The organism is Sphaerisporangium sp. TRM90804 (assembly GCF_029846175.1).
Classification (GTDB): Bacteria; Actinomycetota; Actinomycetes; order Streptosporangiales; family Streptosporangiaceae; genus Sphaerisporangium.
In genome coordinates this window covers 55,654-113,324 of the sequence record NZ_JARWAC010000027.1, presented here as the reverse complement: position 1 = coordinate 113,324, position 57,671 = coordinate 55,654, and the positions used below count along the sequence as shown (strand labels likewise).

47 protein-coding genes and 1 tRNA gene (2 of these 48 only partly in view) are annotated in these 57,671 nt (G+C 68.4%); 20 read left to right on the top strand and 28 right to left on the bottom strand.

Annotated features, from left to right (window positions below; genetic code table 11):
* Window positions 1–3,156: the 5' portion of a DNA polymerase III subunit alpha gene (gene dnaE, locus PYR91_RS30160; protein WP_279785434.1), read on the bottom strand. The gene continues 522 nt to the left of window position 1, outside the view; only the first 3,156 of its 3,678 coding nucleotides appear in the window; it begins with the start codon at window positions 3,154–3,156; its stop codon lies beyond the left edge, outside the window.
* A complete protein-coding gene (locus tag PYR91_RS30155; protein ID WP_279785288.1) occupies window positions 3,156–3,422 on the bottom strand; it encodes a DUF6504 family protein in 267 nt (88 codons plus the stop codon). Before PYR91_RS30155 ends, dnaE begins: the two co-directional genes overlap by 1 nt.
* Window positions 3,423–3,705: 283 nt before the next feature.
* Between PYR91_RS30155 and PYR91_RS30150 the strand changes: the two genes are divergently transcribed.
* The 5 genes from PYR91_RS30150 to PYR91_RS30130 all read left to right on the top strand — a co-directional run bounded on the left by PYR91_RS30150 (window position 3,706) and on the right by PYR91_RS30130 (window position 10,004).
* Window positions 3,706–4,860 (top strand): ABC transporter substrate-binding protein, encoded by a 1,155-nt coding sequence (locus PYR91_RS30150; RefSeq protein WP_279785286.1) that lies wholly within the window; start codon window positions 3,706–3,708, stop codon window positions 4,858–4,860.
* A gap of 27 nt (window positions 4,861–4,887) precedes the next feature.
* Window positions 4,888–5,781 carry an ABC transporter permease subunit gene (locus tag PYR91_RS30145; RefSeq protein WP_279785285.1) on the top strand — a complete coding sequence of 298 codons (894 nt, stop codon included), beginning with the start codon at window positions 4,888–4,890 and terminating at the stop codon, window positions 5,779–5,781.
* Window positions 5,769–6,644 (top strand): ABC transporter permease subunit, encoded by an 876-nt coding sequence (locus tag PYR91_RS30140; RefSeq protein WP_279785283.1) that lies wholly within the window; start codon window positions 5,769–5,771, stop codon window positions 6,642–6,644. The genes PYR91_RS30145 and PYR91_RS30140 overlap by 13 nt, the downstream gene beginning before the upstream one ends.
* Complete coding sequence (locus PYR91_RS30135) at window positions 6,641–7,714, top strand: ABC transporter ATP-binding protein (RefSeq protein ID WP_279785281.1); 1,074 nt, start codon at window positions 6,641–6,643, stop codon at window positions 7,712–7,714. The genes PYR91_RS30140 and PYR91_RS30135 overlap by 4 nt, the downstream gene beginning before the upstream one ends.
* A gap of 196 nt (window positions 7,715–7,910) precedes the next feature.
* Entirely contained in the window at window positions 7,911–10,004 is a 2,094-nt protein-coding gene (locus tag PYR91_RS30130) for a protein kinase (protein ID WP_279785279.1), read from the top strand.
* Between the two features lie 361 nt (window positions 10,005–10,365).
* Here PYR91_RS30130 and PYR91_RS30125 read toward each other — a convergent pair whose 3' ends face one another.
* A complete protein-coding gene (locus PYR91_RS30125) occupies window positions 10,366–11,658 on the bottom strand; it encodes an MFS transporter (RefSeq protein ID WP_279785277.1) in 1,293 nt (430 codons plus the stop codon).
* Between the two features lie 192 nt (window positions 11,659–11,850).
* Window positions 11,851–14,250 (bottom strand): GH1 family beta-glucosidase, encoded by a 2,400-nt coding sequence (locus PYR91_RS36430; RefSeq protein WP_347943686.1) that lies wholly within the window; start codon window positions 14,248–14,250, stop codon window positions 11,851–11,853.
* A 258-nt stretch (window positions 14,251–14,508) separates the two neighbouring features.
* On the opposite strand from PYR91_RS36430, the gene PYR91_RS30110 reads away from it, so the two are divergent.
* Window positions 14,509–15,471 (top strand): quinone oxidoreductase, encoded by a 963-nt coding sequence (locus PYR91_RS30110; protein WP_279785275.1) that lies wholly within the window; start codon window positions 14,509–14,511, stop codon window positions 15,469–15,471.
* A 35-nt stretch (window positions 15,472–15,506) separates the two neighbouring features.
* On the opposite strand, the gene PYR91_RS30105 is transcribed toward PYR91_RS30110, so the two are convergent.
* The 4 genes from PYR91_RS30105 to PYR91_RS30090 all read right to left on the bottom strand — a co-directional run bounded on the left by PYR91_RS30105 (window position 15,507) and on the right by PYR91_RS30090 (window position 19,143).
* Window positions 15,507–16,586 (bottom strand): helix-turn-helix domain-containing protein, encoded by a 1,080-nt coding sequence (locus PYR91_RS30105; protein ID WP_279785273.1) that lies wholly within the window; start codon window positions 16,584–16,586, stop codon window positions 15,507–15,509.
* Window positions 16,586–17,386, bottom strand: coding sequence for an ABC transporter permease subunit (locus PYR91_RS30100; protein WP_279785271.1), 801 nt, complete (start codon window positions 17,384–17,386; stop codon window positions 16,586–16,588). The genes PYR91_RS30105 and PYR91_RS30100 overlap by 1 nt, the downstream gene beginning before the upstream one ends.
* Window positions 17,367–18,272 (bottom strand): ABC transporter ATP-binding protein, encoded by a 906-nt coding sequence (locus PYR91_RS30095; protein WP_279785269.1) that lies wholly within the window; start codon window positions 18,270–18,272, stop codon window positions 17,367–17,369. Before PYR91_RS30095 ends, PYR91_RS30100 begins: the two co-directional genes overlap by 20 nt.
* 139 nt (window positions 18,273–18,411) lie before the next feature.
* On the bottom strand, window positions 18,412–19,143 hold the full coding sequence (locus PYR91_RS30090; RefSeq protein WP_279785267.1) for an SDR family oxidoreductase: 732 nt from the start codon (window positions 19,141–19,143) through the stop codon (window positions 18,412–18,414).
* A gap of 70 nt (window positions 19,144–19,213) precedes the next feature.
* On the opposite strand from PYR91_RS30090, the gene PYR91_RS30085 reads away from it, so the two are divergent.
* Window positions 19,214–20,062, top strand: coding sequence for a LysR substrate-binding domain-containing protein (locus PYR91_RS30085; RefSeq protein ID WP_279785265.1), 849 nt, complete (start codon window positions 19,214–19,216; stop codon window positions 20,060–20,062).
* Window positions 20,063–20,183: 121 nt separating this feature from the next.
* On the opposite strand, the gene PYR91_RS30080 is transcribed toward PYR91_RS30085, so the two are convergent.
* The 4 genes from PYR91_RS30080 to PYR91_RS30065 form a co-directional block, all read right to left on the bottom strand.
* The gene (locus tag PYR91_RS30080; RefSeq protein WP_279785263.1) at window positions 20,184–20,537 is read right to left on the bottom strand and encodes a DUF393 domain-containing protein; all 354 of its coding nucleotides are present in this window, start codon (window positions 20,535–20,537) and stop codon (window positions 20,184–20,186) included.
* 136 nt (window positions 20,538–20,673) lie between these two features.
* Entirely contained in the window at window positions 20,674–22,173 is a 1,500-nt protein-coding gene (locus tag PYR91_RS30075) for a cobyric acid synthase (protein ID WP_279785261.1), read from the bottom strand.
* A 320-nt stretch (window positions 22,174–22,493) separates the two neighbouring features.
* Window positions 22,494–23,504: a cobalamin biosynthesis protein gene (locus tag PYR91_RS30070; RefSeq protein WP_279785260.1), complete on the bottom strand. Its 1,011-nt coding sequence runs from the start codon at window positions 23,502–23,504 to the stop codon at window positions 22,494–22,496.
* Between the two features lie 82 nt (window positions 23,505–23,586).
* The gene (locus tag PYR91_RS30065; RefSeq protein ID WP_279785258.1) at window positions 23,587–24,273 is read right to left on the bottom strand and encodes a phosphotransferase; all 687 of its coding nucleotides are present in this window, start codon (window positions 24,271–24,273) and stop codon (window positions 23,587–23,589) included.
* Between the two features lie 499 nt (window positions 24,274–24,772).
* Between PYR91_RS30065 and PYR91_RS30060 the strand changes: the two genes are divergently transcribed.
* From PYR91_RS30060 to PYR91_RS30050, 3 genes are all read left to right on the top strand, one after another.
* Window positions 24,773–25,747, top strand: a complete 975-nt coding sequence (locus PYR91_RS30060) for a Gfo/Idh/MocA family oxidoreductase (RefSeq protein WP_279785256.1) — start codon at window positions 24,773–24,775, stop codon at window positions 25,745–25,747.
* 794 nt (window positions 25,748–26,541) lie between these two features.
* The gene (locus PYR91_RS30055; RefSeq protein WP_279785254.1) at window positions 26,542–26,997 is read left to right on the top strand and encodes a hypothetical protein; all 456 of its coding nucleotides are present in this window, start codon (window positions 26,542–26,544) and stop codon (window positions 26,995–26,997) included.
* Between the two features lie 560 nt (window positions 26,998–27,557).
* Window positions 27,558–27,631 (top strand) — tRNA-Arg (locus tag PYR91_RS30050).
* Between the two features lie 239 nt (window positions 27,632–27,870).
* Here PYR91_RS30050 and PYR91_RS30045 read toward each other — a convergent pair.
* The 4 genes from PYR91_RS30045 to PYR91_RS30030 form a co-directional block, all read right to left on the bottom strand.
* Complete coding sequence (locus PYR91_RS30045) at window positions 27,871–28,092, bottom strand: hypothetical protein (RefSeq protein WP_279785252.1); 222 nt, start codon at window positions 28,090–28,092, stop codon at window positions 27,871–27,873.
* Window positions 28,093–28,141: 49 nt separating this feature from the next.
* Window positions 28,142–28,489 (bottom strand): hypothetical protein, encoded by a 348-nt coding sequence (locus PYR91_RS30040; RefSeq protein ID WP_279785250.1) that lies wholly within the window; start codon window positions 28,487–28,489, stop codon window positions 28,142–28,144.
* A 211-nt stretch (window positions 28,490–28,700) separates the two neighbouring features.
* A complete protein-coding gene (locus PYR91_RS30035; RefSeq protein WP_279785248.1) occupies window positions 28,701–29,537 on the bottom strand; it encodes an IS3 family transposase in 837 nt (278 codons plus the stop codon).
* Window positions 29,537–29,842 carry a transposase gene (locus PYR91_RS30030; protein WP_279785246.1) on the bottom strand — a complete coding sequence of 102 codons (306 nt, stop codon included), beginning with the start codon at window positions 29,840–29,842 and terminating at the stop codon, window positions 29,537–29,539. The genes PYR91_RS30035 and PYR91_RS30030 overlap by 1 nt, the downstream gene beginning before the upstream one ends.
* A 309-nt stretch (window positions 29,843–30,151) precedes the next feature.
* On the opposite strand from PYR91_RS30030, the gene PYR91_RS30025 reads away from it, so the two are divergent.
* The 3 genes from PYR91_RS30025 (at window position 30,152) to PYR91_RS30015 (ending at window position 36,311) form a co-directional block, all read left to right on the top strand.
* The gene (locus PYR91_RS30025) at window positions 30,152–31,624 is read left to right on the top strand and encodes a hypothetical protein (protein ID WP_279785244.1); all 1,473 of its coding nucleotides are present in this window, start codon (window positions 30,152–30,154) and stop codon (window positions 31,622–31,624) included.
* 92 nt (window positions 31,625–31,716) lie between these two features.
* Window positions 31,717–33,531 carry a DEAD/DEAH box helicase gene (locus tag PYR91_RS30020; RefSeq protein WP_279785242.1) on the top strand — a complete coding sequence of 605 codons (1,815 nt, stop codon included), beginning with the start codon at window positions 31,717–31,719 and terminating at the stop codon, window positions 33,529–33,531.
* Between the two features lie 857 nt (window positions 33,532–34,388).
* Window positions 34,389–36,311 carry an Eco57I restriction-modification methylase domain-containing protein gene (locus PYR91_RS30015; protein WP_347943679.1) on the top strand — a complete coding sequence of 641 codons (1,923 nt, stop codon included), beginning with the start codon at window positions 34,389–34,391 and terminating at the stop codon, window positions 36,309–36,311.
* A gap of 27 nt (window positions 36,312–36,338) precedes the next feature.
* On the opposite strand, the gene PYR91_RS30010 is transcribed toward PYR91_RS30015, so the two are convergent.
* Together PYR91_RS30010 and PYR91_RS30005 are read right to left on the bottom strand one after the other, a co-directional pair.
* Entirely contained in the window at window positions 36,339–36,872 is a 534-nt protein-coding gene (locus PYR91_RS30010) for a hypothetical protein (protein WP_279785240.1), read from the bottom strand.
* Window positions 36,873–36,934: 62 nt separating this feature from the next.
* A complete protein-coding gene (locus PYR91_RS30005; protein WP_279785238.1) occupies window positions 36,935–37,966 on the bottom strand; it encodes a hypothetical protein in 1,032 nt (343 codons plus the stop codon).
* Between the two features lie 1,212 nt (window positions 37,967–39,178).
* Between PYR91_RS30005 and PYR91_RS30000 the strand changes: the two genes are divergently transcribed.
* The 3 genes from PYR91_RS30000 to PYR91_RS29990 all read left to right on the top strand — a co-directional run bounded on the left by PYR91_RS30000 (window position 39,179) and on the right by PYR91_RS29990 (window position 42,518).
* Entirely contained in the window at window positions 39,179–39,868 is a 690-nt protein-coding gene (locus PYR91_RS30000) for a DCL family protein (RefSeq protein WP_279785236.1), read from the top strand.
* A 504-nt stretch (window positions 39,869–40,372) separates the two neighbouring features.
* Window positions 40,373–41,605, top strand: coding sequence for an IS110 family transposase (locus PYR91_RS29995; protein WP_279785234.1), 1,233 nt, complete (start codon window positions 40,373–40,375; stop codon window positions 41,603–41,605).
* 571 nt (window positions 41,606–42,176) lie between these two features.
* The gene (locus tag PYR91_RS29990) at window positions 42,177–42,518 is read left to right on the top strand and encodes a hypothetical protein (protein WP_279785233.1); all 342 of its coding nucleotides are present in this window, start codon (window positions 42,177–42,179) and stop codon (window positions 42,516–42,518) included.
* A 134-nt stretch (window positions 42,519–42,652) separates the two neighbouring features.
* Here PYR91_RS29990 and PYR91_RS29985 read toward each other — a convergent pair whose 3' ends face one another.
* Window positions 42,653–43,066 carry a hypothetical protein gene (locus tag PYR91_RS29985; protein ID WP_279785231.1) on the bottom strand — a complete coding sequence of 138 codons (414 nt, stop codon included), beginning with the start codon at window positions 43,064–43,066 and terminating at the stop codon, window positions 42,653–42,655.
* Between the two features lie 645 nt (window positions 43,067–43,711).
* On the opposite strand from PYR91_RS29985, the gene PYR91_RS29980 reads away from it, so the two are divergent.
* A complete protein-coding gene (locus PYR91_RS29980; RefSeq protein WP_279785230.1) occupies window positions 43,712–44,404 on the top strand; it encodes a hypothetical protein in 693 nt (230 codons plus the stop codon).
* A gap of 209 nt (window positions 44,405–44,613) precedes the next feature.
* Window positions 44,614–44,910 (top strand): DUF3817 domain-containing protein, encoded by a 297-nt coding sequence (locus PYR91_RS29975; RefSeq protein WP_279785228.1) that lies wholly within the window; start codon window positions 44,614–44,616, stop codon window positions 44,908–44,910.
* A 692-nt stretch (window positions 44,911–45,602) separates the two neighbouring features.
* On the opposite strand, the gene PYR91_RS29970 is transcribed toward PYR91_RS29975, so the two are convergent.
* The 7 genes from PYR91_RS29970 to PYR91_RS29940 form a co-directional block, all read right to left on the bottom strand.
* Window positions 45,603–46,505 (bottom strand): M23 family metallopeptidase, encoded by a 903-nt coding sequence (locus PYR91_RS29970; RefSeq protein WP_279785226.1) that lies wholly within the window; start codon window positions 46,503–46,505, stop codon window positions 45,603–45,605.
* A gap of 442 nt (window positions 46,506–46,947) precedes the next feature.
* Window positions 46,948–48,771 carry an RICIN domain-containing protein gene (locus PYR91_RS29965; protein ID WP_279785225.1) on the bottom strand — a complete coding sequence of 608 codons (1,824 nt, stop codon included), beginning with the start codon at window positions 48,769–48,771 and terminating at the stop codon, window positions 46,948–46,950.
* A gap of 610 nt (window positions 48,772–49,381) precedes the next feature.
* Complete coding sequence (locus PYR91_RS29960; RefSeq protein ID WP_279785223.1) at window positions 49,382–50,635, bottom strand: ferredoxin reductase family protein; 1,254 nt, start codon at window positions 50,633–50,635, stop codon at window positions 49,382–49,384.
* A gap of 118 nt (window positions 50,636–50,753) precedes the next feature.
* A complete protein-coding gene (locus PYR91_RS29955) occupies window positions 50,754–51,308 on the bottom strand; it encodes a MarR family winged helix-turn-helix transcriptional regulator (protein WP_279785221.1) in 555 nt (184 codons plus the stop codon).
* Entirely contained in the window at window positions 51,301–52,563 is a 1,263-nt protein-coding gene (locus tag PYR91_RS29950; protein ID WP_279785219.1) for an NAD(P)/FAD-dependent oxidoreductase, read from the bottom strand. Before PYR91_RS29950 ends, PYR91_RS29955 begins: the two co-directional genes overlap by 8 nt.
* 163 nt (window positions 52,564–52,726) lie before the next feature.
* The gene (locus PYR91_RS29945) at window positions 52,727–53,275 is read right to left on the bottom strand and encodes a hypothetical protein (protein WP_279785217.1); all 549 of its coding nucleotides are present in this window, start codon (window positions 53,273–53,275) and stop codon (window positions 52,727–52,729) included.
* 101 nt (window positions 53,276–53,376) lie between these two features.
* Entirely contained in the window at window positions 53,377–53,823 is a 447-nt protein-coding gene (locus PYR91_RS29940; protein ID WP_279785215.1) for a MarR family winged helix-turn-helix transcriptional regulator, read from the bottom strand.
* A gap of 75 nt (window positions 53,824–53,898) precedes the next feature.
* On the opposite strand from PYR91_RS29940, the gene PYR91_RS29935 reads away from it, so the two are divergent.
* Window positions 53,899–54,642, top strand: a complete 744-nt coding sequence (locus PYR91_RS29935) for an MBL fold metallo-hydrolase (RefSeq protein WP_279785214.1) — start codon at window positions 53,899–53,901, stop codon at window positions 54,640–54,642.
* A 96-nt stretch (window positions 54,643–54,738) separates the two neighbouring features.
* Here the strand turns inward: PYR91_RS29935 and PYR91_RS29930 are convergent, their stop codons facing one another.
* Window positions 54,739–55,086, bottom strand: a complete 348-nt coding sequence (locus tag PYR91_RS29930; protein ID WP_279785212.1) for a hypothetical protein — start codon at window positions 55,084–55,086, stop codon at window positions 54,739–54,741.
* A gap of 20 nt (window positions 55,087–55,106) precedes the next feature.
* A complete protein-coding gene (locus PYR91_RS29925; protein WP_279785211.1) occupies window positions 55,107–56,831 on the bottom strand; it encodes a hypothetical protein in 1,725 nt (574 codons plus the stop codon).
* A gap of 340 nt (window positions 56,832–57,171) precedes the next feature.
* Here PYR91_RS29925 and PYR91_RS29920 point away from each other — a divergent pair, with 340 nt between their 5' ends.
* A protein-coding gene (locus tag PYR91_RS29920) for a hypothetical protein (RefSeq protein ID WP_279785209.1) crosses the window boundary here: on the top strand, window positions 57,172–57,671 show its 5' portion. Its footprint extends 298 nt past the window's final position; only the first 500 of its 798 coding nucleotides appear in the window; it begins with the start codon at window positions 57,172–57,174; the stop codon falls past the right edge of the window.

Here is a 57,671-nt window from a genome sequence, read left to right as displayed (position 1 = left end):
CACCCCGGCGACCAGGATCTCCGCGCCGTTGCGCATCGTCAGCAGCTCGTTCGCGCGGACGACGCCGATCGCGTCGAGCAGCTCGCCGTGGAAGGCGATCACGTGGTGGCTGACGTCCATGCCGAGGATCTCCAGCTCCGCCTGGACGGCCTCGGCCTCGGTCATCTCGGGCAGCTCGCCGGGCTCGATGCGCTCGCTGAACCCCATCGGGATCTGCACGGACGGCGAGGAGGCGCGGTCGAGGGCGCCGATCTGGGCGATCAGGTCGCGCCTGGTCAACTCGCCGGGGCGCCAGCGCGGGCCGCCCGGGCGCAGCCCGTACAGCGCGTCGAGGCCGCCGACCTGCACGATGCGCTCGGCCACCGGGCGGGACGGCCGCGCCCGCTCCCAGAAGTCGGCCAGCGAGGTGTACGGCCGGCCCGCCACCATGCGCGCCACCTCGGCCTCGCTGATCCCCTTGACCGACGAGAACGGCACCCGCAGGCCGTACCCCGCGCCCATGCGGTCGATGAGGTCGTCGATGCCGCCCTGGTCGCCCCCGCCGGCCGGCACCTGCGGAGTGCCGGGGTTCGCGGGTGCGGCCCCCGACTGCGGCGGGTTCTCCACGGCACCCGACACGCCCCGAGTGCCGGCGTTCGCCGGGAGGGCCGTCATCCGCGGCAAGCCCCCCACGGCGCCGGGCGCATCCCGGGGGGCGGGGGGCGGTAGAGGTTCCACCTGCCAGGTGGCGCCCGAGTGGTTGACGTCCAGGGGGAGGACGGTGACGCCGCAGCGGCGGGCGTCGTCGAGGATCACCCGGGCGGGGTACATGCCGGGGTCGTGGGTGAGGACGCCGGCGAAGAAGGCGGCGGTGTGGTGGCGTTTCAGCCAGGCCGACTGGTAGGTGGGCAGGGCGAACGCGGCGGCGTGCGCCTTGCAGAAGCCGAACGAGCCGAACGCGTCGAGCACCTTCCACGCGTGGTCGGTGGTCTCGCGGTCGAACTCGGGCAGCACCTCGTTCTCCCACCACACCTGGACCCTCGCGCGGCCCTCGGGGGTGCCGAGGTCGCGGCGGATCTGCTCGGCCCGGGACAGGCCGCAGCCGGTCATCGTGTCGACGACCCGCAGCACCTGCTCGTGGAAGACGACGACGCCGTGGGTCTCGGCCAGCGGGCCGCGCAGCGACGGGTGCGGGTAGGTCGCCTCGCGCCAGCCGTGGCGCGACTCCAGATACGGGGTGACCATGTCGGAGTTGACCGGGCCCGGCCGGAACAGCGAGATGTCGACGATCAGGTCGTGGATCGTGCGCGGCTCCAGCTTGGCCACCAGCTCCCGCTGGCCGGGCGACTCGATCTGGAAGCAGCCGAGCGTGCGGCCGGTGCAGATCATGTCGTAGGTGGGCGCGTCGTCCCGGGGCACGCCCCGGTCGACGTCGACGTCCACGCCGTCCACCCGCCGGATCTCGTCCAGGGCGTACGCGATCGCCGACTGCATGCGCACGCCGAGGACGTCAAGCTTCAGCAGCCCGGCCTCCTCCACGTCCTCCTTGTCGAACTGGCTCATCGGGAAGTCGAGCAGGCTGCGCTCGACCGGGGTGACGTCGCGCAGGCCGGCGTTGCCGACGAGCACGCCGCAGGGGTGCAGGGCGATGTGCCTGGGCAGCCCGTCGAGCTTCTCGGCCAGCAGGAACACCGTCTGCAGGGCGCGGTCGTTCAGGCCGCTGGACCGCAGCTCCGGCAGGTCGGACAGGGCCGTGCGGATCTGCCTGGCCCTGATGTGCGGGAACGCCTTGGCGATGGCGTCGACCTCGTGCGGCGGCAGCCCCATGGCCGCGCCGACGTCGCGGATCGCGCTGCGCGCCCGGTAGGTCTCCATCATCGACACGCACGCCACCCGGCTCTCGCCGTACCGGCCGAGGATCGCCCGGTAGCAGTCGAGCCGCCGCGCCGACTCCACGTCGACGTCGATGTCGGGCAGCCCTTTGCGTCCTTCCGACAGGAAGCGCTCCATGAGCAGGCCGTGGTCGAGCGGGTTCACCTCGCCGATGCCGATGAGGTAGTTGACGAGGCTGCCCGCCCCCGAGCCCCTGATCGCGCAGCGGACGCCCATCTCGCGGATCATGTCGGTGATGTCGGCCACGGTGGTGAAGTAGCCGGACAGCTGCTTGCGCTCGATGATCTGGAGCTCGGCGGCCAGCCGGTCACGGGCCTCGGTGGATCGTTCCAGGCCGCGTGCGGGCAGCCCGTCCTCGCACCGCCGGCGCAGCAGGGGGACGGGGTCCTCGCCGGGCTCGGGCAGGTTGAGCCGTCCGGGGTCGCCGCTGCGCAGCGCGAGGACCTCCAGCGGGTCGAGCACGCATCGCTCGGCGACCTTCCGGGTGGCCGCGAGCAGCCCGCGTGCCCGGTCGCGGTCGCCCCCGCAGACGCGCGCGGCCATCAGCTCCATCTCGGCGCCGCTCTTGAGGTAGGCGTGCGAGGCGGCCTGCTCCAGGTGCCGGGGGTGCAGGGGGACGAGCTTGCGCGCGGCGTCCAGCACGTTGCCGACCCGGTAGTCGCCGGGGTCGAGGTGCCGCACGGCGTTGGTGAGCACGGCCGGCACGCCGAGCGAGCCGGCCAGGGCCAGCATGCGCGTGGCGAGGGCCGCGTCGCGGTAGCCGTACTGGTCGACGACCTCCACCACGACGCCGGGGACCTCCGCCCGCCACGCGGCGAGCAGGGCACGGGCCCGCTCGTCCTGGCGCACGGCCATCGCGCGCCCGACGTCGGACCTCGGCCCCAGCAGGACCACCAGCCCGTCGGCGTGCGGGGCGATCATGGAGCGGGTCACCCGGGGCTCGCCCCGCTCCCCCGCGTGGTGCGCGGCGGTGGTGAGGCGGCACAGGCGCGCCCACCCGCCGGACCGCGCCAGCACGGTGACGCGGTCGTCGCCGGAGGGGGCCGGGCCGCCGCGGGGCGCGGGCCCGGCCGGGGGGCCGAGGGCCAGGTCGACGCCGACGACGGGGGCGATGCCGGCGTCGGCGCAGGCCTGGACGTGCTTCACCGCGCCGTACAGCCCGTCGCGGTCGGTGAGCGCGAGGACGTCCATGCCGTGCCCGGCCGCGCGGCCCACCAGGTCGCGGGGGAACGCCGAGCCGTACCGCAGCGAGTAGGCGGAGGCGACGTGCAGGTGGGGGAACATCAGTCCCACGCCCGGAGCATGAGCCAGCCGCCGCTCGCGGTGTCGAACCGCAGCTCGTAGGTGCCGATCTCCTTGCCGGCGCCCGCCTCGACGCGCCAGAACCGCCGCTCGCCGGGGTCGTTCTCGGAGATCTTCCACCATTCGCGGGAGGTCACCCAGTGGTCGAGGATCCGCCGGACGACGTAGAGCCGGTCACGCCAGACGAAGCGGGCGGGCTCGGCGTCCCGCGTCCACACCTCGATGGGATCGCCGTAGATTCTGCTCACAGGCGCTTCTTCTCCCTGGGGCTTTTGGAATGTGGAGCACCCGGGGGGAAGGACGGGTGGTACTGCTTCGAACATACGTTCCCAGCGACGGGAGGGCAAATCTGACTCCCGGGGACACGCCGGACGGTGACCGCCGTCACCCCGCCCGCGCATCGCGCCGGGTGAAAAAGCGCCTTCCACCAGGTTCGTTCACACACCGACACTGGAAGGAAGCGCAAAAGACACGTACCGTTGTTGCGTTCGGCCTACTTTGATCCCACACCTCCGAAAGTGGGAGCTAAGCGTGCTATCACCCCGAACTCGGGTCATCGGCCTCGCGGCCGTCATCACCTTCGCCACGTCGCTCGGCGCGGCGTGCGGCGCGGCGCCGACGACCGCCGCCGGCGACGCCTCGGCGAGCAAGGCCAAGACGGCCACGTCCGCCGCCGACCTCGGCGGCCTCGACAAGCTCGTCGAGGCGGCCAAGAAGGAGGGCGCGCTCAACGTCATCGCCCTCCCGCCCGACTGGGCCAACTACGGCGAGATCATCAAGACGTTCTCCGCCAAGTACGGCATCAAGGTCAACAGCGAGAACCCCGACGGTTCCAGCTCCGACGAGATCAACGCCGTCAAGACCCGCAAGGGCCAGGACCGCGCGCCGGACGTGCTCGACCTCGGCACCGCCTTCGCGCTCAGCGGCGCGGCGGAGGGCCTGTTCGCCCCGTACAAGGTGCAGACCTGGGACAAGATCCCCGAGGGCCAGAAGGACGCCGGCGGCGCCTGGTACAACGACTACGGCGGCTACGTCTCGATCGGCTGCGACGCCAAGCGCGTCGACACCTGCCCGCAGACCTTCGCCGACCTGCTCAAGCCCGAGTACGAGGGCAAGGTCGCGCTGAACGGCAACCCGACCAAGGCGGGCGCCGCCTTCGCCGGCGTGTTCGCCGCCTCGATCGCCAACGGCGGCTCGTTCGACGACATCAAGCCCGGCCTCGACTTCTTCAAGAAGCTCAAGGACACCGGCAACTTCAACCCCGTCGAGTCGACCCCCGCGACCGTCCAGAACGGCGAGACGCCGATCAGCATCGACTGGGACTACCTCAACGCGGGCTACACCGAGCAGTTCGCCGCCAAGGGCGTCGACTGGAAGGTCACCGTGCCCTCCGACGGCCGGTACGCCCAGTACTACGCCCAGGCGATCAACAAGGACGCCCCGCACCCGGCCGCCGCCCGGCTGTGGCAGGAGTTCCTCTACAGCCCCGAGGGCCAGAACCTCTACCTGAAGGGGTACGCGCGCGCCGTCCTGCTGCCGGCCATGCAGGCCGACGGAACGGCGGACGCGGCCCTGGTCGAGAAGCTGCCGAAGGTCGAGGGCACGCCGGAGTTCGCCAGCGACGCCCAGGTCAACAAGGCCAAGGAGGTCCTGGCCACCGGCTGGGGCGCCGCGGTATCCGGGTGACCGGCACCTTCATGCTGATCCACGCACATGGCTGAGACGTCTCCGGCGGCTCCCGCCGCCCCGCGACCGGGCGACCGGGCGCGGGCGGGCGGGGGCGGCAGACGCTCCCTGGGCTGGACGGCGGCGCTGCCGCTGCTGCTCTTCGTGGGCCTCGCCTTCGGCGTGCCGGCCCTCGCGCTGCTCGCCGGCGCGTTCACCTCCGAGGGCGCGCCCAGCACGGCCAACCTCACCCGGTCGCTCCAGGGGGCCTACCTCACCGCGCTGATCGGCAGCGTGAAGCTGTCGGCGCTGGTGGCGGTGGTCGGCGCCGTGCTCGGCACCTTCCTGGCCCAGGCCGTCGTCACCTCGCCCCTGCGCCGGCTGCGCGACGGCGTGCTGACCGCCTCCGGGGTGCTCGCCAACTTCGGCGGCGTCCCCCTGGCCTTCGCCTGGATCGCCACGCTCGGCAACTCCGGGGTGCTCACCACGCGCCTCGGCCTGGACGCCTACGGCTGGAGCCTGTACAGCTTCTGGGGACTGGCCCTGGTTTACCTGTACTTCTCGGTGCCGCTGATGGTGCTGGTCGTCGTCCCCGCCCTGGACGGGCTGCGGCCGCAGTGGCGGGAGGCGGCGCAGAACAACGGCGCGACCACCTGGCAGTTCTGGCGCCACGTCGGCATCCCCGTGCTCACGCCCGCCCTGCTCGGCGGGGTGGTGCTGCTGTTCGGCGGCGCCTTCGCGGCCTACGCCACCGCGGCGGCCATGGTGGGCACCGTCGTCCCGCTCGTCACCCTGCAGATCGCGGACGCGCTCACCGGCAACGTGCTGATCGGCTACGAGAACGTGGCACTGGCCCTCAGCTTCGACATGGTCGTGGTCGCGGGCCTGGTCATGGCGATCCACCTGCCGCTCCAGCGCAGGAGCGCGCGATGGCTGCGCTGACGCCCGCGGCGCCGCCCGTCACCGACGCCCCGGCGCCCGCCCGGCGTCCCGGCCGTCCCCGCGCGGGGCGCGGCTGGCGCGGCGCGGTGCTGGTCATCGCCGCGGTGTACTTCCTGACGCCGCTGCTGGCCTCGTTCGTGTTCACCGTGAACGACCCGGTCACCGGGTTCACGCTCGACGCGTACCTGGAGATCTTCTCCGCCGAGGGCTTCGTGTCGAGCCTGCTGCTGTCGCTGGGGCTGGCCGCCGCGACGATCGTGACCGTGCTGGTGCTGACGCTGCCGGCGATGCTCGCCGCCCGGCTCAGCGCGCCGCGGCTGCGGCCGGTGCTGGAGGTGCTGTGCACGCTGCCGCTGGTCGTGCCGCCCATCACCTTCGTGGCGGGGATCAGCACGGTGCTGCGCTGGGGCCCCGACTACCTGGCGACCACGCCGTTCTACATGACGCTGATCGCCGTCCAGAACCCGTCGTTCCCGGTCGTATTGGTGATCGCCAACGTGGTGCTGGCGCTGCCGTTCGTGTACCGGGCGCTGGACGCGGGGCTGGGCGCGATGGACGTCCGCACGCTGGTGGAGGCCGCGCGCAACTGCGGCGCCTCCTGGCCGCACGTGCTGCTGCGGGTGATCATCCCGAACCTGAAGTCGGGGCTGGCCAGCGCGTCGTTCCTCACGCTGGCGCTCGTGCTCGGGGAGTACACGGTCGCGCGGCTGCTCGGCTTCCAGCCGTTCTCGGTGTGGATCGTCACGATCTCCGGGTCGAACGCGGCCATGTCGGTGGCGGTGTCCATCTTCAGCCTGCTGCTCACCTGGCTGCTGCTGCTCGTCCTTTCGACCGCCGGTACAAGGCGAAGGAGACAATCGTGAACGGGGCTCAGGTGGAGTTCCGCGGGCTGCGCCGTGCCTTCGGCACGACGGTCGCCCTCGACGGCCTGGACCTGACCGTCGCGCCGGGCGAGCTGATCGCCCTGCTCGGCCCGTCGGGCTGCGGCAAGACGACGGCGCTGCGCTGCGTCGCGGGCTTCGAGACCCCCGACGCCGGGGCGGTGCTGGTCGGCGGCGAGGACATCACGCGCGTACCGGCCAACCGCCGCGACGCCGGCATGGTCTTCCAGTCCTACAGCCTGTTCCCCAACCTCAACGCCCGCGACAACGTCGCGTTCGGGATGCGGGTCCGCAAGGTGCCGGCCGCCAAGCGGCACGCCCGCGCGGCCGAGCTGCTGGAGCTGGTCGGCCTGCCCTCGCAGGGGGGCCGCTACCCGCACCAGCTCTCCGGCGGGCAGCAGCAGCGCGTGGCGCTGGCCCGCGCGCTGGCGCTGGAGCCCAGCGTCCTGCTGCTGGACGAGCCGCTGTCCGCGCTCGACGCCAAGGTGCGGGTCACGCTTCGCGAGGAGATCCGGCGGCTGCAGCTCTCCCTGGGCATCACGACGATCTTCGTGACGCACGACCAGGAGGAGGCCCTGTCGGTCGCCGACCACGTGGCGGTGCTCAAGGACGGGCGGCTGGAGCAGGTCGGGACGCCCGCCGAGGTCTACGACCGGCCCGCGACGCCGTTCGTGGCCGAGTTCGTCGGCACCATGAACCACCTGCCGGGCCGGCTGGACGGCGACCAGGTCGAGGTGATCGGCCAGCGACTGCCCGTCCACGGCGAGGTCCCCGCGGGGCCGGACGTCGACGTGCTGGTCCGTCCCGAGACCGTGCTGGTCACGGCCGCGCACGACGGGGACGCCGAGGTCGTCACCGCGTCGTTCCGCGGCGCGTCGGTGCGGCTGCGCCTGCGGCTGGCGGACGGCACGGAGGTCCTCGCCGACCTGCCCGGCCACGACGCCACCCGCCTCGGCCCGGGCGGCCGTGCCTTCCTGCGGCTGGTACGGCGCCCGGTGCTCGTCGCGCCGCGCGCGACGGCCCCGGCGAAGGTGCCAGCCGCCGGGGTGTGACGCCACTTAGCGTGCCCCCGGGCAGTGCGCGGGGCGGCCCCTTGTGAGACAGGACGGCGCCGACGGGCGGTGGCGGGTAGCCGCCGCCCGCCGGTGTTCCGTCGGGGGGTCACTGGCCGCGCGGATCGGGGATCAGCGGGCGTCGATCTCGATAGGGTGGCACCCGCGAACAGGTGCATAGCGGTAAGGCGACGTGGTGAACAACCTAAGTCCGGGTGATCCCCCCCAGATCGGCCGCTATCGGCTGCTCGGCCGTCTCGGCCGGGGCGGCATGGGCACGGTCTACCTCGGCCAGGACGGCACCGGGCAGCGGGTGGCCGTCAAGGTCATCAACCCCGAGTACAGCCAGCACGAGCAGTTCCGCACCCGCTTCCGCCGCGAGGCCCAGGCCGCCGGCAGGGTCCGCCGCTTCTGCACGGCCGCCGTCCTGGACGCCGACCTCGACGGTGACCAGCTCTACGTCGTCACCGAGTTCGTCGACGGCCCCAACCTCGACGAGGCCGTCCGGGCGTCCGGGCCGCTGCGCGGCTCCAGCCTGGACGCGCTGGCCGTCGGGGTCGCCACGGCGCTGACCGCGATCCACAGCGCGGGCGTCATCCACCGCGACCTGAAGCCGTCCAACGTGCTGCTGTCCCCGGTCGGCCCCCGGGTGATCGACTTCGGCATCGCCCGCGCGCTGGACACGCTGGGCGGGATCACCGGCACCGGCGAGCTGATGGGCACGCCCCGCTACATGGCCCCCGAGGCGCTGCGCGGCGAGCCCGTCTCCCCCGCCTGCGACGTGTTCTCCTGGGGCTGCCTGGTCGCGTTCGCCGCCAGCGGGCGCACGCCTTTCGGCGGCGACTCGCTTCCCTCGATCGTCTACCAGGTGCTCAGCGCCGAGCCGTCGCTGGAGGGCATGGAGCCCTCGCTGCACGCCCTGGTGGCGGCGACGCTGCGCAAGGACCCCGCCCACCGGCCGACGGCGCAGCAGATCCTCGACCAGATGGTCGGCCGCACCACCCCCGAGCGCGCCGAGCACTCGGTAGCCGAGGCCTGGCGCCACGCCCCGCCCACCCTGCACGGCCCCACCATCCCGGGCCAGGCGCCGACCCCGTACGACTCACCGACAACCGCGCCGGGCGCACACGGACCGGCGCCCACCGCACACGGGACCCCGCCCACCCTGTACGGCCCGCCCACAACCGTGCCGGGCACCCACGGACAGGCGCCCACCGCACACGGAAACGCGCCCACCCTGTACGGCCCGCCGACAGCCGCGCCGGGCGCGCGCGGGGCGGCGCCCACCGCGCACGGGAGCGCGCGGACGCTGTACGGCCCGCCGACAGGCGCAACCGGCACGGCGCCGACCGGGCACGGGACTCCACCCACCCTGTACGGCCCGCCGACAGGCGCGCACGGGGCGGCGCCCACCGCGCATGGAGCCCCGCCGACGCTCCCCGCTTCCGGCGCGGCCTCGCACGGGCAGGGCACCGTGCCCCCCGGGCCGGGCGGCGGCCCCGTGCCCCCGTCCGGCGACCGCCCCGCGCCCCGCACGGGCGCGAAGCGAGTGCGCCTGATCGCGATCGGCGTGGCAGCGGCGGTCGCGCTGCTGGGGGCGCGGGTCCTGCTGGCGCCGCCGGGGCCGCCCACCGACCTCGGCTTCCTGTACCGCGTCGACTTCAACGAGAGCGGCACCGGCTGGAGCGGGGATTACACCGGCGAGCAGTACGGCAAGTACGGCTACGCGCCCGGCGGCTACTACGCCGTCGACGTGGACGACGAAGGCTCCGAGCGCGTCGAGAAGGCGCCCATCCCGTTCGTCGCCAAGCAGCCCGCCACCCCCGACCCCTCGGCCACACCGACGCCCACCACGCCCGGCCACCTGCTCGTCAGCGTCACCACGACCGTGCGCGCGTTCAAGGGCCCCGGCGAGTACGGGCTCTACTGCCGCGCCGACGAGGAGTACCGGCAGAGCCGGTACGAGTTCCTGCTGACCCCCCAGGGCCAGGCCCGCATCCGCCGCCTGACCAAGGGAGCCGGCGGCGACCTCACCGCCGCCGTCCCCGTCGACGACCTGGAGAAGGGCACGCCCGCCCGGATGCAGGTGGAGTGCGCCCAGACCGCCGACGGCGTCCAGCTGACCATGTGGGTGAACGGCGAGCAGGTGCAGTCGTACCTGGACGCCTCCGGCCTCCCCAACGGCGACGTCGGCCTGCTGACCCGCGTCCCGGAGAAGTCCGGCGCCCTGCTGAAGACCTCCTTCGACGACTTCACCGTCCAGGGCACCGCTCCCAACCGCACCGGCTGACACGGCCCCACCGTTCACTGGTTCGCCTCCCGTACGGTGCCTTCGGCGCAGCCTTCTCATGGCGTCCCTGACCCAGCCGACCCGCCACCGTCGCGCAACCGTCCTCGAGTCGGCATGTTGCGCTGCCCATAAGCGCGCCGCCGTACAACGGCGCCGACTCCGCCGTACCGCCTCCCGCCGACGCGGCGCCGGGAGGGATGACCACACAGGACGGAGATGGAGGGCCGTCCCCCCGAGAGTGCTGCTCGGGCAACTGAGGCCGGGCTACCCGCGCGACGGTGAGGAGGGGCCCGGTGAGGGTCGCCCCTGAGAAGGCTGCGCCGAAGGCATCATGTCGGGGACGGCGACCCATTTCGAACCCTCAGGCCGTGGCGCGGTTGAGTTCGGCGGTGCGGGCTATCTCCTGTCTCACCACCTCTTGGGGGGGCCAGGCCGTCACGGCGATCATCATCACGAACAGGCCGCACAGGGACCAGGCGCCCACCACCACCGGCACGGGGAACCGTTCGGCGATCGCGCCGGAGGCGAGCACGGCGGCGGCGTGCGTGAGCTGGATGCCGCCTTGCATGATCCCGAAGGCGCGGGCGCGGAAGGCGTCCGGGAGCATCTGCACGAACAGGCCGTTCAGCGGGACCATCACGGTGTTGACGGCGCCCGCCGACAGCAGCACCAGCAGCAGCACCACCGGGAAGGGCGGGCCGGCCAGGGCGGGCACCAGCAGAAGCGGGCCCACGATGAGCAGCGGCTTGACCAGCCGCAGCCGCTGTTCGGGGACGGTCACCCGCGTCACCACCGCGCCGATCACGCAGCCGACCGGCAGGGCCGCCATCAGCAGCCCCGCGATGTGCGAGCCGCCGCCGAACTCCGGCGCCCACGCCATCGCCAGGCCCTCCGGGACGATCACGATCGCCACCACGCTGAACACGACCAGGGCCATCGGCCGCATCACGGGGTGGCCGAACACCAGCCGCAGCCCGTCACCGGTCTCGCGGAGCAGCGAGCGCCGCACGACCTCCGCGCAGGTCACCGGCCGGGGCAGCACGCCGCGCCACAGGATGAGCGCCGAGGCGCCGAAGGCCGCGGCGTTGAGGAGCAGGGCGCCGCGCGCGTCGACGGCGCTCAGCGCGCCGCCCAGCGCGTAGCCGGCCATCTGGGCCGCCTGGGCGGCCATGTTCTGCAACGACAGCCCGACGACGTACCGGTCGCCGGTGAGCAGCCGCGCCACCAGCGCCGAGCGGGCCGCCTGGAACGGGGGCGTGAGCAGCGACGCGCCGAACAGCAGCAGGAGCAGGCCGGGAAGCGGCATCCCGGGCAGCACCATGGCGCCGATCAGCACCATGCGGGCGAGATCGCAGGCGATCATGACCCGCCGGTAGGGGTACCGCTCGGCCAGCGCGGCCAGCAGCGGGCCGCCGGCGACCCAGGGCAGGTAGCTGACGGCGAAGCCAAGCGCCGACAGCAGCACCGACCCGGTGTCGCGGAAGACCAGGAAGGTCACCGCGACCTTGGCGAAGTAGTCGCCCACCCACGACAGCACGGCCGCGCCGAACAGCGCGCGGTACTCCGCGACCCCGAACACGTCCCGGAAGGAGGCCGGGCGCTGCGCGACCCCTCCGACTTCCTGCGGCTTCGCCGTCTTGCCGATGACTCGCACGTGGTCGTCCCTGCCTCTTTCGACATGGCGGACTACAAAGAGTCATGATTACAGAGCGAATCGGGCTTTTACCTGCTGTCGTCACGGAATAGGGGTCCCATCCTGAGCCCCACGGGCCACGGCGGTAACCAGGCCGGCCACAGCCGTCCCGGCGGCCACAACCGCCACGTCCGGCACCCTTCGCGGGCCGTCTCAGGTCGAGCTTCTGACGACCAGCTCCGTGGGCAGGATGATCGAGGAGACCGGGCCGCCGTCGATCTGACGCAGCAGCAGGCGCACCGCCGCCAGCGCGTGGTCGGTGCCCGAGCTGCGCACGGTGGTGAGCGGCGGGACGGTGTAGGCCGCCGCCTCGACGTCGCCGAACCCGACCACCGCGACGTCGTCGGGCACCCGCCGCCCGCTCTCGCGCAGCGTGTGCAGGGCGCCGATCGCCATCAGGTCGCCGGCCGCGAAGACGGCGTCGAGCTCGGGGTCGTCGTCCAGCAGCCGCCGCATCGCCTCGGCCCCCGACGCGCGCGTGTAGTCGCCTAGAGCGATCATGGAGCGGCGCCCGGCGTCGCGGACGGTGTCGCGGTATCCCTCCATCCGGTCCTGCGCGGCCAGGCTGTCGACGGGGCCGCCGATCATGCCGATCCTGCGCCGGCCCTTCGCGAGCAGGTGCCTGACCGCCAGCGCGGCCCCGGCCGTGTTCTCGCCGTCGACGAACGGCAGCGCCGAGCGGCCCACCGAGACGATCGGCACCCCGGTGCGGGCCAGCGCGGCCGGCAGGTGGTCGCCGCCCCGCACCGACACCAGCACTACGCCGTCCACGTGCCCGCCGGCGACGTACTGCTCCACGCGCATCCGGGCGTGCGCGGAGGAACCGGCCAGCATGAGCGTGACGTGCTTGCCCGAGTCCTCCAGCGCGGACCCCGCCGCCCGCACCACGGCCGAGAACAGCGGGTCGTCGCCGCCCCGCCCGTCGGCGCCGAGCACGACGAGCGCCACCGTGTCGGTGCGGTCGGTCACCAGGCTGCGCGCCGCCGAGTTCGGCACGTACCCCAGCTCGCTGACGGCCTGCATGACGGTCTCGCTGATCTCCGGGCTGACCCTGCCCTGCCCGTTGATCACCCGCGACACCGTCGACCTGGACACGCCCGCCCGGGCGGCGACCTCCTCCAGGGTGGGCCGCCGGCTGCGCTCCTTCCACAGGCCGTTGCGGCGGATCACGTCGCGGTACCACAGCGCGCTGTCCTTCGGCAGCCGCCGCTGGGTGGTGTAGTCGACGTGCACGATGCCGAAGCGCTTGTGGTAGCCCTCGGCCCACTCGAAGTTGTCCAGCAGCGACCAGACCAGGTAGCCGCGCAGGTCGACGCCCGCCTCGATGGCGTCGTGCGCGGCGCGCAGGTGCGCCTCCAGGAAGGCGACGCGGTCGGCGTCGTGCACGCTGGAGCCGGTGACCACGTCGTCGAACGCGGCGCCGTTCTCGGTGACCAGCAGCCCCACCCCGGGGTAGTCGCGCGCCAGCCGCCCCAGGAGCTGCGAGAGGCCGGTGGGGACGATCGGCCATCCCATGGCGGTCGTCGGGGCGTAGGCGCCGCAGAACTCGACGTCCTCGGTGCCGGGGTAGGCGGGGTTGGCCGGCTCGCCGGGCCCCGAGCGCACCACGCAGGGGGTGTAGTAGTTGACGCCCAGCAGGTCGATCGGCTGGTTGATGGTCTCCAGGTCGCCATCGTGGACGTGGCCGAGGCCGGCGACGCGCTCGATGATGCGCAGCGCCGGGTCCGGGTAGACGCCCCGCAGCGGCGGGTCGAGGAACTGCCGGTTGATCAGGCAGTCCACCCGCTCGACGGCTTCGGCGTCCTCGGCGGACATCGGCGTCGCAGGGTCGTGCACCTGGCGCGGCGTCACCACCGGGGCGAGGTTGAGGGTGAGCGCGATCTCCCTGGCCCCCGCGGCGCGCAGCGCCTGGGTGCCGAGGCCGTGGGCGAGCAGCAGGTGGTGGGAGGCGCGGAACGCGTCCGCGTGCGAGGTGCGGCCCGGGGCGTGCACGCCCATGCCGTAACCGAGGAACGCCGACACCCAGGGCTCGTTGACGGTGATCCAGGTGTCCACGCGGTCGCCCAGCCGGTCGTGCACGACGCGCGCGTAGTCGGCGAACCGGTAGGCGGTGTCGCGCTCGGCCCAGCCGCCGCGCTCCTCCAGCGCCTGGGGCAGGTCCCAGTGGTACAGCGTGGCGTACGGGGTGATGCCGGCGGCCAGCAGGCTGTCGACCAGCCGCTCGTAGAAGTCGAGGCCGGGCTTGTTGACGGGGCCGCGGCCGTCGGGCTGGACGCGCGGCCACGCCACCGAGAAGCGGTAGGCCATGAGGTCGAGCTCGTCCATGAGGCGGACGTCGCCGGCGTACCGGTGGTAGTGGTCGCAGGCGGTGTCCGCGGTGTGCCCGTCCATGACGGCGCCGTGCCGCCGGGTGAACGCGTCCCAGATCGACTCGCCCCGGCCGTCGGCGTCCACCGCGCCCTCGATCTGGTAGGCGGCGGTCGCCGCCCCCCACACGAAGCCCTCGGGGAAGGCGAGCGTCTGCTTCCGGGTCGTGATGATCGGTGCGGTCATTCCGGGTGGCTCCCGTCGGGTGGTCCGGTGCGCGACAGGGGACGGCGGCACGCCGGGCCGCCGCCGATCTCCCCGTTGAATATGATGATCACCCATAATGCCCCCGCCGGGCGTACAGGGCCATTGCATTACATGTGCTCACCCGCGCGCCAGCCCCGGCGGGTGACGTGGGGCTGGCGTCGCGGTCGCGGGAACAACGGTGAGGCATGGCCGGTTGGCCACGAACGAGCGTCCAGTGATCGTGAAGGAGTCCAGCGCATGCGTGCCATCGTCGTCTCCGAACCCGGCGGCCCATCCGCCCTCGCCTACGCGCAGGCCCCCGACCCGGTGCCCGGGCCCGGCGAGGTGCTGGTGGACGTGGCCGCGGCAGGCGTGAACTTCATCGACGTCTACCACCGCGAGGGCCGCTACCCGCTGCCGATCCCCTTCACCCCCGGCCAGGAGGGCGCGGGCACGGTGACCGCGGTGGGCCCCGAGGTGACCGGCGTGGCGGTGGGCGACCGCGTCGGCTGGGGCGACGTGGGCGGCAGCTACGCCGACAAGGCGGTGATCCCCGCAGGCCGGGCGATCCCCATCCCCGACGAGGTGGCGCTGGACACCGCGGCGGCCGTGTTCCTCCAGGGCCTCACCGCCCACTACCTGACCCGATCAACCTACGCCGTACAGCCCGGCGACGACGTGCTGGTGCACGCGGCGGCCGGCGGCATGGGGCTGCTGCTCACCCAGACGGTCAAGCTGCTCGGCGGCCGGGTGATCGGCACCGTCTCCACCGCCGAGAAGGAGAAGCTCGCCCGGGACGCCGGGGCCGACGAGGTGCTGCGCTACGAGGACTTCGCCGAGGCCGTCCGCGACCTCACCGGCGGGCGCGGCGTGCGCGTGGTGTACGACGGCGTGGGCGCGGCGACGTTCGAGGGCAGCCTGGAGGCCCTGGGCATCCGCGGCACGCTGGCCCTGTACGGCGCGGCCAGCGGGCCGGTGCCGCCGTTCGACCCGCAGCGGCTCAACAAGGCCGGGTCGCTGTTCCTGACCCGGCCCACGCTGGCGCACCACATCCACACCCGGGAGGAGCTGCTGGAGCGCGCGGCCGACGTGCTCGGCGCGGTGGCCTCCGGGGCGCTGAACATCCACATCTCGCGCAGGTACCCGCTCGCCGAGGCGCGCACCGCCCACGAGGACCTGCAGGCTCGCCGCACCACGGGCAAGCTGCTGCTGGTTCCCTGACCTGCCCGTGCTCCGGGCCTACCCCTGCTCAGGACCTACCCCTGCTCCGGCGCGGGCCAGCCGAGCAGGCGGGCGCCCATGACGGCGGTCTCCAGAGTGAAGCGCTGGGTCGGGTCGTCGGGCGAGAAGCCGGTGAGGCGGCGGATCCGCTCAAGCCGGTAGGTGACCGCGCGGGTGCTCACCCCCAGCCTGCGGGCGGCGGCCGTCTGGTTGCCCTGGGCGGCGAACACCGCCTCCAGGGTCTCCAGCAGGGGCGCCGGTCCGCCGCGCGCGCCCGTCAGCGGGCCGAGCACCGTGGCCACCAGGTCGTCGATGGCCTCGCGGTCGCGCAGCAGCACCGGGAAGACGAGCAGGTCGGCGGCCTTGAGCACCTGGGGGAGCAGACCGAGCCGGTCGCCGAGCCCGATCGCCTCACCCGCCTCCCGGAACGACGTCACCACCCCGCCGGGGCCGCGATGCGAGCGGCCGACGCCGATGCGCCAGCCGGAGCCGAGGTTGCCCCGCACGTGGTGGGTGAACTCGCCGACGGCCGCCCCCAGGCTGGCGGGCGTCACGCACACCAGCAGGCCGTCGCGGACCGCCACCAGGATGTTGTGCGAGCCGAATCGGGTGACCAGCGCGTGCTCCACCCGGCGCAGCAGCGGGTCGCCGTCCTCTATGGGCTTGACGTCCCTGGCCACGGCCACCACGTACGCCTCGGCCAGGCGCAGCCCGAAGTGCGCGGCCCGCTCGGCCAGCCGGTCGGCCCGCCCCTGCAGGAGGTCGTCGACGAACTCGCGGCGGGCGTTCTCCTCCTCGCGGATCGCGCGGAGCTGCGCGTGCTCGTACCCGTCGGCGTAGGCCGCCACCGCCCGGCGCACCGCCCCGAGGACGGAGGCGTCGGCCGGGCAGGTGGCCCGGACGGTCAGCTCGGCGGCGAGCAGGCACGCGTCGGCGACCGCCCGCAGCGGCACGCCGCGCTCGGCGGCGGCCGTCCCCGACGCGCGCAGCGCCTCCACCGCGTCACGGCCGGGGAGGCGGCCGGTGGAGGCGGCGGCCGTCAGCACAGGAATGTACCCGCCGAGCAGGTCGGCGGGCACTCCGGTGGCCTCGCTCACGTGAGCGAGAACGTCCATCACACTCCTACGTCACGCCGGTCGAACGAGAGGACCGCGGTCATCACCAGGACGGCCGTCGCGGCGAGCAGCACCAGGGCGTCGCCGATCGGGAAGCCCGTGATCAGCGGCCGGCCCTCGCTGTAGTAGTAGAACGGGGAGAGCCGGTTCAGCCAGCTCATGACCTCGACGTTGGGCGCGAGCGCGTTGACCACGTACCCCGCCACCGCGTACACGCCCGCGACGCCCAGGGCCGCCGCCTTGCGCCCCGTCGCGGCGCCCGCCGTGAGCGACAGGGTGCCGAAGAACAGCACGAGCAGGAACACCATGGAGTGCGCGGCGAGGATGCGGCCGAACGGGACGCCGATGTCGACGCTCGCGCCCACCAGGGCCACCACCAGCAGGGACACCACGGCGACGCCGAGCAGGCCGACGACCAGGGCGGCGAACCGCTCCAGCACCAGGCGCTTGCGGTCGAGCGGCAGCGTCAACGTCAGCTCCAGCGTCTTGGACTCCTCCGGCTCGGCGATGGCCTTCGCGCCCAGGGCGACCGCGCACATGGTGAACAGGAGCGGCACGAAGAGCTGGTAGATGATGGACTGCATGAAGCCCGCGCCGCTGGTGATGTTCTCCAGCCCCCCGAGCAGGGTGCGCACGCTGTCAGGGTACTTCGACAGGGCGGCCTGGCTGTACAGATCGGCATTCGCTCGTATCTGCGGGAAGAAGGAGGTGTACATCCCGGCGAACGCGCAGATGCCCACCGTCCACCCGATGAGCGAGCGACGGTACTCGCGCAGCGTCTTAAGCACCAGCGTGGGCATGCCGCCCCTCCTCGCTGTAGTAGGTCAGGAAGATCTCCTCCAGGTCGGGCTCGGCGCTGACCATGTGCACGACCGTGAACCTGGCCGCCGCCTTGATCAGCGCGTCCGGGCGCCCGTCGATGGTGCAGCGCACGTTCGCGCCCTCGACCTTCAGGTCGCGCACGCCGGGCAGATCGCGGAAGGCGTCCTCGGGCACGGGGGCGTCGAAGTGCAGCTCGACCAGGCGCACGGCCTTCTCGCGCAGCGCCGCCACGTTCTCGACGGCGACGAGCCGGCCGCTCCTGACGATGCCGACCCGGTCGGAGACGTGCTCGACCTCGGCCAGCACGTGCGAGGACATCAGCACGGTGCGGCCCGCCGTCCTGGCCTCGCGGACCATCGAGAGGAACTCCTGCTGCACGAGCGGGTCGAGCCCGCTGGTCGGCTCGTCCAGGATGAGCAACTCGGGCTCGTGCATGAACGCCTGGATGAGGCCGACCTTCTGCTTGTTGCCCTTGGACAGCTTGCCCATCCGCACGGACAGGTCGGCCTCCAGCCGCTCGGCGAGCTGCTCGACCCTGCCCTTGGCCACCCCGCCCCGGACCCCGGCCAGGAACCGCAGGTAGTCCCCCGCCTTGTCCCTGCCCTCCAGGGCCAGCTCCCCCGGCAGGTAGCCGATACGCCCACGTACGCCCGGATCGCGGGGATCGGCCCCCAGCACCCGCAGCCGGCCGCGCGTCGGCCGGATCACGTCCAGCAGGAGCCGGATCGTCGTCGTCTTGCCCGCGCCGTTGGGCCCGAGATACCCGAACACCTCGCCGGCCCGGATCTCCAGACTGAGATCCTCCAGCCCCCGCCGCTTCCCGTAGAACTTCGTCAGCCCTTCGGTCTCCACCACTGCTGTCATGCCTCGTATGGTGGCCCCCGCCCGGGGTCCAGGGCAGGGCGAAACCTCCACACTTACCCCCCCTCTGCTTTCCGGGATCCGGAAACGCACCCGTTCCCCGTTCACCGTTCCCGGGGCCGTCCGCGTCACCGGCCCGGCATCACCAGGGCACGGCGCCCTGGTCGTCGAAGAACCCTCCCGTCGGGCCGCCGGCTTCGAGGGTGGCGAGACGGACGACGATCGCCGCCCCCTCACTCGCCGTCCGGGTGATCACGAAAGGGAGGTCCTTGGTGAAGTCGGTCGCGCACGCCCCGGGCGCCGCCGCGTTCACCAGGATGCCGTCGGCGGCCAGCTCCTTGGCGTACTGAACGGTGAGCGCGTTGAGCGCCGTCTTCGACATGGGGTAGGCGACCATCGGCGGCAACCCCGACATGTAGTGCGCCGCATCGCTCATGTTGGACAGCGAGCCCAGACCGCTGGAGACGTTGACGACGCGACCGGCGGCCGACCGTCGCAGCAGCGGCAGCATCGCGTTGGTCACCATGACGGGCCCCATGACATTGGTCTCGAACACCTCGCGCAGCACGTCCAGCCCGGCCCCGCTGGGGGTCTGCGCGGAGACGTCCCCGGAGATGCCCGCGTTGTTGACCAGGACGTCCAGCCGGCCGAACCGTTCGCCCACCTCGGCGGCGGCCGCCCGTATGGTGCCCTCGTCGGTGACGTCGAGGAGCAGCGCGTGCACGTCGCCGCCGATCTCCCGCGCGGCCAGCTCACCCCTCCGCCGATCCCTGCACGCCAGCAGCACCGTCATGCCACGCTCCGCGAGCCGCGCGGCCACCTCGCGGCCGATCCCCTTGTTCGCCCCGGTCACCAGAGCGGTGGTCTCAGTCATGGCCTCACCCCATCACCGGGCGCGGCGGCTGAGCCAGCACGGCCTGGGTCACAGCCGATACCCTCCGGGTATGGAGACGCGGGAACTCGTCTACTTCCTGGCCGTCGCCGAGGAGCTCCACTTCGGGCGGGCGGCCGAACGTCTCGGCATCACCCAGCCGCCGCTGTCCAGGACGATCCTTCGGCTCGAACGCCGCCTCGGCGTGCCGCTGCTCGAACGCGGCGGCCGAGGCACCGTGCTCACCGCCGCGGGCGAGGTGCTCGCGCGCGAGGGGGTCAAGGCGCTGGCGTCCATGGAGGCGGCGGAGCGGCGGGCCCGGCGCGCGGGGCGCGCCGAACCGCGGCTGGTCGTGGCGGTGAAGCCCGGCGGCGACGGAGGCCTGCTCCCGGCCATCCTGACCGCCTACCGGGACGAGGCCGCGGCGATCGAGGTGAAGGTGCTGGTCTGCGGGGTCGCCGAACGGGCGGCGCGCCTGCGCGACGGCACCGCCGACGTGACGTTCCTGCACGATCCCCTGGAGGACCTGACCGAGTTCGACAGCGAGCCGCTGCTGCGGGAACGCGGCGTCGTGGCGCTGCCCCCCGGGCACCGCCTGGCGGAGCGCACCAGCGTCACCATGGCCGACCTGCGCGACGAGCCCCTGGCGCGCTGGCGCGGCCTGCGCGGCCCGCACACCTGCGGGCCGGAGGTCCGCGACGGCGCGGAGCTGATGCAGCTGGTCGCCCTGGGCATCGCGGTGGCCGTCGTGCCGGAGTCCGCGGCGGCCGTCATGCGCGGCGACCTGGTGTGCGTCCCGGTCACGGACGCCGCCCCCACCACCGTCGTCCTGGCATGGCCGCGGGACACCCGCTCCCCCGCCCTGGCCGCCTTCGTCCACACCGCCACGCGCGTGGCGACCGCCGCCCACCGGTCATCCTGATCGCCCGGCGCCCACCAACCGTCTCAACCCGGCAGACGCCGGTGCCCCCCGGGCAGCCGGTACGAAGACGACCGTCGCGCACCGGGGACCACGGATCGGCCACCCTCCTGAGCCGGCCCCTCTACACCCGGCAGGCGCCGGTGCCCCCGGGCAGCCGGTGACGGATGCGCGCGACGAACCGGTAGCCGACCTCTGCCACCCAGCTCACCGGCGGAACCAGCATCGCGTGACCGAGCACCCGCCACCCCATCCGAGGCTGAAGGGCCAAGATCACCGCAACCGCTCGCGCCCCCGAGGCTCGCAATCCGCCGGGCCCGAGAAGCTGCACCGACGCGTTCACCTGCTCAAGCGTGAGCCGATGCGCGTCCAGATCAAGCTCCTGCCAGGCGCGTGTCTCCGGCATCTCAGGCAGATGCTTCTCCCCGAACTCCACACATCGCCGGCAGAACCCGCAGTCGCCGTCATACACCAGCACACGATCAATCCTCCCCCGTCACGGTCACCCGTCCCTTGCCCACAGCCCGGCCTCCCACGCGGCACCGAAGCGGCCTGCCGGACACCACCCAGCCGCAGAACCGACGGGCCAAGCGACCGTGACAACGCGACCGGGCCTACCGGACGCCGGCCGGCGGCAGAACCGGCAGGTCAGCCGGGGCGCCCTTCTCGATCAGCGTCAGCAGGGCGGTCGTGTCGACATGCCGTTCCACCAGGTCGCCGAGCGCGTCCATCTGCCGCTCGCGCAGCGCCGCGAACGAGACGTCGGGGGCGGGCACGAAGCTCCGGCCCGAGACGGCGGCCACGTCGGCGAGGAAGGCGCGGCGGAAGCCGTCGTTCTCCAGCGCCCCGTGCCAGGTGGTGCCCCATACGGCGCCCTCCCGGCAGCCGTCGAGAAACGGCTCGGCGCCGCCGTCCACCGACACCACGCCGTGGTGGATCTCATACGCCTCCACCGGGCAGCCGTACGCCTCACCGACCGGCCGTGCCAGCGTCTTGCCACGAGCGAACTCGACTGTCGCCGGGAGCAACCCGAGCCCGTCCACCACCCCGGCGCCGGACTCCACCTCGTCGCGGATGGACCGCGCGAGCATCTGGTAACCGCCGCAGATGCCGAGAACCGGGCCCCGCCGCTCCAGCACCGCCTCGGCCAGCCCCGTACGGCGCAGCCAGCCAAGGTCCTCGACGGTGGCGCGCGACCCCGGCAGCACCACCAGATCGGCGTCCCGGATCTCGGCGGCCTCCCCGGGCGAGGTGACGAACCGGACCACCACCCCCGGCTCGGCGGCCAGCGCGTCGACGTCGGTGAAGTTGGAGATCCTCGGATACCGCACCACCGCGACCCGCAGCGTCTCCCCGCCGTGTGCCCCGACGGCGAGCGGCCGCCGGTTGTCGAGCGCGAGCGAGTCCTCCAGATCCATCCACAGGCCTTCAAGCCAGGGCAGGACACCGTAGACGGGCCGCCCGGTGAGCCTGCCCAGCATGTCCAGCCCCGGAGCCAGCAGCTCGGGCGCACCGCGGAACTTGTTAATCAGAAACCCGGCGACCAGCGCCTGATCCTCGGCGTCGAGCAGCGCCACCGTCCCGTACAGCGCCGCGAACACCCCGCCCCGGTCGATGTCCCCCACCACGACCACCGGGATGTCCGCCGCCCTGGCCAGCCCCATGTTGGCGATGTCCCCCCGGCGCAGGTTGATCTCGGTGGGACTCCCCGCCCCCTCGCACACCACCACGTCATACGACGCCCGCAGCCGATGGTAGGACTCCAGCGCCACCGCCCTGAGCCGATCCTTGTACGCCCCGTACTCCATGGCGTCCACCTCGGCGAGCGGTTTCCCCATCACCACGACCTGACTACGCCGCTCCCCCCCGGGCTTCAGCAGAATCGGGTTCATATCCGCCGTAGGCTCCACCCCCGCCGCGTAAGCCTGAGCCACCTGCGCCCGCCCGATCTCCGCCCCATCGGCAGTCACGAACGAGTTCAACGACATGTTCTGCGCCTTGAACGGCGCCACCCGCACCCCCCGCCGAGCCAACCACCGGCACACCCCCGCCGTGACCACACTCTTCCCCGCATCCGAGGTAGTCCCCGCCACCAAAACCGCCCCATTAACCACCCCCCAACCCTCCCAGAAACCGCAAACTCCTCACACGCGGGCCAACCACCCCGCTCCGACGGACGCCGAACGTCGAAGCACTCCACACGCCAGCGCCCACAGCACCCTGCGCTCTGAGCACCACACTCCGCGCACCGCGCATCGCGCACCACACCCCGCGCACCACACCCCGCGCACCGCGCATCGCGCATCGCACCCCGCGCACCGCGCGGGAGGCTAACCCCCGCCCCCCTTACTCCCCTGTTGGCGCCGGTACAGCGAGCAACCAGTACGGCGAAGTCGGCGCCACCATACGGCGCGTCACACGGCGGGCGGGTACGTCACGCCTTCCGTGCACGTCCCATCTGACCCCGGCGACGGTGTCGGTACGAACTGAGAAACCAGGTCGCGGTGGCGGCCAGGACGGCTGCGGAAAGGTTGACCGCGCGGGCCAGGCGGACGGCGCGGGGGATATCGGCGACGGCCGGAGGCTCCCCGTCGCCCAGCTCAGGGCGGTGCTCGACACGCCCGGCGTAGTTGTTGCGCCCGCCCAGCCGGACCCGGAGCGCGCCCGCGAAGGCGGCCTCGCAGCGGCCGGAGTTGGGGCTGGGGTGACGGTGGCCGTCACGGCGCAGCACGGACGCCGCCTCGGCCGCCGTCCCGCCGACCAGCGGCGCCAGGACGCAGGCCAGCGCGCCGGTGAGCCGTGCCGGGACGTAGTTGGCCACGTCGTCCAGCCGCGCGGCGGCCCAGCCGAACCGCTCGTACCGCTCCGACCGGTGCCCGACCATCGCGTCCAGCGTGTTGACCGCCCGATAGGCCAGCAGGCCGGGGACGCCCGCCACCGCGCCCCACACCAGCGGCGCCACCACCGCGTCGGACGTGTTCTCCGCGACCGACTCCACCGTGGCCCGCGCCAGCTCACGCTCCCCCAGCGCGGAGGGATCCCGCCCGCACAGGTGGGGCAGCCGCTCCCGGGCCGCCGCCAGGTCGCCCGACTCCAGCGCGCCGGCCATGTGACGCCCTTCGCGCCCGAGCGTGGTGCCGCCGAGCACCGCCCAGGTGGACACCGCGGTCACCGCCACCCGCGCCGCCGGACGGGATCGCGTCAGCCGCTCGGCCACCGCCCCCAGGGCGACGGCCGACCCGACGCACAACGCGACATGCGCCACCCCCCTGGCCCGCGCCTTCCCGTACAACCGACGCTCCACGCCCGCTGCGGCCCGCCCGAACAACGCGACAGGATGCGCCCCACTGCGCGGATCGGCGAACACCGCATCTGCGGCGACCCCGGCCAGGATCCCCAGCGCCCGGCTCCGCGCACCCGACGCCCTACCGCGCCCCGAACTCACGTCAACACCCGTCCTCACACCCACAGACGCCCTACGCGCCCGCACTCGTACCTGGCCTCGAACTCGCGCCCGTTGACGGGCCTCACCGAAGGCGAGCGTCGAGCTCGTCCCAGTAGGCGTCGAGCCAGTCCGCCGCTCTGCGGATGCGCTCCCCGGCGCCGTCCTCCCACATGCGGGCCCAGGCTCCGCCTTCGGTGCGCGCCCGGGCGCGCATGGCGACGTACGAACGGCCGAACCGTAGCCGGCTGACCTCCAGCAACCTCCGCCGCTCCTTGGCCGCCAGGCCGTACACGTCGCAGAACAGCCGCAGCCGCGCGCCGACGTCCAGGTGGCGCTGCCGCGGGTCGCGGTCGATGGGGTCGGCTATCGGCGCCCAGTGGCGCAGGGTGGTGGCCACGTCGAACAGCCGGGTCACCGGCCGGGCCAGGTCGAAGTCGATGAGCGCCCACGGCCGCCCGCGGTCGAAGATGACGTTCTCCGGCGTGATGTCACAGTGCCCGACCAGCTCGGGCGCGGCGTCGTCGTATGAGCCGCCGGCCCACACCGCGTCCGGCGGCGGGACGAACCCCTCGACGGCGTCATGGAAGCGGCGCACCAGCGCGGCCAGATCGGCGAGAACCTCGTCGGTGACCGCGTACGCGGGCAGCGGCCGGGCGGCGGCCACCCCGGGAACGTAGGAGAGCACCTGCCGTCCCCGCTCGTCGACCCCGAGCGGACGCGGCGCCCCCGCGAAACCCACCGCCTCGAGATGCCGCAGCAGGGCATCCACGGCGGGAGCGGACCGGCCCCTGGGCCGCCGCACGGTGTCCCCGACGCGCACGACGCCATCCGTCGTATCGCCACCACGAAGGGCGATCTCGGGAAGGGCCGTACCAACGAACATGACGACCCAGCTTAGCGCCGGCCCCATGGGCCACGTGAACCCCAAGCGAACCCCGCAACCTGAGGACGAGCGAACCACTGTCCAGGTCACCCACCCGCGCTGAGGGCCCGCCCTCAGCCGGCGCAGTCCAAGCGCCCCCGAGCGGAGCAACGGACGCGACCACGCGACCCACCCGTGCCAACGGCTCCCGGCACGCCGGTGATCAGCGCCACAGTCGCCTGCTCGACCCGTCACGTCAGCGGAGCAACAGACGCGACCACGCGGCCGTCCATGTCGGCAGCTCCTCCGGGGCACTCCGACGAATCAGCGCCACAGTTGCCTGCTCCACGCGCCACATCATCCGAATCCAGGCGCACCTCACCCGCCGCACCTGACATGATGGATCATGCGAATCGGGACCCTCGGTGCGGCCCGCATCACACCCTCGGCTCTCATCAAGCCCGCACGTCAGGTCGAAGGCGTGACCGTGGCCGCCATCGCCGCCCGCGACCGCTCGCGAGCCGAACGCTTCGCCGCCAGGCACGGCATCCCGGCCGTCCACGGTTCATACCAGGCGCTCGTCGACGACCCCACGATCGAGGCCGTCTACAACCCCCTGCCGAACTCCCTGCACGCCGAGTGGACGCTGCGCGCCCTGAAGGCGGGCAAGCACGTCCTGTGCGAGAAGCCGCTGACGTCCAACGCGGCCGAGGCCCGCACAGTGGCGGAGGCCGCCAGAAGGTCCGGCCTGGTGGTCATGGAGGCGTTCCACTACCGCTACCACCCCCTCATGGCCCGCGCGCTGGAGATCACACAGACTCAACTCGGCGAGATCCGGCACATCGAAACCGCGCTGTGCGTCCCCCTCCCCCGCTTCTCCGACATCCGCTACTCACTGGACCTCGGCGGCGGCGCCATGATGGACACCGGCTGCTACGCCGTGCACTGTCTGCGCACCCTGGGCCCGGGCGAGCCGTCGGTCGTCGCCGCCAAGGCACTGCTCATGTCGCCGGGCATCGACCGCGCCATGACCGCCGACCTGCGCTTCCCCACCGGCGCCACCGGCCGCGTGCAGGCCTCCCTGTGGTCGGGCCGACTGGTGAAGGTCACCGCGCACGTCGAGGGATCCCGCGGATCCCTGCACATCAGCAACTACCTCATCCCTCAGTACTTCAACCGCCTCACCGTGACCACCGACGGAATCCGGCAGCGCGAGCGCGTCCAAGGCGAGGCGACGTACACCTACCAGCTCCGCGCCTTCAGAGCCGCCGTGCGTGACGGCACCCCCACGCTCACCCCGCCGGAGGACTCGATCGCCAACATGGCCGTGATCGACGCCATCTACACCGCAGCAGGCCTCCCCCTCCGAGGCACCTCCTGACCCACCCCAAGCTGAGGCAGTCACACCATCCAAGATCGCCGCTGGCCGAGCGTCCCGGGAAAGCCCAGGTAGAGCCGCCTACAGCCGCATCCGGCTCGTACCGCACACCTTGCGGGAGCGCTGAGAAGCCGTGCCTCGAAGGACGAGCGTCGCAGCTTTCCAGACAACGTGAGCCCTCGACTGTTCTCCTGGCAGCCCTCTGCGTAGAGAGTTGGACCCGGCAGTCAAGGAGGGGGAACGGCGAAGGAATTCGCCGCTCAGGCAGCCGGATCAGCGGGCTTCATCAGACGCCATGAAGAAGCTCGCGACGGGGTGACGTCGGTGCCGGCCGGCAGCGCTGTACATCAACGGGGGCATGGGCGGCGCCGCCCTGCGAACAGCTGGCGAAACATGAATCCGGCTCCGGATGGCGTGGTGAGCTCCACGCCCCAGGCAGGCCGACTTACCCGGCGTGCCCCAGAAGCGGATCAAGGCGCGCTCGCCGTCGTCGAGCGCCCGCACCAACCGAGCGTGAAAGGAGGGTCATCCCGCACGTCCAGCATGACGAGGACCCGGCCGACGTAGATCGCCACCACACCCCTCACGCAGGCACGCGAGGCACCGAACGGCGCGTGACCCGTCACCCGCGAACGTCCGCCCGGCGCCCGGCGGAAGTCCTCAACCAGCCCCCGAACACAAGCGGCCACTCAACGGGCGACGTCACCTCGCCCGGGCCGCACGCCAGATGACACGAGCCAGAAAGGTCGACACTCATGGCAGTAATGGCAAACGCGCCACGCGTCTCGCGGAAGGGCATGCTAGCCCTCATCGCCGCGCTCAGCGTCCTGTTACCGATCTTCCTGATCACCGCCCCATCGGCCCAGGCAACGGATACGACGGTTTCGACCCCGACCGACGCCCAGGCGATGGCCTGGACCCCGAAGGTCAGCCCGTTCAGCGGCGGCCAGGAAAGGGTGCACCGAAACGTGAGCACGGAGACACGAAACAGACTCCTCGCCAACTGCGGGCTCTTGTATCTATGCGTCGCCGCAGGCGAGGGCGACGGCCAGCACTCCGTCTTCGAGCTCTACTACTGCACCGAACGCACCCTCTCCAACTTCCTGGGCGCCGGCGCCGTCACCAACAACCAGACCGGAAAATCAGCCCGCCTGCTCAACCAAGACAGGTCCGTATACATGACCGTCAAGCCCAACCGCACCCCAACCCGCGTCCCTTCGTGGGACACGGTCTACTACATCCAAGTGTGCTGACAGGCACCTCAAAGGTCACCAGACGATCGGGCTCCCTGCACTCCCGCAGGGAGCCCGATCAGGCACTTGGCGCATCAACCCATCATGCCGCGGACGACCGCCCCAACCGCCGTCCCGAGAACCCATGGCCCTTCTCCCACACCTGCCCCCACTCACCCACCACCCCAACTCACCCCACGGGACCACCGGACCACCGGATCCGCGACCACCGCACCCACCTGAGCCTCTACGCCCCAGAGACCCACCATGCCCGAGGGAGCCCACCACGCCTAGAACGGACCACAGCCCGACCACGACCACCCACCCTGAACCCCCTGCCCGCACCACGACGACGAGCACGCCCCAACCGGACTTACAGTCGTTCCGAGCCACCCCCCGAACGCACATCCCCCTAGCCCCAGACCGCCACACCGTCAAAGCCCTCCGAAGCCACCCACACCTCGCAGCAAGACCTCCCCACCCACCCCTGTCTCCCCGCGAATCCGATACTGTTCTACCGGCGTGCGGCTGTGCTACCGTCCCACACGGCCAGCGAACCCGCAGGTCACACAACCAATGAAGCGCCCTTAGCTCAGCCGGATAGAGCACCGGACTTCTAATCCGACGGTCGCAGGTTCGAATCCTGCAGGGCGCGCCCTCCAGACCAGGCCATCTAGCCTCTGACCTGGTCTTTTACGTTGATCGGCTTGTGACACCACCCGCAGCCGGATGCCACCAAAAGCAGCCCTCAGCGGGTGCTCACGGGATATACACGGGATGAAACCAGCGACGTTTGCCCAGGTCAGGGGCCAGTTTTCAGCCCTCTGCGGGATGAGACCCACCCGGAGACCGCCGAAGGGTCCCGGAGTGATCCGAGACCCTCTGACATCGCCTTCAGTTCCCATCAACTTGCGTCTTGATCCAGTTGAGCCCGTCCTCGTAGGTACTGAACTCTTGCAGGTGCTGTCCCTGCGCATCGAAGACGTGCCACCGGTAAGGGCGTTGCCTCCCGGCCCTGACAAGGTCGTACGCCTCATCAGCCGAGCGATACCAGACGCACACGCTCTCCGGAGGACGTGAGGGAGAGGCATAGGCGTACTCGTGGGTGATCGACATGCCCGGATCGTAGGGGTCGGCTGGACAAGGGACAATGCTTCGCGTGGCCTCATACAGCTAGCGCGTCCATGATCCGCTGATTGGCCATCTCGCGTTGTCCGTCGACGCACTTGGCGTAGACCCTGAGCAGCACGTCCACGCTGTGTCCGGCCCGTTCGGCTACGTCCGGCGCAGGCACCCCGGAGTTGAGCCACAGGGACACCGCCGCGTGCCGCAGGTCGTACGGCCTGCCAGCCAGCGGCGACGCCACCTGATCAGGAGTCAGCGCATACATCCGGGCTTCCTTCCACACCTTGGCGTACGCCGTCGTGGAGAAGACGCCGCCGGTCGCAGTCCGGAAGAGCCGCCCATCAGCCGCCGTACCGTGCCGCTCGACGTGCTCACGCAGGATCTTCACCAGCTCGGGCGGAATTGGCACGTCCCGTATGGCCTTACGCCGACGCTGCTTGAGCCCGCGGATGTCATGCGTAGTCCCCGAGTCCGAGAACCGCCGCCCGCTCTCCGGCCTCGTCTCCTCCAAGATCAGTAGACCCCACCCAGTTGAACCGCGCCGGGATTGATGGAGGCTCTGGTGTGCCCTGGGTCTCGTGGAGCTGGATTACTGGATTTCATGCCACGGTGGACGCGTTCTCGAACTCTATCGGGCTCACCATGCCCAGGCTGCTATGGCGCCGTTGCCGGTTATGCCAAATCTCCAGGTATTCGAAGATCGCGTTGGCGAGCTCGATTCGGGTGTTCCAGCGCCGGCGGTCGAGGAGTTCGACCTGCATCCGGGCCCAGAACGACTCCATCATGGCGTTGTCGAAGCAGTCCCCGACGCTGCCCATCGAGGACAGCAGGCCAGAGTCTTTGGCGCGCTGGGTAAAGATCCAGGAGCCGAATTGCACACCCTGGTCGGAATGGATGATCGTGCCTGCCGGTGGTGTTCGGTTGTCGATGGCCATGCCTAAGGCACTGGTCACCAAGGTGGCGGTCTGGGTGGAGTCGATCGACCAGCCCACCACGCGGCGGGAGTAGGCGTCCAGCACCGCGCAGCAGTACACCTTGCCCTCGCGGGTCGGGTGTTCGGTGATGTCGGTGATCCAGAGCTGGTTGGGGGCGGTCTGGGTGAAGGCCCGATCGACAAGGTCGGTGGCGATCTGGTCGGGCTTGGTGCGCCGCCACTTGGGCCGGCCGCTGAGGCCTTCCAGCCCCGCTCGCCGCATGAGTGACTCGACCGCTCCGTGGCCGACCACCACATGGTGGCCCAGGGTCAGCTCGGCATGCACGCGCCGGGCCCCGTAGGTGCCGCGGGAGCGCTGGTGAATCTGCTTGATCATGTCGGTCAGCCAGGCGTGCCGGATGGCCCGCAGCGACAGTGGCCGGTCCCGCCAGGCGTAGTAGCCGGACACCGAGACCTCCAAGACCCGGCAGGCGACCTCGACAGGGATGTCTTCGCCGGCCATCACAGCGACGGCCTCGAACCGCCTTTTGGGGGCACCACCTGGCGGACCAGCTCGATCGCCCGGCGGGTGGCCTGGAGCTCGGTTTCCAACTCGGCGATGCGCCGCTTGGCCACGACCAGCTCGGCCTTCTCCGTGCTGGTCAACCCTGGCTCCAACCCCCGATCGATACGATCCTGCCGCCGCCACGTGTAAATCGTTTGCGTGCTGATGTCCAGATCGCGGGCCAGGTCGACGACCTTACGTCCAGCCTCGATCAGGTCCAGCACCTTCCGCCGGAACTCCGGCGGATAGCCACGCCGTCCCATGCCACTCTCCCATCAACGAGTGGCACAAGAATCCACCTACCTCCCTCCACTAAACCCGGGGAACACCACATTCGGAGGTCACCCCGTCGCGCCGATCACAGAATCTTCGCAACAAAGCTCCGTTCGGAGGCTCGCCGCAAGCAGGCGTAACCATAGCGAGACACTCCGCCTATATGGCAGACCGCAGCCGACTCTCACCGAGTCACTAGAAGGGCTGAATCATTCTGCTGTGCAGTGCAGAATATAGAGGCACACTGGCGAAGTAGGCCATCCGCGCCTCGGAGCAACCCAACCCTGTGGGAGCAGTTCGTGACAGAGAGTAGTCGGCAGCAGTACATCCAGCGAGCTCTGGCGGATCACAAGGAGCGGACAAACCCGGAGACGGTCCGATTGCCGCTACGGAATACAGAAATTGTCCCCGTCATAGAGGTGCCACTCAGCATCCCGATCTTGAATGCCGACAGTTTCCGAATCGCGCCTCAACTAGCCGAACACCCCAAGCGGCAACTTGTAGCTGCCAGTCCGGACTCCGCAGAGGCGCAGGATGTGGTCGCGGAACTTGTACGAAGCGCACACCGAAAGGCCGAGGACCTCAAAGCCAACCTCCTAGCTGAAGGCGGTCAGACGCAGCCGGGCGTTATTACCCGCAAGGGAAAACTGATCAACGCCAACACACGCTGCGTGCTGCTGAGAGAGCTCGAACGGGAAGGGAACGGGCCGACCGGCACCCTCAGAGTCGCTGTATTACCACACGGCGTCACGGATCAAGAGTTACTCGAACTTGAGATGGTGTTGCAGCAGCAACTTGAGTTGAAGGACGAGTATCGACTCGTAAGTGAGCTGATGATGATCCAACGGCTCTACAACGAGGGATTCGCTGATGAGCAAATCGCGCGAAAACTTCGCAAAAAGGGCAAGGAAGTCAAGGAAGCTCGCGAAATTCTCACACTAATGCACCGTACCCGCGCTCTGCCAGATACCCCTCTCCCGCTAACCGCATTTGACTCGGAAGTCGATCGTCGTCAAAATTGGGCTGAATTGCTGCGTGACGTAAAAAACCTTGACGAGCGAGAAGGACATTGTGCCGGCGACCTACACATCAAACGTTGGCTAATAGCCTACTTCTCGCGCGCGAACTCCGTGCACAAGCTGCGGTTCGCCGAGGATGACTGGGTTGAACGCGACGGAGTAGTAGAGGTCTTACAGGACCACATGGATCTACGATCGATCCTGCCTAACTCAGAAAGAGACACTTCGAGAACGGGTAAGAGCACGGCGAATGAGACTGAGATTAGCCCCCCTCGCGACATAGCGATCAAAAATCAGGAGGACGAACTGGGGCTGGATCTCCTCGGTGACGAAGAACCGGAGATAGACGTAGCCGCGGCCGAACAGGTCGACGCGATCTTGAACCTTGTCATCGCCGCGAACAAAGCTGGCGATGAGCCAATCACGCTACCAAATGGTGAGTCTATTGCTGGGACGGAAGCGCTCCACACCATCGGACGTGGAGTCGAGGTAGCTCTTGAAACCGTCAAGCGACGACGACAGGCCGGTGGCCGGCTTGTTCGTCCGCTGTCCGAACTGGAACGAGCTCGCAACGCGTTGAAGAGCGCAGCAGAAGCATTGGACGAGGTGGGAAATGACCCAGGCTTCGCCTCACAGTGGCAGCACGTGTCTGTACGAGTTCAACAGATAGAAAGCCTTTTGCGAGAGCTGATGACAAAGCTGAGTCAGCGCGGTGCTGGTACAGACACAGGTAACTGGGAGAGCGCCGTATGACCTCGCTGCCCCAACCACGATTGTCCCTTAGCCTTTCAGGTAGTCCAGTACGCATATACATTAATCGCCATGACGTCTCCGATGATCAATGGGTGGAGATCGGGCTTCTAATCGCAGAAGAACAACCACGGCCAGGTAGACCAATGCGTGTACGCCCCGAAACCCTGCTGGCGCGCCGTGGCGGCCTTAAAGGAATTCTGAGCCGTCATCGCATCCGTCTAGACGCCGATCTGGCTGTCAAAAATCTTCTAGAACGCACAAAAGCCGATGACGTGCAGGCGCTCACATCTCTCGCCCTCAACCCGGTCAGCCATAGAGAAGAGCTTTCGGCAGATATGTCGGAGGGGCAGCCGCTGAATCGACTAAAGCGTAAGTTGCGTCCCTTCCAGCAACGCGACCTGCGTAAACTGTCCACTCTTTCTCACGGCGCCAACTTCTCCGTTCCCGGTGCTGGCAAGACGATGGTGACCCTTGCCCTGCACCTACGCGCGCGAAGCGAAGGGCTAGTTGAACGTTTACTTGTGTTTGCACCACTATCAGCTTTTGGGGCATGGGAAGAGGAAGCCCAAGAAATTGAACCGCCCCTGCGCGTGGCACGGTGGCGTGGAGGATCATTGCCTCTCAACGATGACATAATCCTGGTTAACTACCAACGCCTACCCAATGCGGTGGAACGGCTATCGGACTGGATGAGCCGCCAAGCTGTGCACCTCGTCGTCGACGAGGCACATCGTGTGAAGAGAGGCGCGGCTGGCGGCTGGGGCAGAGCACTCCTCGAGCTGGCCCCCCTTGCGGCGCGTCGCGACATTCTCACCGGTACACCAGCGCCAAACCACCCACGAGACCTCAAATCTTTGATCGACATTCTATGGCCTGGTGGTCGTGTCTCAGCACGACTCCCACGTCAGGCGCTACAACGAGAACCCCCGCTAGACGCAATGACCGAAATCGCCAAGGTAATACGTCCCATTTATGTTAGGACCAACAAGCGGGAACTCGACCTTCCTGAGATCACCATAGATCTTATGCGCGTAGGCATGGGTCCACTACAGCAGGATATCTACGACGCCATGTTGAACCGGTATGCAGGAATGTTTGATCTCGACAGGCGTGACAATGCCATATTCTCCCAGATGGGGGAAGTGACAATGTACCTCTTACAGGCGGCTTCCAGTCCGAGGCTCCTGGCAAGAGAAACAGATCAAACTCGGAGCTACCGATATCCATCTCTAGCGATTCCACCAGGGAGCCGTCTTGCTTCCCTGGTGGAGAGATACGCCGAGCATGAGATGCCTACCAAGATCCAACGCGCGTGCGCCATGGTTCACGAAAATAGCAACAACAACGAAAAGACTCTAATCTGGTCAAACTTCCCTGGAAACTTATTAGCTCTAGAGAGACAACTCGCCGCTCTGCAACCCGCAGTGATTTTCGGCGCGATCCCGAGCGACGAGGAGGCCCGGCCGGGGATACGCACTCGAGATCGGGAGCTAGGTCGATTTCGAGATGATCCCAACTGCAAGGTGCTCCTCGCGAACCCCGCAGCGATGTCTGAGGGGGTAAGCCTTCACAAAATATGTCACCACGCCGTTTATCTTGATCGCACGTTCAACGCAGGGCAGTATCTTCAGTCGCTCGATCGCATTCATCGTTTAGGCCTAGACAAAAACGATGATACAAAAGTGACAATACTCATAGCTGATGGAACTATCGACGAGCGGGTTGCCAGACGCGTCGAGGAAAAGACACGCCGCTTGTCACAGATGTTGGAGGATCCAGGGCTAGTGCAAATGGCGCTACCTGATGATGACGACTCCGCTGAGCTAATAGATGACCCCGAGGATCTCGAGGAAATCCTCCGGCATCTAGGTGATGCGACGACAAGCACGCTGGCCAATGAAAAGTAGCGGCCTAACACATCACCAGTTGCAGGCAGCCCTCTATGTGGCAAGAACTATAGATGCTAACGGCAGTGATGTCACTGCAGCACAGCGGGCTTACCGCCATGCAACTACCGATGGCATGCATAGGTCGGGCGATCTCAAAGACGCCGAAGATGCACTTCTCGCTGCCAGTCTCATTCGCCTTGTGGATGACCGAATCAATCCTGCGCCAGCTCTGACCGCAGTTTGCGCCATGCAGGACGTTGACGCTATCGACGTCCTATCGGCTGCCCTCAGAGATAACTGGGCTTCCAACCCTTCCCTCTACCAATCGCATGCTGACGGCACATGGACTAAGCCTAGCCAAATCCAACTTCGGGTGGAAATCGGGGAAGCCGCAGAAGAGCTTGTCGTAGCACGTTGCAGAGAAGACCTTATAGATCTTGGCCGACCTGATCTCTCAGCTCAGACGCAGCGAGTCAGCCTTATCTCCGACTCCCTAGGATATGATGTAATAGCCCCCGCTATTGCTGGGCCATCCAGGAAATTGGAGATAAAGGGGCAAAGCCGTTCTACAACCTACGGCGTCCGATTCTTTATCACGCGCAACGAATATGAGGCCGGAAAGACTCTCGAAGAACGGACGCTCGTATGTTGCTCTATCGGGGCCACACAGGAGGTAGTAGGTTGGTGCAGAGCGGCCGCCCTGGCACCTTACTTGCCACAAGATTGCAACGGTCGGTGGACCGAGGCTGTGGTAGCGCTTCCCCTCGACGCTTTAACCCTCGGGATTCCGGACCCGATCTGACAGCCATGCTCCGGCGACACCGCGACTAGGTCAAGATCGATTCTACGAGGATCCAGTGCTATAGTTCCCAAGTATGCAACCGACAGCCAACCACCGTTCAACCCGGCAATATGGTAACTCTTTCAAAGGGACTATTCGCGTGTCTCCGCAAGTACCAGACCAGCACAGTATCCTTTCCGCACTGAATGCAAATACTAATGCAGCAGGAAAAACTGTTCGCGTTTGGCCTGCATCTGTGTTGAACATTGTGCGCTGGTGCAGGGCGGCGAAAGTTGATCCGGTCCCTCAGAGCGCGGTCATTGGCGCTAACTATCACGAGCGTCAACAGCTTGCTGCTCTAGGAGGTGTAGCAGCGGCCCTCGCCGAACGCTCAAATATGCCTATCAATCTGGAGACCTTTCCTCCTCCCGTGCAACGCTGGCTCACCAGTGCACCGAATCCTCCGTCCGAACTTATTGACGCACTTTGCGATGACCTAAGATACGATGTCGACCCGCTGGCCCTCGTCTACGAACGAATCGTGTCAGGCCCCCGTCGTCGCTGGCTTGGAACATTCTTTACTCCTGCTCCAGTTCTCGAGTATATGCATGGGATCGTTCAGAAACTGCCTCAAGCTCCTCGTGTGGTGGCCGATCCGGGGGCAGGGGTTGGAGCTTTTACAGTCGCAGCACTTCATTGGTGGCGAAAGCCGGAAGTTCATGCCGTCGATGTCAACGTGGTGACGCTCGGTCTTTTGGCTACTCGACCAGACCTGGCACCCCGCCGGCTTGGCACTGCATCGCTCTCGAGGTTGGGGATAGTACAGGAAGATTTTCTCGAATGGCTCAAACATCACTGGCCAAAACTCGAAGGCCCACGTCTAATACTAGGGAATCCCCCGTATACTCGCCACCAGCAAATGACTCTTGCAGAGAAGGCGGCTGCTCGAACCGCCGCCGGGGACCTAGCACCTGGGGCTCGAGCCGGCCTGTCGACGTACTTTTTCGCAGCCACCCTTGCTGCCTTGCGAGCTTCGGATTCGCTATGTCTATTGCTACCGGCAAACTGGCTTGAAGCAGACTACGCACGGCCAGTGAGACACAAGCTATGGCAAATGACCAATAGGCCAACCGAACTTCACCTCTTCCCCAATGATCTCAACGTATTTCCAGGAGCACAGGTTGCCGCGATGGTCGTATTCATCGGGCCTGAGAGGAAGAGAAGGCAACGACTGAAGCTTTTCAGGGTAACCGGCGACCTTGGAACGGGTTTCAATGAGCGGAGCGCCGAGGAGATCGACAGGATCGGAGTCACGCCGCCAAGCTTCAGCCCACGGAGGCTTCTTGTTATTACGCATTCACCGGCTGGATCTGCGACTACGACGACTTTACCCCTTGGGGCGATGGCCGTAATCCGCAGAGGCGTTGCCACTGGAGCGAACTCCTTTTTCTTGCGTACAAAGCTGGAAATGGAAGCACTTCCGGCCTACGCATGCGTTCCTGCCATCAGTCGTCTTCGTGACTTGGTAGCCAATAACCTAGACGAAGCCGAGCATGCTGGTCTCGGTATCCGGGGGGCGCGTTGCTGGCTCCTTAGCATCGACGAGGAATCTGCAAAGGACCCCAATATCAAGCAAGTGATCGACGAGGGCGAGTCTTCCGGAATCAACGAAAGATACCTTTGCCGAACTCGCCAGCCATGGTACATGGTCGAAAAGATTCCGATTCCGGATATCCTAATCGGGCCTATGGGGAAAAAGGCGTTCCGTGTAGTGGTCAACACGGTGGGCGCTATACCCACGAACACGGTCTACGGAATCAAGCTAAGATATCGTACTGCGGAGAACTTCGCCGGGAAGGTAGAGCACTTAGCGACATGGCTGAGAAGCATAGAAGGGCAGGAAGCTTTACTGGCACTTGCTCGTAATCACCATGGCGATGGACTTGTGAAACTGGAGCCAGGCGCTCTCAAGCAGGTACAAGTGCCGGCGCGTATCGCAAGCCGTTTGATGAAGTAGCGATACCGATCTCGATTCCCTAATCGATTATTTCGCCATCACCTTATAGGCAGCTCTCACTCGCCGGATCACCATCAAAAGCGTCAGTATTAGATGAATGAACAACGTAGAAAAAATGGCCGTCATATCCGAGCTGAGCCCGGCCGCGACGATGGACGGTTCAATAAAAGCTACAGGAACAACGAGAAGGACTGTAATAAGCAGCCCTACTCCGCAGGAATATGACACATTGGCACGGAGCTCGTCGATCAGAGTGGGCAGCTTGTCGCCCGACTCGTGCCGAGGATCGTCTGCCACCTTTATTCCGAGACTGAACACGTGCACCAGCAGGCCGAAGAGAAATCCTGTGAGTATCGCTACACCGCTCAGGAGCACATCGCTAACGTACAGCTCAACCCCTCTCATCCAGCAGATCATCCCCACACCTACTGGAAGAAGGTAGAATAATGTGACGTCAGGCCAGCTAACATGACTTCTATTGTCGCGGCCGAACTCATACAGGGTATTGATATGATCTCTGATCAGATCACGGATACCGAGGCGTCCGAAGTAACGATGCATACGGGGACTCACCCGACAGACACCTCCAGTCAGCTGCTCAGTGAGCAGCTAAGGCGGTTTCCTCATCCTGCCTTCCCAAGGGTAGCGCCTAGGTCCGACAAAATTTCCGCGGCGTGATCTAGGAACTGCTCCCACATGGCGTCGTCCGGCAAGTCCTTGTCGAGCTCGTATATGAACTGGGGTAACTGTCCTCTCTCTATGACAATCGTTCGCTTAGTGTTATCCCTACCAACCTGCATTTCGACCCGCTCGTGGTCGAAATGCTCTTCGTCACGGGGCCTCAACTCGGCGGGCCGGGGCACGTCGTGAATTAGTACACCGCTATGACTACCGTTTACTCCTTCGCGCTTCTCCGCCATCTGCGTCAATATCATGCGGAAACTCTTCCCCACGCGCCGGGCGACACCTCCAGTAACTGTCATACGAAGATCCCCTGCGCTACGCCGCTCAGGCGCAAGATCTTCTATCCTCGTGGAGCGATAGATGTAAGAGATCTCATATGTCTCGGCGGTATCAAGGAACTTCTGCCACGCCTTCGGGTCAACGAAGGGGAAGACATTGAAGCGAACATTCCGTCGAGTACCAATCACCCTAAGAACGTGTCTATCAACGACGTTCTTCAGATGCCGCGCACCTCTGCGTTCACAAAAAAGCAACCCAATTCGCTCCCCGGCTGGCATAATCAACATCGCTCGTAGATCAATCATGGTCGCATCGCGAGCGCCATAGCGGCGGGTGTTGCCCGAGTCGACATTGGTCAGATTCCCGGCGCTTCCATACGGGCCTGCCGACCCCCGAATAGTGAGCGTCCTTCCCGAGCGATCAAAACCCCGAATATCGAACGCCTGTTCGTTGCGTTCATCAGCTTGAGGATTCAGCTCATCACTGAGGGTCTTCAAGATCACTTCTGCTTCATGGAGAGTATCGGCACCATTGCCGTTCAGGTCGTCGAGTGGACGAGCATCGTCCTTCCGCCTCAGGGTATGTGCCGTTACCTCGTAGATGACATAACCAACCTTAGCCACAGCCGCCCCCTCTGCACCGCACATAATCACTGCCTGAAGGTCTATATCACATATCTCCCGTCTGTGCATCTTTTGTCTTCAGGCGTGCACCTGGCAGTGTTTGATTAGCCTGAATTGTGTGGATTGTCCGGAAATAGTTATCTCTGACCTTGATGCGCGGATGATCAGTGCGCGCACTCCTGATCAGAACGCTCTCCTGATGTGGGCGTCGGACGCATGGTTGTCTTGCCGAATTGTGCTCGTAATTCATCAAGGGCGGCGCCTTGCGCCGCCACCCCGACCGATCCTGCAGGTGGATCGCTACGCCCTCCGCACCTGAGTTGGTTCTCGCGTACGCTCACCGACCATGCCTGGCTGAGCTGCAATGCCGCCTAACGGCACACATCAAGGACCGATAACAGTTCGCCCACGCCAGATGACGCTCGGTGATTCAGCTGTAGCCTGGTCCGGCTCTACCAGTCTTCGAATCCTTACACGGAGCGCTCATGAAGCCAAAAGGTGGGGGCATCATTGCTGCTCTCGTCTTCTCCGGCATAGTGTTCCTGCAGCTACGCAGCTGTATGAACGATGCCAGCAACGGCCAGGACAATCTCGCTAAGTGTGCGGGGTACGCGGTCAACGAGGCTCGCAAGAACGGGGATGACCCTGCAACCGTTGTGCCTCCTATCATGGCACTCGCAGCCGACTGCATGCGCGGGACGTACGAAAACCTTGATATGTGCAGGACCAATACGACCGCTAGCGACATCGAATGCACCGTCGACCTTGGTGACAGAGGTGGAGTGGGCACGGTGCTCAGCGTAAGAGGTGCGGTCGAACGTGCTATCTCACAGTAGTCGAGGTACTCGTAATCGAACCGGACTACTACGGCCTCGCCATGGGCGGATCGTAGTTATTGCCGTTCGCTAGTTAGGGCGATCAGATGTCAGGCCTTCGCTCCTCACTCCGGTCCGCCTAACTGCTAGCCGTGATCCGGACGGCGGCGCTCGGCGCCGCTGCACGGCCCGCCGCCCGCCCGTCGTCCGGGCGTGCGGCGTGGGCGCCGGTCCCGGACGACGGCGGGACTGCGAGCCGCCCGCCATACTCAGCACCCGCCGCACTAACCTCAGCCGCCGAACACGGCCGCACCGCTGCCGGCCTTGCCTCCGGTCTCCTTCACGCAGCGCTGAAGCTAGGTCCATTGGTTGCTCGTAGCACTCAAGGACTTGCAGAACCATCGTCCGTAATGAGTTTGAAATTTAAGGGCCTGTGGATCTAGTCCATGTCCGTCATGCTAGATGCATGGCTGCTAAACCAATCCTTATCGGAGAGCAGCTCTTCTCTAAGAAGAGCGATGCTCTACAAGCATGTCGCGACGTTCTCTACCACTACCCTGCCGGGGCACGCGTCCATGATCCTACGCACGAGCGATTCCTGATTGATCTCCTTCAACTCCATCCGGACACGGAGCGCAAGGTCGGGTCGGGTATAGATCATTTCGAGATACGAGCCAATCCCCTCTATCCGAACCAGGTCTCGTTCTTCATCGTCAGGACAGACGGATCTGAGACGGAGTTCAGCTTCACCAAGTGTCTAACACCACCCACGCAACGCCACTTGGTGCTTAACGCGATGCGTCAGGCGGTCGGGCCACAGGTCATTGCGTTCCTCCACGCGACGTTTCGTGATGGCGATGAAGTTCGATGCGCGGTTACCGGCGCGATCCTCAATGGCCCGGATGGGGCACATGTCGACCATTATGATCCAGAATTTCTTGTACTGGCTACCGATTACGTGCTAGCTCATGGCGGCTGGGATGCTTTCGAGCTGTTCTCAACCGACGGAGCAGTAGGTCCAAGCTTTGCCGATGTCAAGCAGGCTGAGGCATGGGTCGATCACCATCGGATGCCTGCGTCGTTGAGGGTGGTTTCTATACGGGCGAATCTGTCCCTCCTGCGACGTGGACGCATCCGACCTCGCATGGAGGAATGATCATGATGGCTACTCGGAAGCGAAGGTGTAGGGGCTTCTCATGACGGCCTCAGGTACATCCAAGCGAGGCAGGACGTAAATCTCGGTGGCACGTCGCATCCCCCTCACGATCGCCCTGCGGTGGTTGGGCGCCGTACGGGGCTGGGGGCGATCGGCGGAACGGGCTTCGTTCCTAATGGCGGTGCGGGTGCGTTCCCCGGTTTGGTCGGGGTGGCGGATGCCTTCTTCGTTCCCGGTACCTCGAGTCCTTCTTGCTGAGACTGGCGCTGTTGCTCCGAACGGTCGGACAGGGGCGTGCCCGCACTGGTAGTTCGTGGTCTGAGCCCGTCTGTGCAGGCAGTACCCCTTCTGTTCGTTGGTGAGCAGTGAGCTCTGAAGCAAGACCGGGGCCTGTGCAGATTGCTGGGTCACGAACGGCTGATCGGATGGTAGGCCTCGAGCCTTGTCATTAGGGCGCCGGGTGACTCCGCCACGGGACAGATAGCCAGATCAGCGGAGGTGAGGATGGGAGTCTTCTGCGGAATCGACTGGGCCGAGCACCACCACGATGTGGCGTTGGTGGACGACAGCGGGAAGGTGATCGCGCAACGGCGGATCACCGAGAGCGTGCAGGGCTACCAGCAACTGCTGGACATGCTCGCCCAGGCCGGCGACGACCCACAGAACATGATCCCAGTCGCGATCGAAACGACCCACGGCCTGCTGGTGGCCTGCCTGCGCGCCGCGGGCCGTCCGGTGTTCGCCATCAACCCGATCAGCGCGTCCCGCTACCGGGAACGGCACGCAGTCTCCCGCAAGAAGTCCGACCGCCAGGACGCCATCGTGCTGGCCGGCATTTTGCGCACCGACATGGCTCTGCACCGGCCGCTACCGGCCGACACCCAGCAGGCTCAGGCGTTGGCGGTGCTGGCCCGCGCCCAGCAGGACGCCGTCTGGCGGATGCACCGCACCGGCAACGAGCTGCGCTCGATGCTGCGCGAGTACTACCCGGCGTTCCTTCAGCTGTTCGCCGGCCAAGACGGCGGAGTGACCTGCCGGGAGGCCCGTGCCATCTTGGCCGTCGCCCCCACCCCCGCCACAGCCGCCAACCTGACCCGGCCGCAGATCCGCGCCGCCCTCAAACGCAGCGGACGCGTCCACCACCTCGACACCTGGACCGAGAAGATCCACGCCGGGCTGCGCGCCGAGCAGCTGCGCCAGCCCGCCCTCGTTGAAGAAGCCTTCGGCCACCAAGCCCTGGCACTGCTGGCCGTCGTCGACGCCACCTGCGCTTCTGCCGCCGCCCTGCAGGACGCAGCCGTTGCCGCCTTCCGCGCCCATCCCGACTACGCCATCATCACCAGTTTCCCCGGCCTTGGAGACCTCGCCGGCGCCCGGCTGCTCGGCGAAATCGGCGATGACCGAACCCGCTTCGCCGACGCCCTCGCACTCAAGGCCTACGCCGGCGCAGCCCCCATCACCCGCTCCAGCGGACGCCACCGCGCCGTGGTCCACCGCCGAGTGAAGAACCGCCGCCTGGCCGCGGTCGGCTATGTGTGGGCATTCGCCGCTCTCACCGCCTCACCCGGCGCTCGCGCCCACTACGACCGGCGCAAACACCACGGCGACCGCCACGCCTCTGCCCTACGCCACCTCTACAACCGCTTCCTGGGCTGCCTGTTCCATTGCCTGACCACCCGCCAGACCTACCAAGAGCACACAGCCTTCCCCACGGCCCAGCAGCGCTCAGCGGCTTGAACCACAACGGCTGACCGCCGATACCGCTGGGGGCTTCGCAGCCCCCAGACCCCTGCGCGCCGGAGCAACCACCGACGCGCCCTTCACCATGCCCACATCCCGCCGTTCGCGTCGGCGGCCACTCCGGACCGACTTGACACCCCCCGCCCATCGGATGTCTCAGCCCGCCCCACCGGGTTACGGGGCTGAGAGCCGTTGCGGGATATGCGCGGGATGGGGCTGGCCGCCAGCCGGTTGCCGAAGAGTTTCTGTGCAGGTCGGAGGGGTGATGCACCTGGTGGGTGCGGCTCCACTTCTAATCCGACGGTCGCAGGTTCGAATCCTGCAGGGCCCGCCCTCCAGACCAGGTCATCTAGCCTCTGGCTTGGCCTTTCTGCTGATCGTCCCCTGACGCTACCCGCAGCCGGATGCCACCAAAGCAGCCCTCAGCGGGTACTCAAGGGGGATATGCGCGGGCGAAACAAACGACGTTTGACCAGTTCAGGGGCAACTCTACGGGCCTCTGAGGAATGAAGTAAGGGTACGCGGAAGGGACCTGGCGGCCGGCTGGGAGCCTCAGTACCGTCTGGTCATGGGCGTCGATGCGGTACTGATGCGAGTTGAACAGCAAGGCACCAGCCCCAGACGCAGGAGCCTCACCGCGGTGGGTACTGCGGTGGATCGTAACGATGCCTTGGTGCGCCTCGTTGACCAGACCCGAGGGCGCAGCGCGACTCCCATGCTCCAGCGGCTCGACCCGTATGGGAGCGTGATCTTCTCCTCGGCCGAGATGCCGCAGTTCCTCGAAGAGCTGACCCGACTTGAGGCACTTGCCGAGACCTCGGAGGAGCTTCGCGTCATCCAGGCATTCGAGGAGCTTGCTCATGAATGCGCAGCGGACCCGACGCTGGAACTTCACCTCGACGGAGACTGACACCCTCATAGAGTGAGAGCAGCCAAGATCGGCTGGCTGGCGATCTCCCGCGGCCTATCGATGCACGTGGCGTAGACCTGCAGCACTCCATCCCGCCATGCCCGACCGTTCTGCCACTTCGGCGAGGGGACCTGTCAACAGTTCTCTTCCAGATAGATGAGCTCGCCGCCGGCATCGTTGACGAACCATGTGGCCTTGTAGCTCGACCCTTCGACGGGCACTTTCTTTACGCCGGGGCCGTCGAACGAAGGATGCAGTTCGGCCCAGACCCGCGCCCGATCTTCGGGAGCGATGACAGAGCGGTGGAACCCTCCAACTGCGCCGACCACCAGCGGCACCCCTGGTTTGGCAATCAGCCGCTTGACGATCCGGCGATCGGCGTTGCGTCGCCGGGCCCACCACTTTGTTCCATCCGGAGTGACCAGTTCGCCCGAGGATCCTGGACTCAAGCCACCCACCTGAGATCCGTGCCACAGCGGATCACTCTGATCCACGGCGACGGCCTCGGGTGATTCGTTCTCTCCCCGGCGGGATTTCCGTTTCGACACCTGGGTCCTCCTTGGGAGGTGGCAACTGCCCCGCGTCCTCTCCATGCCAGTGGCGCGAACCCCTGAAGGTAGAAGGGGTATCCCCATGGGCCAGTATGGGGTCCGGGGGCTCCAACGACAGATCGTCTTTAGGGCCGTCAGAGCCTCGGCTATGTGCCGGGTGGCGGTCTCACGGTGGCCATCGACGGATCTGACGTAGTCCCGCAGTAGCACGTTCACGCTGTGCCCGGCCCGCTCAGCCACGTCCGGCGCTGGGACTATCTATATGCCCGCGAAGCATCGACCGCAAGACTCGGACATCCGGCTTACCCATGCCTGCGACGTTCCGGGGGCTTGTAGGCCATGAAACGGCGTCCGTTGTGAGGGTGAGAGGTCGTGAGCGGGATCGCCAGGTTCCGTCTAGCGCCCTGTTCGAAATTTTCATCTGCGTGGACCCGGGCCTGATTTTGACCTGGGGGGTGGGGAGAGATTTTTCCGGCCTGTTGTGCTTGGGGGAAGGCGGTTTTACGGTGACCCCACTCCAAGGCGGATTCGGGTCGCGATCAAGTCGAAATGTCGTCGAAGCGCTTCGATAGTCGATTCGACGGCGCGATGACGACGAGATGAGGGTGCTGGCCGCCGGCGGCACAACGGTAGGAGAAGATCATGCTCAGGACGGTACGTCTACTCGTCCCGACGTCCATGCTCGTGCTGCTCGTGGGGGTGCTCGCCAACCCGGCGCACGCGGCGGCCTGGTCATCGTCGGATCAATGGGGCACATGGAACAACGGGGGGTACACCCTCTACAACAACATCTGGGGCGGCGGGGCGGGACCGCAGACCATCTGGGCTAACTCGTACAGCAACTGGGGCGTGTGGGCGAACCATCCCAACACCGGCGGGGTGAAGTCCTACCCCAACGCGACCAGGAATGTGAACCGGAGGATCAGCGCTCTGGGAAGCGTCAGAAGCAGCTTCAACGTCACGGTTCCGAACGCCGGCGCGTACGTGTCCACTTACGACATCTGGTGCGACAATCACGCCTACGAGATCATGCTTTGGATGAACAAGTACGGGCCGGTGGGGCCGATCGGCTCGCGGCAGACCAGTGCGTCGGTCGGCGGTCACAGCTGGGACGTCTACCGCGGCTCCAACGGCTCCAACCAGGTGTTCTCGTTCGTCCGGCAGGGCAATACCAGCTCCGGGACCGTGGACATCAAGGCGATCCTCGACTGGCTGCGGAACAGGGGCTGGTTCGGTGACGTGACCCTGGGCGACGTCCAGTTCGGCTACGAGATCACCTCCTCCAGCGGCGGCATGGACTTCCACACGAACAGCTTCTCGGTATCGGCGAGCTGACCCCCGGTCGAGACCGCGGCGGGCGTGCGGGCGCACGGCGTCGTCCCCGGACGCCCGCCGCGCGATCACGCCCACCGGCCATCCCGTGTTCATGCGGATCACGGGCGACGAGGAGAGGAATCAGCAGTTACTCGCAGATGCGCAGTAGGGCTACCTCTACGCTCTACAGTCTGTAGAGTATGCGCCGGTACCGGGTGAAAGGGTGAAGCGTGCTGCGCTGGTTTCGGGTCGTGGCGGTGGCCGAGGCGTGTTCGTGGGCGGGGCTGCTGGTTGGGATGTTCTTCAAGTACGTGACCGATACCGGCGAGCTCGGGGTCAAGGTGTTCGGGCCGATCCACGGGGCGATGTTCGTGCTGTATGTGGTCGCAGTGCTGCTCTCGGCTCGGGAGGCGGGCTGGAGCCGGGGCGCGGTGGTGCTCGGCCTGGCGTGTGCGGTGCCGCCGTTCACCTCGCTGTGGTTCGAACGGCGGGTGGCGGCGCGCACAACGGCCCCGCAACTCGCCTGACCGGCACCGTCATGAGGGTTCCCACCCATGGGACAGCGGCCCAGAGTCGCCGCTGGCCGCATCGTGGCCGCCTTGGAACGCGACTCTCCCTCGGAAGCCTGGAACTTCACGCCCTGGTGGTGCCCGCGCCCCTCTTTCCCTGATCTCAGCGTCTACGTGGGCGGCCGGGCACGATGGTGCCGGGACCACTCGAGTCATGTCTGTTATTCGTGCTGATAGGCCCGTGAGGTCCCGGCAGCCAGATGCCACCGAAACCCCATGCAGGCGGCAGCGGCATGTACCCGAAATGAACCACAGTGCCATGGCGAGACGCCGCACGCCCGGAGGTGGCGAGCCAAGGCGCCTCTTGCTCGTGATAGCCGTGGACGGAGATCGGCTGGGGCGTCATGCTTCGACGATGCTGGCGGACTTACAGGTGGGTGCGGCTCAGGGGCAGGAGGAGCGGGCGGTCAAGGCGCCCGAAGATGCATCGTGTGACCGCACCATGCATCTGGTCGGTCCGTGGTGGGGCTGCCGGACGTGGGATGGGTGGTGATCAGGCTGACGGGGCTTCCTGCCGGGTATCGACCATCGTGCCGAACCACCTGGAATCCGCCCGCCGACGAGGGGTCAGGATTCGGAGCTGGTTGCGACCAAGCTCGATCGAATGAGGAAGGCTCCTTCGGCGGCCGGGTCGTCGAAGGAGCCTTGCTCTACCCGCAGTGTTCGAAGGGGCTGGTGTAGGTGCTGCTGGTTATGGAGCCGCCCCATTTGACGCATTGGCCCGCAGCGGCGCGTTTGACTGGGCCGGCGTAGTAGGCGTAGTTGCCGGAGTCGGTGGTTCTGGATTCGCCTTGGGGTTCCAGGAAGGCGGAGGTGGAGGTGGAGCTTCCTAGGTTTGTGGTCTTGAGGGTTGCTACGCAGTTGTTGCCGTTGCCTGCGTTGTACAGGAGGTAGGTGCGGCCGCCGGTCAGGGCGGCGCTGTCTATGACGGTGAAGCCGCTGCCGCAGACCTCTTGGGGGGTGTACGGGTTGCCGGCGCCGCCGCAGGAGTTGGAGCTGGTCACGGCTTTTCGCTGGCCCAGGGAGACGGTCGTGCCGTCCACGGTGGGGCTGGTGTCTACGGCTCCGGAGGAGGTTCGCTGTTCGTAGTGCAGGTGGGGGGCGCTGGAGCCGCCGGTCGATCCGACGGTGCCGATGGCGGTGCCCTGGCTGACGCTCATGGAGCCGCCGGCCGCTCTCACCATGGTCGCGAGGTGGGCGTAGCGGGTTCTGGTGCCGTCGCCGTGGCGGACCTCCACCCACTTGCCGTAACTGGTGCTTCCCGCGTCGGAGAAGTACGCGGTGCCCGCGGCGGTGGCGCGCACGGTCTCGCCGGAGATGGCGTCGCTTCCGTAGGTCTGCCAGTCGATGGAGCCCGAGGGGTTGTGGCCCGGGGACCAGTTGTTGGCGTAGAACGTCTTGCCGCAGTTGAAGGGGCTCTTGTGGGACGCCAGCACGTTGATGCTCTGCGCTGAGGCGGGCTGGGGTAGCAGCGTCGTCGCGAGAGCGAGCGACAGGGCGAGGGAAGCGGATCTGAGGGACGTCTGCCGGGTCGGTCTGCCGGGTGTGGGCATACTCACCTCTCTGAACAGGTGCGTATCGGGGGGTGGATAGGCGCCCAGTCCGTGATGTCGATGAGCCCGTGGCGGCGGGACTACGAGGTGTCGCCATCCCCGGTGCCGTACTCGGAGATGATCTGCTTCTTGGGCGCCACGTTGGTCGGCCTTCGACGGGAGGGGAAGACCTCCGCCAGGGGACAATGCGACATCTCACCGCCTATGGGGTGGGACGGGTCGATCGTTAACATATGTCTGAAGGTTCTCTTCATCAAGCGCTGAGTCCATGAAATTTCGCGGAACATGGAAGGTCGGTGCCGAGGACGGGATCGGCCGGCTTGCGAGCGCCGGAGCAGGCGGCGCGCGATGGCGCCGGACATGCGGGAGGGCCGCCCGGGAAGCCGGGCGGCCCTCGTCGGTCTGGCGGAAGCCCTCATTGAGCGAGCGGGCTAGCAGAGCCTCACACGGGGTTCAGGTACCAGATCTCGTTGCCGGCGACGATGCCGAGGCCGGGGTCGCCGTTGCCTGTGATGGTCTGTTGGTCGAGGGTCGTGCCGCTGCCGGGCGGCGAGTGGACGACCTTGCTGCTGTGCCGGTTGACCAGGTAGAACGTCCCGTCGGCGACCCGTCTGAACGTCCATTGCTGGCTGTTGGCGGAACCGCAGTTCGCCTGCCTGATCTGGATGCCGCTGGACGTGCTGGCGCTGACCAGGTCGAGGCACTTGGAGCTGTTGACGTTCACCAGGTTCCAGTAGGAACCGGTGGCCTGGAGCCTCCACCGCTGGCTGTTGGCGGTGGTCGGCGTGTTGTGCGTGACGAGCGCGCCGGACGCGGTCGAGGCGCCCGCGGGCTCGGCGTTGTCGCGGCTGTTGTAGTTCTGCAGGTAGTAGACGCTGTTGTTCACCGGCGCGATGCCGGAGACCGAGTTGAACACCCACTGCTGGTTGGTGGCGCCGGTGTAGACCTGCTGGGTGATGGGCGCCGGGTGGGCGCCGCCCGCGGTCAGCGCCAGCCCCGAGAGCCAGTCGAAGATGGCGAAGGTGTTCCCGCCGGTCGACAGGTACGCGAAGCGCATGCCGTCCTGGCCGGCGCAGGGGTACTGCAGCAGCGTCGTGCCCGGGGTGGTGCCGCTGTAGGAGCTGTCGGCGCACAGGCGGCTGCCGACGTTGATGAACTGCAGGCCGGTGGTGTAGCCCATCAGCCACTTCTGGCTGGGGGTGTCCACGCGGGTGCGCTGGCTCAGCTCGGTGAGGGAACTGGTGGACCCGTTGATGGGTTCCAGCGCGCCCCCTGTGGAGACGTTGGTGATGACGTAGGTGTTGCCGACCTTGGGATGCGGGTCGCTGTCGGCCGAGCCGCCCGCGATGAGGTAGGCGCTGTTGGCGGTGTTCCAGTGTGTGGCCAGGTAGCTGCCGGCGGCGGGAGCGGCGTTGTAGTAGTCGTCCCGGTTGCAGTCGGGCAGCCGGTAGTCGTTCCACTGCAGGCAGCTCCACGTGGGGCTGCCGCCGTAGCACATGAGGTCCCACTGGTCGAGGCAGTGCCAGCTGCCGTCCGAGTGCGGCGCGCTGAGCTGCACGGCGCCGAAGGTGTGCCCCAGTTCGTGGGTGATGGCGTTGGCGCCGAAGCAGCCGGGGATGGCGTCCACGCGGGCGTAGGCGAGCCCGTTGTTGGCGTTGGAGGAGCCGGTCGTCAGGTCGTCGCCGTGGATCTGGCCCACGCCGCAGATCACCGTGGCCTCGGTGAGCATGAGGTAGTGCCGGTCGGTGCTGGTGTAGCCGAGGGCCTGGACGGCGGCCACACTGGAGTCGAAGTTGGCCAGCGAACCGGCGGGCACCGTCAGGTTGCGGACGACCGCGGCGCAGCCGCCGCTGACGGCGGTGGTGACGTACCGGATGTGCCTGCTGCGGTTCTGGGTGGCCGCGCCGTCGTTGAACGCGTCGTCGGCGTTCGCCAGCCACGCGCGGAAGATGGGCAGGAGCTGCGTGTAGCGGTTGGGCATCGACGACTCGCGCACGTACAGGACCTCGACGCGCTTGCCGCTGGTGCCGTCGCCGTCGCAGACGACCCGTTGCATGTCGGCGGGCGCCTTGGGGGCGAGGTTCGGCGGTAAGGGGGCCGGGCCGGCGCGCTGGCCGATCTTGGCGCCGGGGAAGACGTCCTCCGCGACGCGGATGGGAACGTCATCCGGGGGGGCGGCGGCCGACGCCGCTGGGGGTGAGGCGACCAGGCCGGTCGCGAGGAGGATCCACGCCGCGGCCAGGGTGACTTTTCGCCTGAGCTGCATTCCGATGAACTCCGATCGGTGCGCATACGCCCTCGGGGGCGATTCATCGGCAATGATCACACCACGGACTCACAAAACATCCCCAATGTTAGATTTGTCACAACCCATTGACGCGGGGCGTTTTAGGTGAGCAATCCGACGATTGTGACGGGGCGTAATAATTCAGTCTCACTGTCCGAAGATGGCCCAGGTGAGGGGCCGAAAAGGCGCGGCGGTTCGGCGCGACGACAGCGACCGGAGGCATCGGTCGCTACAGATCCGGCCAGGTCACGAGACTGGAATGGCATTCGGGGACGACGCGGGGCCGATCCCGGATGGCAGGATATTTGCCGCTAAGTGTCCCCTTTGGCCTTTCGAGGGGTGGATTCAACGGCATCGCTCACGAGGCTCAAGGGAACGGCAATGTTACCTGCGAGGGATGTGGCGGCGCTTACGCATCGCACATGGGGTGATACGCATCCGACAAACATCCTATTGTTAGCCGACAAACGTATTGACAGGCGACAAATCGCCATTCGCCAATAAGAGGGTCGTCTTCCGTACACTTTGGTCTTATAAGACGAATCCGCCCAAGTAGTCATGTGCATCGTTCCACCGGGCGCTCCCCCGGCTACCGGAAGCTGAACTCCTCGAAGTGGATCGTCGTGGCCGGGACGCCCAGGCGGCGGAAGCCGCGCTCGAAGGAGTTGATCATGGAGACCGGCCCGCACATGTAGATGTGCGCGCCGTCGAGGTCTCCGGCCGTGGCGACGATGCGGGGGACGGTCAGCGAGCCGGCCTCGGAGGAGACGTTCGTGTGCACCCGCAGCCGGGGGTGCCGGTCGGCGGCGGCCCGGATCTCGTCCCAGAAGAGCGCCTCGTCGGCCTGGCGCACCGTGCAGAACAGGTCGATCGTGTGCTCGGTCGTCTGCTCCATGTCGCGCAGCCAGCTCAGGAACGGCGTCACGCCGATGCCGCCGGCGATCCAGATCTGCCGCGGGCCTCCCCGCCTGTAGTCGAGCATGCCGTAGCTGCCCTCGACGGTTACCCGGTGTCCGGCCTGGATGTCCCGGTGCACCCTTCGGGTGTAGTCGCCGCTCGCCTTGATGGTGAGGCGCAGGTGTTCCGCGGACGGCGCGCTGCTGACGGTGAACGGGTGCGGCTCGCGCAGGCCCCACCGGTGGAACCTGACGAACACGAACTGCCCCGACCGGAAGGTCAGCCGCTTCTTCTTGCGCGGCCGCAGAGAGACCTCGATCGTGGCGCTGTTCAGCCGCCGCACCACCTCGACCAGGTAGGGGAAGGTCGGCCTGACGAACCTCGCCAGGAGCAGGGTGTACAGGTAGGCGGCGATGCCGGCGACGTAGGCGGCCACGAGTACGGCGAAGGGCACGGCCGTCGTCTCGACCACCTGGTCGACGAGCAGCATGTGGGCGAAGCCGAAGGTGAAGAACAGGCCGATGAACTTGTGGGTGTGCCGCCAGCCCCGGTAGTTCAGCGTGACGACCCGCCTGACGAGGGCCAGGCGCGGCCCCACGGTCAGCAGGACCAGGATCGCGATCCCGGCGAAGGCGATGAAGCCTGACGGCGTGCCGCCCGGGGAGCCCAGCGTCCACGGGATGAGCGCGACATGGGCGGTCAGCAGCAGGAAGCCGGCCTGACCCGTGCGGCGGTGGGCGCGGTACATGCGGTCGAGGCCGCCGAAGTAGGGCTCCAGGAACCGTGCCCGCGTGGCCAGCACGAGGGTCACGGAGAACAGCAGGACCGCGGTGGACGCGACGAACTCCCCGAGCACCTGCCGGACGGCGTGCGGTCCGGCGGCGGCGGGCGGGAGAACGAGCCACAACCCGGCGTTGACCGCCACGATCGCCACCACGACCGTCATACCGACGCCAGCCCTGCGCACACACCCTCCGCCCGCCGTCTACCGCCAAGTATCGCCACTCGCCTCGGGAGACGGGCGGGTTCCGGAGGTCCCTTCAGCGTCTGCGGCCGTGAGCCTCTCAGGACAGCGTCTCGCGGACGATGCGCAGCAGCCGGGTCAGGTCGGCGGCCTCGGCCGGGGAGAGGCCGATGGCGCCGGGAGCGTTGAAGGCGGCCACCGGGGGCTGGGCGTGGTGGAGCAGGGCGCGGCCGGCCTCGGTTATGCGCAGGCCGGTGCGGCGGCCTCGGCCGCCCGGGCCGTCCCGGGCCACCAGGCCGCGTTCGAGAAGGGAGACGAACAGCTCGTTCATGCTCTGCGGGCGCACCATGATCGCCCGGGCCAGCTCGGCCTGGGTGAGGTCGTCACGGTCGGCGAGCGAGGCCAGGACGCCGAACTGGGTCGGGGTCAGGCCGACGGAGGCGAAGACCTCGGTGAAGCGCCGGGCGACGACGTGGGAGGTCTGGATCAGCTCCCACAGCGGCAGGTCGGGCTCCCCATCGCCCCAGGGGCCGCCGTCCGGCTCGTCTTCGGCCGGCGCGGGGTGTGCGGGGCCGCCGTCCGGTTCCGCGTGATTCCGGGCGGTGTCGTCAGGCTTCGTGTGGTTTCTCAGGCCTTCCGGCTCGCGGTCAGGCAACGGGGGCTCCGGTGACGTGGCGGCCGATGTGGGCGGCCGTGGCGAGGACGGGGAGGGTGACGCGGGCCAGGCCCGTGCCGACCGGGCCCGACAGGCGGTGTATCCAGCGCAGGGGCTGGGACGACGTGCGGACGGCGTCGGCCGCGTAGGCGCTCATCCTGCGGTGGTAGCGGTGCACCGCAGTCGGGACGGTGGACCGGCCGGCGAGCACGCAGGCCAGCTCGTCGGCCAGGACGTCGGCGTCGCGGATGGCGGTCGCGGCGGCCATGCCGCCGGTGGGCGGCATGGCGTGGACGGCGTCGCCCAGGGCCGTGACGGCGCCCGCGGGCCAGGGCGTGAGGTCGGCGTCCGGGTCGGCGGTGTGGAAGCCGAAGAACGCCGTCGTCGCGGGGTCGCCGTGGCCGACGAGGGCGCGCACCGGCTCGTCCCACCCCCGGAGCAGGGCCCGCGTGACCCGGATGAGCGCCGCGCCGTCGAGGTCGCGCGGGGTTGCCGGGTAGTGGTCGTCGGGGGCGAGCACGCCCCAGATCAGCGTGGGCGGCTCGACGACGGCCGCGACGTCCGTGCAGGACGCGGGGTCGACCATGGTGCCCGCGGCGGGGTCGTGGACGGTGAGGAACAGGCCGACCCCGCGCGGCCCGAACGCCAGAGCCGGCCCCCGCGCGAGCAGACGCGGCACGAGCGGGCGGGTGCGGGAGGTCAGCGGGGTGCGGCCGGCGATGCCGCTCACCCCCGCGGGCGCGGAGGTGGGGCGGCCGGCGAGGGCCGCCGCGACCCGTGACCCCGCGCCGTCGGCCCCGACGAGCAGGTCGCCGTGGTCGGTGCGGCCGTCGGCGAAGCGCGCGGTGACCGTGCCGTCGGGGTTGGTCTGGTGTCCGGTGTAGGTGGCGCCGAACGTCAGCGCGTCGCCCAGGCCGTGCGCCAGCAGCCCGCGCAGCGGGATGCGGCCGATCATGAGGGTCTCGGACGAGCGGGGGCGCGCCTCCGAGAAGAGCAGCCGCATGCGGTGGTCGGCGACGGCGAACCGGCGGTACGCCCGCCATCCCGGCGAGCTGCCGAGCAGCGCCTGGTAGTGGGCGGGCGCCAGGTGGCGGCGCAGCGCCGCGCAGGCCTGGTCGTCGAGGTGCAGCCGGTAGCCGCCCGTGGCCTCCACCGACGGGTCGCGGTCGTAGACCGCCACCTCGACCCCGGCACTTCGCAGGGCTTGGGCCAGCGTCAGGCCGCCCATGCCCGCTCCGATGACCAGCACCTTCATGACCCACTCCTCAATCAGGGACCTGATAGAGGACTGTAAGGCGCCTGATACTTTCGCACAAGCGCCTCAGCCGGCGGGGGCCGCCGATGCGCGTCACCGAGCGTGCACGGGCCGGGCGTCCCGTGTCACGGGACGGCGTCCGCGCGGCCCGTGTGGGGCCGGCTCACGGATAGGCGCCCGGGCGGACGATCATCAGGATGACGACGACGGCCCACAGCAGGTTGTAGACCCCGGCCTGCATGGCGAGGCCGCGAAGCCGGGCGCCGTCGTCGGGGGTGGCGAGGGCCTCGCTCTGGCCGGGGTAGATGCGCAGGGCCAGCAGGGCGCCCGCGGCGGCGGTGAGCAGCATGGCGATGGTGAGCCAGATCTCGCCGGTGCGGCCCTGGACGACGGCGAGGACGATGCCGACGATCGGGACGATGATCCCCAGGACGCCGTAGACCCGGGTGATGCGGTGCAGCGCGACGGCGACGGCGCGGTTGCGCTCCCCCGGAGCACCGCCGGAACCCGCAGCGCCGTCGGGGTCGGCAGCGCCGTCGGGACCGGCAGCACCGTCGGCCCCCGCAACACCGTCGGGACCGGCGGAACCGTCGGGACCCGGAGCGCTCACGGCGACGGGCGCGTAGCGCGGGAACAGGCTCGCCGCCACGGCGGAGCCTCCGACGAACACGATGCCGGCGAGTACGTGCACCGACAGCAGCACGGCTTCCATGATTGCCCCCCTCAACCTTCAGGCAGCCTGAAGCCTAGCACGCAAGCTTCAGGAAGGCTGAAGGTCAGGGGTCGCCCCGGAAAGGGGGCCGTGGGCCGGCGTCAGGACGAGGACGGCCCCGCGAAGGCCGCGTGCACGGTGTGGGCGATCTGCCGCTGGATCGGGTCGGCGTCCGGGCCGAACAACCGGTCGTCGACCTCGGCCACCTCCTTCCGCGCCGCCTCCAGAAGGCGGGCGCCGGCCGGGGTGACCTCGATGACGGACGCCGATCCGGCCCGGGCGGTGCTGTCGCGCACCAGCCCGGCGGCGGCGAGCGCCTTCACCGCGCTGTGAACGCTCTGGACCGTGGTGCCCGACATGCGCGCCAGGTCGCTGAACGACACGCCGGGCACTCCGGCGATGTGGCCCAGCAGCCCCAGCCTGCTGACCGTGAGATCGAGCGGCGCGAGCGCGCCGTTGAGCTCGGTCTCGATCCGGCGCGCCAGCGTGAGCAGGATGATGGAGACGCTGGTCACCGGCGGGCGGGGACGGTCGTTCTCGGCGGTCACCTCCCCAGTCTCCCGCACCGGCGTGCCGTGACGGCGCCTGTCGGAGGGCCGGCGCGCTGTGTAGGGTCGGGCGGCATGCGGCTCACCGTGTTCGGAGGGTGGGGGGCCTGGCCCGGCGCCGGGCAGGCGTGCGGGGGTTACCTGCTGGAGCACGACGGCTTCCGGCTGCTGATCGACCCGGGGTACGCCGTCGTCCCGCGACTTCTGCGCGACATGGACGCGCGGGACGTCGACGCGGTGCTGGTGAGTCACGGGCACCCAGATCACTGCGCCGACCTCAGCCCCCTGCTGCGGGCGCGGGCGTTCGTCGACGACCCGGCTCCCCCGCTTCCGGTGCACACGCTTCCGGGGGCGGTCGACCCGGTCATCGCGCTGGATCGGGCGACGGCCCTCCAGGACGCCCACCGGGTGCGTGACTTCACGGCGGGCAGCCGGTTCGAGATCGGGCCCTTCCTCGTGGACTCCTGGCCGCTGCCGCACTCGGTGCCCAGCGCCGGGCTGCGCCTGGAGGCGGGCGGGCGGGTGCTGGCCTACACCGGGGACACCGGGCCGAGCCCCGACCTGGTGACCCTCGCCAGGGATGCCGACGTGTTCCTCGCCGAGGCCAGCTACGCCGAGCACGTGCCGGCGGGCATGGCCTCGCATCTGTCCAGCGCGCGGCAGGCGGGGCGGTACGCGGACGAGGCGGGGGTCCGGCGCCTCGTCCTCACCCATCTGATCCCCGGGACCGGGCCGGAAGCCGCCGAGGACGCGGCCCGGAGGTCCTACGACGGTGAGATCGCGGTGGCCCGCCCCGGACTCGCCGTCGACCTCGGTTGAGGGGGAACCCCCGGCACACGGGGCGCCTTGAGGCCGGGCCGGGGGGCGTGACCATCCGGCGTCCCGCCAGGGGGCGCGGGAAGGCGTGGGGCGGGATCAGGCGAACAGCTCGCGGATCTTGGTGACGAGTTCGACCACGACCGTGACCTCGGCCGCCCTGACGGCGATGCGCTTGAGCGCGTCCAGGACGCGCCCCTGGTCGGGAGACGCCTCCCGCAGCTCGCTCCGCACGTCCGCCAGGTCTCTCGACGCCTTGCCCGGCTCGTCGATCGAGGCGGCGTGCGCGGCGATCGCCTGTTCCAGGCGGTCGAGCAGGTCGGCGGCGTCCCGGGAGAGTGCGGGCACGCCGATGTTGTTGACGGTGGCGGAGGCGTGCGCGCCGAACGCGATGGGCCCGCTGACATGCCCGCCGCTGATGTGCACGCCGCCGTACTCGGTCGCCATGGATGAGTCTCCTTACGGGATCAGCCGGACGCCTGGCCGACGTTGTTGACGGTGGCGGAGCTGTTCGCGCCGAAGCTGATCGGGCCCACCGTGCCGCCGGGGCCCACCCACACCGAGCCGTTCGTCACGTTCGCCGCCTGCCGGCGATAGTCGGCGGTGTCCACGTTCTGGTCCTCCAGGAAGTCGAGCACCGCCGCGGTCAGCCGCTGCTCGATCAGCTTGGTGTACTTGGCGGCGTCGAGCAGCTGGATGTACGTCTGCAGCTCGGGCGCGGCCCCGACCTCCCGCACGCTGAACCTCGCGCCGTACTGGTAGATGAGCGCGTCGGCGGGATCGGTCTGGGTCATCGCCTGCGTCACGGCCTTCCAGCCGTAACCGAACAGCCGGAAGGGCGCGGCCACCACGTCGAGCAGCAGGTGCGTCTTGAGCGCCCGAACCGCCTCCCAGGCGACGCGGGGTGAGGACATCGCCGGGAGGGCGTCGACGACGTGGTAGATCGGCTGGACCGGCGGCAGCGTGGTCACCACGAACTGCGTGTAGAGCATGCGGCCCTCGACCGCGAGGTAGATGAAGGCCGAGGTGAGGGCCTGCTGGTCCTCCGCCGGAGCGATGAGCCTGCCCGAGGCGTCGCGGATCTCCTGCCCGATGCCGCCGACCGTCACCCGCTGGTAGTAGCGGACCCCGCCCTGCGGATGCCGCATGATGGCCGCGGCCTCCTGGGGGGTGACGTGGTAGCGCGGGAGCCCTGCGTCCTCGGCCCGTTCGAGCCCTTCGGCGACCCGCTGCGGGTCGGCCCCGGTGATCAGGGGATGGGCTCGTCCCCAGGCCCAGTCGGTGGTGGTGAAGGCTCCTCGCGTCACGACGTGGTCGCCGATGTCCAGCGCCTGGATGCTCTCGTTGTGCCGCAGCACGTGGTCGCGCATCCCCCGGAGCCTGGCGCGGACGAACTCGTGTAACTCCACCGGGTCGATGTCGACCGGATCCCGCTCCCGGCGCACCGCGCCCTCGCCGCGCACACGGTCGAGCTCGACGGCGATGGACCATACGCGTTGGATTTCGCCCGCTCCCATGAAGGCGTCCTCGTTGGCGTACATGGTGACGTTGCCCCATTGCGCCCTGCGGACGTAATCGATGCGCCTCGCGGTCTTGGCATCGAGCGTGGGAATATCCGGCTCGGGCGATCCGGGCCGCAGCGACCCGACGAGCTTCAGGTATATCGCGATGCGATATCCGACCGTGACGACCAGCGTGGCGAACGGAACGAGGATGGTGCCGACCACCAATGGCGTCGCGCCCAGGAGCGTGAGGGCCGAGCCGAGTGCTCCCGCGATTCCGGCCAGAACCGATCCCAGCACGAGGTAAGCCAACCAGATCAGCGTCGAGATCAATAACACGAGCACGCTGTAGGCCGCCCACGCCCGGATCAGCCAGCGCACCACCGGCGGCCCTTCGCGGACCCGGTCGAGGGAGAGGAGAGCGAACGGCACGAGCAGCGACACCCAGGCGATCGTGGCCCAGGGCTGCATGTAGAGCCCGATCAGCAGGAGGACGGCGATGAGCATCTCGCGGACGAGGAGCATGGTGCGCGCCTCGCGGCAGTGCTGGATCACCGGCCCGAGGTCGAAACGCCCCTGCGAAGGGGCCACCGCCCGGAACCGGTCGTGCAACATCTCGTCGAGAACCCGCTCGCGAAAACGGGGGTCGAGGTATGCGGCGGCGCAAAGATAACGCGTCGCATTGCTCATCGGAGGGCGTGGGGCATGGGGCGTGCCATGCAGCCGATCTGTTCTAGAGTTGTGGATGACCATTCACCCTCCGGCCAATCGGTTCGGTGCTCCCGAGTTTACGTCTCCATCGCATTTCCTGAGCACTTTCTTGAGATGGATCGGATGACGCGACTCCGGCACCGCTCACCGAATGACCGGCTGCTTATCAGGCTTTATCGGGGTTTAACCGGATTAACACTGATTTACTGACTCCTGAGAGGTAAGTACTTCTGTGAACGAATCCAGGTCGGGCACCGTCTGCGGACGCTGCGGAGCCGACATGGGGCGTCTCCCCCGGTGCCCCCGTTGCGGCGCCTCTGTGGCCACACCCGTCACCCCTCAGGCCCGGCCCGCGTCAGGTGGGCGCGGGCGGGCACGCCGGGAGCGCGGCAAGGCGTGGCGAATCGCGCTCGCCGCTCTCGGCTGCGCGGTCGTGGCGCTCGGCGCGACCTGGTGGTTCCTGGCCGGCCCCGGTGCCACGACGGCATCGGAAGCCGGCCGGCCCGCCGGGGCGACGGCGGAGGCGAGCACCGCCCCGGACGCCGGCTCGTCCGGCTCGGCCCCACCCGCCGACTCGACGGGCCCCGACGCGTCGGCGGACCCGGACACCACGGACCCGGACACCACGGCCCCGGACCCTACGGATCAAGACACCGCGGACCCCGGCGCCGGAGATGCCGCCGCGCAGGCCGGGGGCGTCGACGCCCTGCTGTCCGACAGCGGCAGCGCGCGCTCCGGGCTCGGGGACGCGATCGCCCGCGCGAGCCGGTGCGAGCGGGCGGGCGTGCGGACCATCCGCGAGGTCACCGCGGCGCGGCG

Coding starts and splice junctions, on each gene's coding strand:
- PYR91_RS29995 (WP_279785234.1), top strand. CDS start 40,373: ATGGGAGTCTTCTGCGGAATCGACTGGGCCGAGCACCACCACGATGTG.
- PYR91_RS30035 (WP_279785248.1), bottom strand. CDS start 29,537: ATGGCCGGCGAAGACATCCCTGTCGAGGTCGCCTGCCGGGTCTTGGAG.
- PYR91_RS29925 (WP_279785211.1), bottom strand. CDS start 56,831: ATGAGCAATGCGACGCGTTATCTTTGCGCCGCCGCATACCTCGACCCC.
- PYR91_RS29935 (WP_279785214.1), top strand. CDS start 53,899: ATGCGGCTCACCGTGTTCGGAGGGTGGGGGGCCTGGCCCGGCGCCGGG.
- PYR91_RS30110 (WP_279785275.1), top strand. CDS start 14,509: ATGCGTGCCATCGTCGTCTCCGAACCCGGCGGCCCATCCGCCCTCGCC.
- PYR91_RS30060 (WP_279785256.1), top strand. CDS start 24,773: ATGCGAATCGGGACCCTCGGTGCGGCCCGCATCACACCCTCGGCTCTC.
- PYR91_RS29960 (WP_279785223.1), bottom strand. CDS start 50,635: ATGACGGTCGTGGTGGCGATCGTGGCGGTCAACGCCGGGTTGTGGCTC.
- PYR91_RS30085 (WP_279785265.1), top strand. CDS start 19,214: ATGGAGACGCGGGAACTCGTCTACTTCCTGGCCGTCGCCGAGGAGCTC.
- PYR91_RS30145 (WP_279785285.1), top strand. CDS start 4,888: ATGGCTGAGACGTCTCCGGCGGCTCCCGCCGCCCCGCGACCGGGCGAC.
- PYR91_RS29930 (WP_279785212.1), bottom strand. CDS start 55,086: ATGGCGACCGAGTACGGCGGCGTGCACATCAGCGGCGGGCATGTCAGC.
- PYR91_RS30005 (WP_279785238.1), bottom strand. CDS start 37,966: ATGCACAGACGGGAGATATGTGATATAGACCTTCAGGCAGTGATTATG.
- PYR91_RS30140 (WP_279785283.1), top strand. CDS start 5,769: ATGGCTGCGCTGACGCCCGCGGCGCCGCCCGTCACCGACGCCCCGGCG.
- PYR91_RS30000 (WP_279785236.1), top strand. CDS start 39,179: ATGGCTGCTAAACCAATCCTTATCGGAGAGCAGCTCTTCTCTAAGAAG.
- PYR91_RS29990 (WP_279785233.1), top strand. CDS start 42,177: ATGGGCGTCGATGCGGTACTGATGCGAGTTGAACAGCAAGGCACCAGC.
- PYR91_RS29945 (WP_279785217.1), bottom strand. CDS start 53,275: ATGGAAGCCGTGCTGCTGTCGGTGCACGTACTCGCCGGCATCGTGTTC.
- PYR91_RS30030 (WP_279785246.1), bottom strand. CDS start 29,842: ATGGGACGGCGTGGCTATCCGCCGGAGTTCCGGCGGAAGGTGCTGGAC.
- PYR91_RS30010 (WP_279785240.1), bottom strand. CDS start 36,872: ATGCATCGTTACTTCGGACGCCTCGGTATCCGTGATCTGATCAGAGAT.
- PYR91_RS29950 (WP_279785219.1), bottom strand. CDS start 52,563: ATGAAGGTGCTGGTCATCGGAGCGGGCATGGGCGGCCTGACGCTGGCC.
- PYR91_RS29980 (WP_279785230.1), top strand. CDS start 43,712: ATGCTCAGGACGGTACGTCTACTCGTCCCGACGTCCATGCTCGTGCTG.
- PYR91_RS29970 (WP_279785226.1), bottom strand. CDS start 46,505: ATGCCCACACCCGGCAGACCGACCCGGCAGACGTCCCTCAGATCCGCT.
- PYR91_RS30015 (WP_347943679.1), top strand. CDS start 34,389: ATGCAACCGACAGCCAACCACCGTTCAACCCGGCAATATGGTAACTCT.
- PYR91_RS30090 (WP_279785267.1), bottom strand. CDS start 19,143: ATGACTGAGACCACCGCTCTGGTGACCGGGGCGAACAAGGGGATCGGC.
- PYR91_RS36430 (WP_347943686.1), bottom strand. CDS start 14,250: ATGACCGCACCGATCATCACGACCCGGAAGCAGACGCTCGCCTTCCCC.
- PYR91_RS30045 (WP_279785252.1), bottom strand. CDS start 28,092: ATGTCGATCACCCACGAGTACGCCTATGCCTCTCCCTCACGTCCTCCG.
- PYR91_RS30095 (WP_279785269.1), bottom strand. CDS start 18,272: ATGACAGCAGTGGTGGAGACCGAAGGGCTGACGAAGTTCTACGGGAAG.
- PYR91_RS30100 (WP_279785271.1), bottom strand. CDS start 17,386: ATGCCCACGCTGGTGCTTAAGACGCTGCGCGAGTACCGTCGCTCGCTC.
- PYR91_RS30105 (WP_279785273.1), bottom strand. CDS start 16,586: ATGGACGTTCTCGCTCACGTGAGCGAGGCCACCGGAGTGCCCGCCGAC.
- PYR91_RS30055 (WP_279785254.1), top strand. CDS start 26,542: ATGCTAGCCCTCATCGCCGCGCTCAGCGTCCTGTTACCGATCTTCCTG.
- PYR91_RS29965 (WP_279785225.1), bottom strand. CDS start 48,771: ATGCAGCTCAGGCGAAAAGTCACCCTGGCCGCGGCGTGGATCCTCCTC.